General features: G+C 64.9%; 57 protein-coding genes, 1 tRNA gene and 1 other RNA gene (1 of these 59 cut by a window edge). 28 read left to right on the top strand and 31 right to left on the bottom strand.

All coding sequences use genetic code 11. The features are described from left to right. From NAO55_RS11960 to NAO55_RS11940, 5 genes are all read left to right on the top strand, one after another. Positions 1-393, top strand: partial view of an OprD family porin gene (locus NAO55_RS11960; RefSeq protein WP_102838960.1) — the 3' portion only. Its footprint begins 870 nt before the window's first position; 393 of the gene's 1,263 nt are visible here — the last part of the coding sequence; its start codon lies off the left edge, out of view; the stop codon is at positions 391-393. Positions 394-420: 27 nt separating this feature from the next. Continuing rightward, entirely contained in the window at positions 421-1,395 is a 975-nt protein-coding gene (locus NAO55_RS11955) for a Bug family tripartite tricarboxylate transporter substrate binding protein (RefSeq protein ID WP_102838961.1), read from the top strand. A 78-nt stretch (positions 1,396-1,473) separates the two neighbouring features. Further along, complete coding sequence (locus NAO55_RS11950; RefSeq protein ID WP_102838962.1) at positions 1,474-1,917, top strand: tripartite tricarboxylate transporter TctB family protein; 444 nt, start codon at positions 1,474-1,476, stop codon at positions 1,915-1,917. Position 1,918: 1 nt separating this feature from the next. After that, on the top strand, positions 1,919-3,433 hold the full coding sequence (locus tag NAO55_RS11945; protein WP_102838963.1) for a tripartite tricarboxylate transporter permease: 1,515 nt from the start codon (positions 1,919-1,921) through the stop codon (positions 3,431-3,433). A 1-nt stretch (position 3,434) separates the two neighbouring features. Further along, positions 3,435-4,457, top strand: coding sequence for an AbrB family transcriptional regulator (locus NAO55_RS11940; protein WP_102838964.1), 1,023 nt, complete (start codon positions 3,435-3,437; stop codon positions 4,455-4,457). 88 nt (positions 4,458-4,545) lie between these two features. Here the strand turns inward: NAO55_RS11940 and NAO55_RS11935 are convergent, their stop codons facing one another. The 4 genes from NAO55_RS11935 to NAO55_RS11920 form a co-directional block, all read right to left on the bottom strand. Next, positions 4,546-5,775: a nucleoside recognition domain-containing protein gene (locus NAO55_RS11935; protein WP_102839660.1), complete on the bottom strand. Its 1,230-nt coding sequence runs from the start codon at positions 5,773-5,775 to the stop codon at positions 4,546-4,548. 411 nt (positions 5,776-6,186) lie between these two features. Continuing rightward, positions 6,187-6,357 carry a DUF1328 domain-containing protein gene (locus NAO55_RS11930; protein WP_003282841.1) on the bottom strand — a complete coding sequence of 57 codons (171 nt, stop codon included), beginning with the start codon at positions 6,355-6,357 and terminating at the stop codon, positions 6,187-6,189. A gap of 109 nt (positions 6,358-6,466) precedes the next feature. Then, the gene (locus tag NAO55_RS11925) at positions 6,467-6,703 is read right to left on the bottom strand and encodes a hypothetical protein (RefSeq protein ID WP_063541122.1); all 237 of its coding nucleotides are present in this window, start codon (positions 6,701-6,703) and stop codon (positions 6,467-6,469) included. Positions 6,704-6,890: 187 nt separating this feature from the next. Continuing rightward, positions 6,891-7,322, bottom strand: a complete 432-nt coding sequence (locus NAO55_RS11920; protein ID WP_102838965.1) for a ferritin-like domain-containing protein — start codon at positions 7,320-7,322, stop codon at positions 6,891-6,893. A gap of 310 nt (positions 7,323-7,632) precedes the next feature. Between NAO55_RS11920 and algB the strand changes: the two genes are divergently transcribed. Genes algB through NAO55_RS11905 form a run of 3 tightly spaced genes read left to right on the top strand, consistent with a single transcriptional unit; the run spans position 7,633 to position 11,191 of the window. Next, positions 7,633-8,979, top strand: coding sequence for a sigma-54-dependent response regulator transcription factor AlgB (gene algB, locus NAO55_RS11915; protein ID WP_102838966.1), 1,347 nt, complete (start codon positions 7,633-7,635; stop codon positions 8,977-8,979). Beyond that, positions 8,976-10,763, top strand: coding sequence for a KinB sensor domain-containing domain (locus NAO55_RS11910; protein ID WP_102838967.1), 1,788 nt, complete (start codon positions 8,976-8,978; stop codon positions 10,761-10,763). The genes algB and NAO55_RS11910 overlap by 4 nt, the downstream gene beginning before the upstream one ends. A 23-nt stretch (positions 10,764-10,786) precedes the next feature. Continuing rightward, complete coding sequence (locus NAO55_RS11905) at positions 10,787-11,191, top strand: DUF1330 domain-containing protein (protein ID WP_102838968.1); 405 nt, start codon at positions 10,787-10,789, stop codon at positions 11,189-11,191. Between the two features lie 160 nt (positions 11,192-11,351). Here the strand turns inward: NAO55_RS11905 and NAO55_RS11900 are convergent, their stop codons facing one another. The 5 genes from NAO55_RS11900 to NAO55_RS11880 form a co-directional block, all read right to left on the bottom strand. Then, positions 11,352-12,140 (bottom strand): N-acetylmuramoyl-L-alanine amidase, encoded by a 789-nt coding sequence (locus NAO55_RS11900; protein ID WP_102838969.1) that lies wholly within the window; start codon positions 12,138-12,140, stop codon positions 11,352-11,354. 128 nt (positions 12,141-12,268) lie between these two features. Continuing rightward, the gene (locus NAO55_RS11895) at positions 12,269-14,116 is read right to left on the bottom strand and encodes a diguanylate cyclase (RefSeq protein ID WP_102838970.1); all 1,848 of its coding nucleotides are present in this window, start codon (positions 14,114-14,116) and stop codon (positions 12,269-12,271) included. Continuing rightward, positions 14,113-14,982: an endonuclease/exonuclease/phosphatase family protein gene (locus tag NAO55_RS11890; protein ID WP_102838971.1), complete on the bottom strand. Its 870-nt coding sequence runs from the start codon at positions 14,980-14,982 to the stop codon at positions 14,113-14,115. The genes NAO55_RS11895 and NAO55_RS11890 overlap by 4 nt, the downstream gene beginning before the upstream one ends. A gap of 6 nt (positions 14,983-14,988) precedes the next feature. Further along, positions 14,989-15,618, bottom strand: coding sequence for a thiol:disulfide interchange protein DsbA/DsbL (locus NAO55_RS11885; protein WP_063541114.1), 630 nt, complete (start codon positions 15,616-15,618; stop codon positions 14,989-14,991). A 182-nt stretch (positions 15,619-15,800) separates the two neighbouring features. Continuing rightward, positions 15,801-16,433, bottom strand: a complete 633-nt coding sequence (locus tag NAO55_RS11880; RefSeq protein WP_063541113.1) for a c-type cytochrome — start codon at positions 16,431-16,433, stop codon at positions 15,801-15,803. Between the two features lie 270 nt (positions 16,434-16,703). On the opposite strand from NAO55_RS11880, the gene yihA reads away from it, so the two are divergent. Further along, on the top strand, positions 16,704-17,357 hold the full coding sequence (gene yihA / locus NAO55_RS11875; RefSeq protein WP_102838972.1) for a ribosome biogenesis GTP-binding protein YihA/YsxC: 654 nt from the start codon (positions 16,704-16,706) through the stop codon (positions 17,355-17,357). 182 nt (positions 17,358-17,539) lie between these two features. On the opposite strand, the gene gcvP is transcribed toward yihA, so the two are convergent. The 10 genes from gcvP to NAO55_RS11825 form a co-directional block, all read right to left on the bottom strand. Further along, positions 17,540-20,416, bottom strand: a complete 2,877-nt coding sequence (gene gcvP / locus NAO55_RS11870; RefSeq protein WP_102838973.1) for an aminomethyl-transferring glycine dehydrogenase — start codon at positions 20,414-20,416, stop codon at positions 17,540-17,542. A gap of 59 nt (positions 20,417-20,475) precedes the next feature. After that, positions 20,476-20,865: a glycine cleavage system protein GcvH gene (gene gcvH / locus NAO55_RS11865; RefSeq protein WP_013984409.1), complete on the bottom strand. Its 390-nt coding sequence runs from the start codon at positions 20,863-20,865 to the stop codon at positions 20,476-20,478. A gap of 52 nt (positions 20,866-20,917) precedes the next feature. Continuing rightward, positions 20,918-22,000, bottom strand: coding sequence for a glycine cleavage system aminomethyltransferase GcvT (gcvT, locus tag NAO55_RS11860; RefSeq protein ID WP_102838974.1), 1,083 nt, complete (start codon positions 21,998-22,000; stop codon positions 20,918-20,920). 211 nt (positions 22,001-22,211) lie between these two features. Further along, positions 22,212-23,828, bottom strand: coding sequence for an ABC transporter permease (locus tag NAO55_RS11855; protein ID WP_102838975.1), 1,617 nt, complete (start codon positions 23,826-23,828; stop codon positions 22,212-22,214). Between the two features lie 118 nt (positions 23,829-23,946). After that, positions 23,947-24,948, bottom strand: a complete 1,002-nt coding sequence (locus tag NAO55_RS11850) for an extracellular solute-binding protein (RefSeq protein ID WP_102838976.1) — start codon at positions 24,946-24,948, stop codon at positions 23,947-23,949. A 109-nt stretch (positions 24,949-25,057) separates the two neighbouring features. Next, on the bottom strand, positions 25,058-26,278 hold the full coding sequence (locus tag NAO55_RS11845; protein ID WP_102838977.1) for a 2-octaprenyl-3-methyl-6-methoxy-1,4-benzoquinol hydroxylase: 1,221 nt from the start codon (positions 26,276-26,278) through the stop codon (positions 25,058-25,060). Continuing rightward, positions 26,278-26,766, bottom strand: coding sequence for a DUF4442 domain-containing protein (locus NAO55_RS11840; protein WP_102838978.1), 489 nt, complete (start codon positions 26,764-26,766; stop codon positions 26,278-26,280). The genes NAO55_RS11845 and NAO55_RS11840 overlap by 1 nt, the downstream gene beginning before the upstream one ends. Before the next feature lie 22 nt (positions 26,767-26,788). Then, the gene (gene ubiH / locus NAO55_RS11835; protein ID WP_102838979.1) at positions 26,789-27,967 is read right to left on the bottom strand and encodes a 2-octaprenyl-6-methoxyphenyl hydroxylase; all 1,179 of its coding nucleotides are present in this window, start codon (positions 27,965-27,967) and stop codon (positions 26,789-26,791) included. 1 nt (position 27,968) lies between these two features. Continuing rightward, complete coding sequence (gene pepP / locus NAO55_RS11830; RefSeq protein WP_102838980.1) at positions 27,969-29,303, bottom strand: Xaa-Pro aminopeptidase; 1,335 nt, start codon at positions 29,301-29,303, stop codon at positions 27,969-27,971. Between the two features lie 16 nt (positions 29,304-29,319). Further along, positions 29,320-29,874 (bottom strand): YecA/YgfB family protein, encoded by a 555-nt coding sequence (locus NAO55_RS11825; RefSeq protein WP_102838981.1) that lies wholly within the window; start codon positions 29,872-29,874, stop codon positions 29,320-29,322. 128 nt (positions 29,875-30,002) lie between these two features. On the opposite strand from NAO55_RS11825, the gene NAO55_RS11820 reads away from it, so the two are divergent. The 4 genes from NAO55_RS11820 (at position 30,003) to NAO55_RS11805 (ending at position 31,344) form a co-directional block, all read left to right on the top strand. Next, positions 30,003-30,212 (top strand): TIGR02449 family protein, encoded by a 210-nt coding sequence (locus tag NAO55_RS11820; RefSeq protein ID WP_063541102.1) that lies wholly within the window; start codon positions 30,003-30,005, stop codon positions 30,210-30,212. Beyond that, complete coding sequence (locus NAO55_RS11815; protein WP_003303305.1) at positions 30,209-30,523, top strand: cell division protein ZapA; 315 nt, start codon at positions 30,209-30,211, stop codon at positions 30,521-30,523. The genes NAO55_RS11820 and NAO55_RS11815 overlap by 4 nt, the downstream gene beginning before the upstream one ends. Before the next feature lie 33 nt (positions 30,524-30,556). Further along, a non-coding RNA gene (gene ssrS / locus NAO55_RS11810) (6S RNA) lies at positions 30,557-30,735 on the top strand. A 6-nt stretch (positions 30,736-30,741) separates the two neighbouring features. Further along, on the top strand, positions 30,742-31,344 hold the full coding sequence (locus NAO55_RS11805; protein WP_102838982.1) for a 5-formyltetrahydrofolate cyclo-ligase: 603 nt from the start codon (positions 30,742-30,744) through the stop codon (positions 31,342-31,344). A gap of 28 nt (positions 31,345-31,372) precedes the next feature. Here the strand turns inward: NAO55_RS11805 and NAO55_RS11800 are convergent, their stop codons facing one another. Beyond that, complete coding sequence (locus tag NAO55_RS11800; protein ID WP_014818647.1) at positions 31,373-31,525, bottom strand: hypothetical protein; 153 nt, start codon at positions 31,523-31,525, stop codon at positions 31,373-31,375. Positions 31,526-31,722: 197 nt separating this feature from the next. Here NAO55_RS11800 and NAO55_RS11795 point away from each other — a divergent pair, with 197 nt between their 5' ends. Further along, positions 31,723-32,172, top strand: a complete 450-nt coding sequence (locus tag NAO55_RS11795; RefSeq protein ID WP_102838983.1) for an EVE domain-containing protein — start codon at positions 31,723-31,725, stop codon at positions 32,170-32,172. Here NAO55_RS11795 and NAO55_RS11790 read toward each other — a convergent pair whose 3' ends face one another. Continuing rightward, positions 32,173-32,559, bottom strand: a complete 387-nt coding sequence (locus tag NAO55_RS11790) for a flagellar basal body-associated protein FliL (RefSeq protein ID WP_232244588.1) — start codon at positions 32,557-32,559, stop codon at positions 32,173-32,175. It lies immediately after the preceding gene. A gap of 228 nt (positions 32,560-32,787) precedes the next feature. Here NAO55_RS11790 and NAO55_RS11785 point away from each other — a divergent pair, with 228 nt between their 5' ends. After that, the gene (locus NAO55_RS11785; RefSeq protein WP_102838985.1) at positions 32,788-33,768 is read left to right on the top strand and encodes an NADPH:quinone oxidoreductase family protein; all 981 of its coding nucleotides are present in this window, start codon (positions 32,788-32,790) and stop codon (positions 33,766-33,768) included. Positions 33,769-33,822: 54 nt separating this feature from the next. Here the strand turns inward: NAO55_RS11785 and secB are convergent, their stop codons facing one another. From secB to NAO55_RS11770, 3 genes are all read right to left on the bottom strand, one after another. Further along, positions 33,823-34,317 (bottom strand): protein-export chaperone SecB, encoded by a 495-nt coding sequence (gene secB / locus NAO55_RS11780; RefSeq protein WP_003303313.1) that lies wholly within the window; start codon positions 34,315-34,317, stop codon positions 33,823-33,825. Between the two features lie 63 nt (positions 34,318-34,380). Further along, positions 34,381-34,635 (bottom strand): glutaredoxin 3, encoded by a 255-nt coding sequence (grxC, locus tag NAO55_RS11775; RefSeq protein WP_102838986.1) that lies wholly within the window; start codon positions 34,633-34,635, stop codon positions 34,381-34,383. 2 nt (positions 34,636-34,637) lie between these two features. Beyond that, positions 34,638-35,051: a rhodanese-like domain-containing protein gene (locus tag NAO55_RS11770; RefSeq protein WP_102838987.1), complete on the bottom strand. Its 414-nt coding sequence runs from the start codon at positions 35,049-35,051 to the stop codon at positions 34,638-34,640. Positions 35,052-35,191: 140 nt separating this feature from the next. Here NAO55_RS11770 and gpmI point away from each other — a divergent pair, with 140 nt between their 5' ends. The 4 genes from gpmI (at position 35,192) to NAO55_RS11750 (ending at position 40,294) form a co-directional block, all read left to right on the top strand. Beyond that, positions 35,192-36,739: a 2,3-bisphosphoglycerate-independent phosphoglycerate mutase gene (gpmI, locus tag NAO55_RS11765; protein WP_102838988.1), complete on the top strand. Its 1,548-nt coding sequence runs from the start codon at positions 35,192-35,194 to the stop codon at positions 36,737-36,739. Positions 36,740-36,854: 115 nt separating this feature from the next. Next, complete coding sequence (locus NAO55_RS11760; protein ID WP_102838989.1) at positions 36,855-38,114, top strand: murein hydrolase activator EnvC family protein; 1,260 nt, start codon at positions 36,855-36,857, stop codon at positions 38,112-38,114. A gap of 69 nt (positions 38,115-38,183) precedes the next feature. Further along, positions 38,184-39,506, top strand: coding sequence for a S41 family peptidase (locus NAO55_RS11755; RefSeq protein WP_102838990.1), 1,323 nt, complete (start codon positions 38,184-38,186; stop codon positions 39,504-39,506). Beyond that, complete coding sequence (locus NAO55_RS11750) at positions 39,503-40,294, top strand: divergent polysaccharide deacetylase family protein (RefSeq protein ID WP_102838991.1); 792 nt, start codon at positions 39,503-39,505, stop codon at positions 40,292-40,294. The genes NAO55_RS11755 and NAO55_RS11750 overlap by 4 nt, the downstream gene beginning before the upstream one ends. Before the next feature lie 3 nt (positions 40,295-40,297). Here the strand turns inward: NAO55_RS11750 and NAO55_RS11745 are convergent, their stop codons facing one another. From NAO55_RS11745 to hisB, 7 genes are all read right to left on the bottom strand, one after another. Then, entirely contained in the window at positions 40,298-41,044 is a 747-nt protein-coding gene (locus NAO55_RS11745) for a substrate-binding periplasmic protein (protein ID WP_102838992.1), read from the bottom strand. Between the two features lie 233 nt (positions 41,045-41,277). Next, on the bottom strand, positions 41,278-42,024 hold the full coding sequence (locus NAO55_RS11740; protein ID WP_102838993.1) for a substrate-binding periplasmic protein: 747 nt from the start codon (positions 42,022-42,024) through the stop codon (positions 41,278-41,280). An 85-nt stretch (positions 42,025-42,109) separates the two neighbouring features. Next, positions 42,110-42,880 (bottom strand): imidazole glycerol phosphate synthase subunit HisF, encoded by a 771-nt coding sequence (gene hisF, locus NAO55_RS11735; RefSeq protein WP_011915090.1) that lies wholly within the window; start codon positions 42,878-42,880, stop codon positions 42,110-42,112. 156 nt (positions 42,881-43,036) lie between these two features. Then, positions 43,037-43,780, bottom strand: a complete 744-nt coding sequence (gene hisA, locus NAO55_RS11730; RefSeq protein WP_102838994.1) for a 1-(5-phosphoribosyl)-5-[(5-phosphoribosylamino)methylideneamino]imidazole-4-carboxamide isomerase — start codon at positions 43,778-43,780, stop codon at positions 43,037-43,039. A gap of 36 nt (positions 43,781-43,816) precedes the next feature. Continuing rightward, positions 43,817-44,077 carry a DUF2164 domain-containing protein gene (locus tag NAO55_RS11725; RefSeq protein ID WP_003303327.1) on the bottom strand — a complete coding sequence of 87 codons (261 nt, stop codon included), beginning with the start codon at positions 44,075-44,077 and terminating at the stop codon, positions 43,817-43,819. Then, positions 44,078-44,716, bottom strand: coding sequence for an imidazole glycerol phosphate synthase subunit HisH (gene hisH, locus NAO55_RS11720; RefSeq protein WP_013984427.1), 639 nt, complete (start codon positions 44,714-44,716; stop codon positions 44,078-44,080). Next, positions 44,716-45,309, bottom strand: a complete 594-nt coding sequence (gene hisB / locus NAO55_RS11715) for an imidazoleglycerol-phosphate dehydratase HisB (RefSeq protein ID WP_011915093.1) — start codon at positions 45,307-45,309, stop codon at positions 44,716-44,718. Before hisB ends, hisH begins: the two co-directional genes overlap by 1 nt. Before the next feature lie 144 nt (positions 45,310-45,453). Between hisB and NAO55_RS11710 the strand changes: the two genes are divergently transcribed. From NAO55_RS11710 to NAO55_RS11670, 9 genes are all read left to right on the top strand, one after another. Further along, positions 45,454-46,752 carry a nitrate regulatory protein gene (locus NAO55_RS11710; RefSeq protein WP_180981605.1) on the top strand — a complete coding sequence of 433 codons (1,299 nt, stop codon included), beginning with the start codon at positions 45,454-45,456 and terminating at the stop codon, positions 46,750-46,752. A 357-nt stretch (positions 46,753-47,109) separates the two neighbouring features. Continuing rightward, complete coding sequence (locus NAO55_RS11705; RefSeq protein WP_063541084.1) at positions 47,110-48,441, top strand: CmpA/NrtA family ABC transporter substrate-binding protein; 1,332 nt, start codon at positions 47,110-47,112, stop codon at positions 48,439-48,441. Positions 48,442-48,467: 26 nt separating this feature from the next. Then, positions 48,468-49,337, top strand: a complete 870-nt coding sequence (gene ntrB / locus NAO55_RS11700) for a nitrate ABC transporter permease (RefSeq protein WP_102838996.1) — start codon at positions 48,468-48,470, stop codon at positions 49,335-49,337. 11 nt (positions 49,338-49,348) lie between these two features. After that, on the top strand, positions 49,349-50,131 hold the full coding sequence (locus NAO55_RS11695) for an ABC transporter ATP-binding protein (RefSeq protein ID WP_102838997.1): 783 nt from the start codon (positions 49,349-49,351) through the stop codon (positions 50,129-50,131). An 89-nt stretch (positions 50,132-50,220) separates the two neighbouring features. Further along, positions 50,221-50,619 carry an aspartate 1-decarboxylase autocleavage activator PanM gene (panM, locus tag NAO55_RS11690; RefSeq protein WP_102839661.1) on the top strand — a complete coding sequence of 133 codons (399 nt, stop codon included), beginning with the start codon at positions 50,221-50,223 and terminating at the stop codon, positions 50,617-50,619. A 182-nt stretch (positions 50,620-50,801) separates the two neighbouring features. Further along, positions 50,802-53,024 carry an AsmA family protein gene (locus tag NAO55_RS11685; protein ID WP_102838998.1) on the top strand — a complete coding sequence of 741 codons (2,223 nt, stop codon included), beginning with the start codon at positions 50,802-50,804 and terminating at the stop codon, positions 53,022-53,024. Continuing rightward, on the top strand, positions 53,021-54,088 hold the full coding sequence (gene mutY / locus NAO55_RS11680; RefSeq protein WP_102838999.1) for an A/G-specific adenine glycosylase: 1,068 nt from the start codon (positions 53,021-53,023) through the stop codon (positions 54,086-54,088). The genes NAO55_RS11685 and mutY overlap by 4 nt, the downstream gene beginning before the upstream one ends. After that, on the top strand, positions 54,085-54,357 hold the full coding sequence (locus NAO55_RS11675; protein ID WP_102839000.1) for an oxidative damage protection protein: 273 nt from the start codon (positions 54,085-54,087) through the stop codon (positions 54,355-54,357). The genes mutY and NAO55_RS11675 overlap by 4 nt, the downstream gene beginning before the upstream one ends. Before the next feature lie 93 nt (positions 54,358-54,450). After that, positions 54,451-54,526, top strand: a tRNA-Phe gene (locus NAO55_RS11670). Positions 54,527-54,547 lie beyond the last annotated feature (21 nt).

Genomic DNA, 54,547 nt, shown 5'->3' with positions numbered 1-54,547 from the left:
AAGGTCAGTGTCGGCTACCAGCAGATGCGCGGCGATACCGGCTACGCCTACATCGACGGCGGTGATCCGTTCCTGGTCAACTTCGTGCAGATCAACGACTTCGCCAACGCCGACGAGCGCTCCTGGCAGGCCCGTTACGACTACAACTTCGCCGCTGTCGGCATCCCCGGGCTGACCTTCCTGACCCGCTACATCTCCGGCGACAACGCCGAGTACTCAGGCGGCAACAACGGCAGCGAGTGGGAACGCGACTTCGAGTTCAAGTACGTGGTGCAGAGCGGCCCGCTGAAGAACGTCGCGCTGCGCTGGCGTAACGCGATGTACCGCTCCGATTTCGCCCGCGACGCCGACGAGAACCGTCTGATCGTCAGCTACAGCCTGCCGATCTGGTAAACAGAACAAGAACGCGAGGACTACCCGATGAAAACCAGACTCAGCCGTTTCGCCCTGCTGTCGTCCTGCCTGCTGCTCTCGAGCCAGCTGCTGGCCGAACCCAAGCGCCCCGAGTGCATCGCCCCGGCCAAGCCCGGCGGTGGTTTCGACCTGACCTGCAAGCTGGCCCAGAGCGGCCTGAAGGACAGCGGCCTGCTCGAAGCACCGATGCGCGTCACCTACATGCCCGGCGGCGTCGGCGCGGTGGCCTACAACGCGGTGGTCGCCCAGCGTGCGGCGGAAGCCGGCACCATCACCGCCTTCTCCAGCGGTTCATTGCTCAACCTCGCCCAGGGCAAGTTCGGTCGTTACGACGAGAACGCCGTGCGCTGGCTGGCTGCGGTCGGCACCGACTACGGCGCCATCTCGGTGCGTGCCGACGCGCCCTACAAGAACCTCGACGAGCTGATTGCCGCGGTGAAGAAGGACCCGGGCAGTGTGGTGTTCGGCGCCGGCGCCACCATCGGCGGCCAGGACTGGATGCAGACCGCGCTGATCGCCCGCGCTGCCGGTGTCGATCCGAAGAAGCTGCGCTACGTCGCCTTCGAGGGCGGCGGCGAAACGCTCACCGCCATGCTCGGCGGCCATGTGCAGGTCACTTCCAGCGGCCTCGGCGAAGTCACCCCGCAGCTCAACGCCGGCAAGATCCGCATCCTCGCCGTGCTCTCCGACGAGCGCCTGCCGGGCAAGCTGGCCGACATCCCCACCGCCAAGGAGCAGGGCTACGACATCAGCTGGCCGGTGATCCGCGGCTTCTACATGGGGCCGGAAGTGCCTGACGAGGACTTCAACTGGTGGAAGACCCAGTTCGACACCCTGCTCGCCGACGAAGACTTCGCCAAGCTGCGCGAACAGCGCGACCTGTTCCCGCTGTCGATGACCGGCGATGAGCTGGAAGCCTTCGTCAAGAAGCAGGTGCAGGACTACAAGGCGCTGGCCGGCGAGTTCGGCCTGGTCAAGTAACGCGAACCGGCCCGCGTTCGCGGGCCGCACGGTCGACCCGGCAGCTGCCGGGTCGCCGAATCCCTGAGGTATCCCGTCATGTACGTACGTGTCTTCGCCGCGGCGTGGCTGCTCGCCTGCGCCGGCCTCGCCCTGCTCGCCTGGGGCTTCGAGGCGCCCTTTGCCTACGACCCGGTCGGGCCGCGCGCCTACCCGCTGCTGTTGCTGTTGCTGATGGCCTGTGGTGCGGCGTGGCTGCTGTTCAAACCGCACGGTGAGCCGACGCCAGCGTTCGATCGGCCCAAGGCGCAGCGCGCCGTGCTGTGCGTGCTGGCCCTGCTGGCCTACGCGCTGCTGTTCGAAACCCTGGGTTTCGTCATCAGCACCGCCCTGGCCGGTTTCGCCCTCGGTCTGCTGTTCAACGGTCGCATGTGGCCCAGCGTGATCAGCGGTGCGCTGCTTGGCGTGCTGCTCTACGGGCTGTTCGATTACCTGCTGGACGTGCCGCTGCCGCTTGGCCTGCTGCGTCTGCTGGAGAGCTGAAATGGAAACACTGAATTTCTTGATGCAGGGCTTCGATGTCGCCACGCGACCGACCAACCTGCTGGTGGCGCTGTTCGGCGCCTTCGTCGGCACCGTGGTCGGCCTCTTGCCGGGCCTCGGCCCGATCAACGGCGTGGCGCTGCTGCTGCCGCTGGCCTTCGCCCTCGGCCTGCCGCCGGAGACCGCGCTGATCCTGCTCGCCGCGGTGTACCTGGGCTGCGAATACGGTGGCCGCATCTCGGCGATCCTGCTCAACGTGCCGGGTGATGCCGCCGCGGTGATGACCACCCTCGACGGCTACCCGCTGGCGCGCCAGGGCAAGGCTGGAATCGCGCTGTCGCTGTCCGCGGTCAGCTCCTTTATCGGCAGCACCATCGCCACCTGCGGGGTGGTGCTGTTCGCCCCGCTGCTGGCCAAGTGGGCAGTGGCATTCGGCCCGGCGGAATACTTCGTGCTGATGATCTTCGCCATCGCCTGCCTCGGCGGCATGGTCGGCGACAAGCCGGTGAAGACGCTGATGGCCGCGCTGATGGGGCTGGGCCTGGCCACCGTCGGTGTCGACTCGACCACCGGCGTCTACCGCTTCACCTTCGGCAGCGTCAGCCTGTCCGATGGCATCCAGTTCGTCATCGTGGTGATCGGCTTCTTCAGCGTCAGCGAGATCCTCCTGATGCTGGAGAAAACCCACAGTGGGCAGCAGGCGGTGAAGGCCAGCGGCCGGCTGCTGTTCAACTTCAAGGAGTTCTGCCTGACCTTTTTCACCATGATGCGCAGCGCCGTGGCTGGCTTCGTCATCGGCACCCTGCCGGGCGCCGGGGCGACCATCGCCAGTGCCATGACCTATATGAGCGAGAAGCGCATGGCCGGCGACAAGGGCCGCTTCGGCGATGGCGACCTGCGCGGTCTGGCGGCGCCGGAAGCGGCCAACAACGCTTCGGCCTGTGGCTCGCTGATTCCCATGCTGACCCTCGGCGTACCGGGTTCGGGCACCACGGCGGTGATGATCGGCGCGCTGACGCTGTACAACATCACCCCCGGCCCGCTGCTGTTCGAACAGCAGCCGGACGTGGTCTGGGGTCTGATCGCCTCGCTGTTCATCGGCAACGTGATCCTGCTGGTGATGAACATCCCGCTGGTCGGCCTGTTCTCGCGCATGCTCGCGGTGCCGAACTGGGTGCTGGTGCCGGCGATCACCGTGATCAGCATGGTCGGTGTGTATTCGGTGCACAGCACCACCTTCGACCTGGTGCTGATGGTCGGCCTCGGCGTGTTCGGTTATCTGCTGCGCAAGCTGGACTTCCCGCTGTCGGCGCTGATCCTCGGCTTCGTGCTCGGCGAGATGATGGAAGACAACCTGCGCCGCGCACTGTCGATCTCCAACGGTGAGCTGGGCATCCTCTGGGGCAGCCCGATCACCCTGGCGCTGTGGGCGCTGACCGTGGCGATGCTGGCCATGCCGGGGCTGCGCTGGTACCTCAAGCGCCGTCGCGGCAACGTGGTCGAGGCACAGGCCTGACATGCGCCAGCGGCTGCCGGCCTGGTGGGCGACACCACTGATCGGCGCGGTCGGCGGCTGGCTGGCGAGTCTGGCCAACTGGCCACTGCCGTGGATGGTCGGCTCACTGCTGGCGGTGATCGCGGTGCGCTGCAGCGGCTGGCTGGTGAGTGAGATGCCGCGCGGCCGGCAGGCCGGGCAGTGGATCGTCGCCAGCGCCATCGGCCTGCACTTCACCGGCGAGGTGATGCGCGAGGTGCTGGTGCACTTTGGCGTGATCCTCGCCGGCGCGCTCGGCACTCTGGCGTTGAGCCTGATCGGCATGGCCATCCTCTCGCGCGGCGGCTGCGATCGGGCCACCGCCTACTTCGCCAGCATGCCGGGCGGCGCCAGCGAGATGGTCAACCTGGCCAGCCGCCACGCCGCCCACCCCGGCCGCGTCGCCGCCGCGCACAGCCTGCGCATGCTGCTGGTGGTGCTGCTGATCCCCGCGTTCTTCACCTGGAGCCTGCCGCCGATCCAGGCACCGGCACCGCTACCGGTCGACGGCTTCTGGCTGGCCGTGCTGCTACCGGCCGGCGGTCTGCTGGCCCTGCTCTGGCGCCGGCTCGGCCAGCCCAATCCCTGGATGCTCGGCCCGCTGACCGTCTGCGCGCTGGCCAGCGCCGGGTTCGATCTGCACATCGGCTTGCCGGACGGGCTCGGCCAGGTCGGCCAGTGGCTGATCGGCTCGTCGCTGGCCTGTCACTTCGACCGGGCCTTCTTTCGCAGCGCACCGGCCTTTCTGCTGCGGGTACTGCTGTTCACCCTCTCGGCGATGCTGGTCGCCGCCGCGCTGGCAGCCGGGCTGGGTTGGCTGACGGCACTGGACGAAACCTCGCTGATGCTGGGGATGATGCCCGGCGGCATCACCGAGCTGTGCCTGACCGCCGAGGCGCTGCAGCTGTCGGTGGCGCTGGTGACGGCCGTGCAGGTGCTCAGGTTGTTTCTGGTGATGTTTCTCGCCGAGCCGGTGTTTCGGCTCTGGCAACGAGCCACGCTTTAGCCCGCCGTCAGGCGGGTTCTTTTTTTGCGGCGCTGGCTGGTACGGCCGTCTGCATGGCGACCGGCGCGACGCACAAGGCCGCCCCGGTTCAGCCGAAGAACCAGTAACACACCCCGATCGCCGCCACGATTCCGGCGAAATCCGCCACCAGCGCACAACCCACCGCATGCCGCGCCCGCTGGATGCCGACGGCACCGAAATACACCGCCAGCACATAGAAGGTCGTCTCGGTGCTGCCCTGCACCGTCGCCGCCACCAGCGCCGGGAAGCTGTCGACACCATGACTCTGCATGGTCTCGATCAGCATCGCCCGTGCCGCACTGCCGGAGAACGGCTTGACCAGTGCCGTCGGCAGGGCGTCGACGAAGCGCGTGTCCCAGCCCAGCGCCTCGACCAGCCAGCGTATGCCCTCCAGGCCGAGGTCCAGCGCCCCGGACGCGCGCAGCGCACCGATGGCACACAGCATTGCCACCAGGTAGGGCAAGAGGCTCTTCGCCACGTCGAAGCCCTCCTTCGCACCTTCGACGAAGGCTTCGTAGACCGGCACCTTGCGCAGTGCACCCACCAGCAGGAAGGCGATGATCAGCCCAAACAGCGTGAGATTGCCCAGCAGCGAGGACAGCGAGGCCAGGGCGGTGGCCGACAATCCGGCCAGCAGCGCCATGAAGCCGCCGAGCAGCAGCGCACCGGGAATGAAATAGGCCAGCACCACCGGGTCCCACAGGCGCAGCCGCTGCACCAGCGCCACTGCCAGCAAGCCGGCCAGCGACGAAGCGCTGGTGGCCAGCAGGATCGGCAGGAACACCAGCGTCGGGTCGTCCGCGCCCTGCTGCACGCGGTACATGAAGATGGACACCGGCAGCAGCGTCAGCGAAGAGGTGTTGAGCACCAGAAAGAGAATCTGCGCATTGCTCGCCACATTCGGCAGCGGATTGAGTTCCTGCAGCGCGCGCATGGCCTTGAGGCCAATCGGCGTGGCGGCATTGTCCAGGCCCAGCCCGTTGGCGGCGAAATTCAGAGTGATCAGACCCAGCGCCGGGTGGCCGGCCGGCACCTCCGGCATCAGCCGGCGAAACAGCGGGCCGAGCAGACGCGCCAGCAGCTCGATCAGCCCGGCCTTCTCCGCAATGCGCAGGAAGCCGAGCCAGAGCGTCAGGGTGCCGAACAGGACGATCATCACTTCCACGGCCAGCTTGGCCATGGCGAACAGGCTTTCCACCAGAGCGGCGAATACGGTCGGATCGCCGCCAAGCAGCCAGCGCCCCATGGCCGCCACGGTGGCAATCAGAAAAAAGCCCAGCCAGAGGCCGTTGAGCATGTCGTTCTCCCATCGAAGCTGGCGGCGATGATAGCGGTGCAGGCGCGCAGGGGTCATCCGCAGTCGGCAGGCAAAGGGAAGAAAGAGACGCTTGGAAAGGAGGTGCAGCCGCGCGGCTGCGAAGCGGAGCGTTGTGAGCTGCAGGCCAGGGCAGTAATGGTCCACCCTGGCTGCAGCCTGACAGAACCCGGTCCGATAACGGAGGTACTCCCTGTACCCCTAGGTCGCTCCGCCAAGGCAGAACAACCCGACCCCCTGGTTCCCCCCGCTGAGGGGTCGAGCGCGCAGAGTCGTTACACCCGACGCGCGCTCTGGATCACCTTCGAAAGCCGAACATGACCCGGCAAATTTGGCATCCCATGCCGCTGACACTCCTGAACCAGCCGCCCTTGCGGGCGGCCATCGATTGCATCAAACGCGCGGTCCACGCCCGCGGCCGAAGATCAGCGATGCCACGAAGAGCACCAGGAACACCACAAACAGGATCTTGGCGATACCGGTAGCGGTGCCGGCGATGCCACCGAAGCCCAGTACCGCAGCGATGATGGCGATGATCAGGAAGGTAATGGCCCAACTCAGCATGGTGTAACTCCTCTGTTTCAGGAACGATACTCAGCGGATCGGATCAGCCGATCGGCGTCGATGTGGTTACGCATCCCTGCCGGTTCGCTCGCACGTCCTTCTTCCTTGCTCAGAACACCCAGCGCTGTTCGGCAGGCGCCTGGCGGTAAACGATGGTCTGCCGTTCCTGGCTGGTCCGCGTGAGCTCAATAGGTTGAGCGTCATACATCCGGATTCGTTCCACGGAGGCCTGCTGCGTCTGACCGAGCGGTTGCGACATCGGCCGCTCGGCACCCATGATGAGCATGACGACTGCAGCAGAGAGGAAACCCTTGCAGGCTAAAGAAAGGCTAGCTTGGCGATTCATCCTCAACTCCTTCTAAGCAAAGCGTGGCGAACATGATGTTGCGTTGATCAAGTCATTGCAGGCTGCGTGCCATCCCGAGAAAACTCTTTTAATTCCTTTAAAATCAACAAGTTACACAAGCAAAGAAAGAAGAACGCAACTTAATTTGCACGAGCCGCCCAGGTATGCCGGGCGTTTTGCACGACCATCAGTGGCGAGTGGCTTTAAGCTGGCGAATGCGCTCGTGGCAGGCGCGCAACTTCGGCAGCTCGATGGCCAGCAAGGCCTTCACGTCCGGTTCCGCATCCGCGACGGCATCCTCGAAGGCACGCAGCAGGTGTGCTTCGCTCTGCTCGAGCTGGTCGATGTAGGCGCGATCATGGTCGCCGACTCGCGAGCGTGCGTCGGTGTACAGCTCGCGCATGCGCCCGGTGAGCGTCCCGCCCTGAGATGGCTGTTCATGATTGGCAGCGACCTTCACCGACAGCGCCTGGATCACCTGTGTCTTGGCCTGCGCCAGGTCGCGGAACAGATGCTGCAGTTCCACGTCCTTTGCTTCTTCGGCGGCATGCTGGTAGAAACGCTGGCCGTCGCGGGTGATCTCGATGAGTTCGTTGAGCTGATTCATGGAATGGTTCATGACGCCTCCTGGATGAGTGAAGACGGCGCCACGCCCACTCGGCGGGCCGCGGCGCGTTCTCTTACCCTGGTCGCAAGCCCCGTGCCAGCCGGTCTGCGAGTTCCGACCGAGCAAAATCAGCGACTTGCATGGCCGCCGCGCCGGGTCCGGAATGCAGCATGCAGGAACAGCTCATCGTCACCGTGCAACTTGCAAGACATTTCATAGACTAAGCACTCGCCAACAACGCAACGGCGCCCCTGCCAGGCGCCGCACGCCATAATTTATTTTCTTTTCAAGCGACTGATTCACCATCTGACTGGGAGCATCCATGGACCAAACGACGGACAACGGCGGGCGCATCCTTCTGGTGGATGACGAAGCGGCGATCCTGCGTACCTTCCGTTACTGTCTGGAGGATCGCGGTTATACCGTAATGACCGCCGCCAGCGCCGCGCAGGCAGAAGCCATCCTGCAGCGCCAGGTATTCGATCTCTGTTTTCTGGACCTGCGCCTGGGCGAGGACAACGGCCTCGATGTGCTGCAGCAGATGCGTATGCTCGCGCCCTGGATGCGGGTCGTGATCGTTACCGCTCATTCGGCCGTGGACACCGCGGTCGACGCCATGCAGGCCGGCGCCGCGGACTACCTGCTCAAGCCGTGCAGCCCCGAGCAGCTGCGCCTGTCCGCAGCCAAGCAGTTGGAAGTCCGGCAGATGGCGGCGCGCCTGGAGGCCCTGGAAGGCGAGATGAAACAGCGCAGCGATGCGCTCGGCTCGCACAGCCCGGCGATGATGGCGGTGCTGGAAACCGCACGCCAGGTCGCCGACACCGACGCCAATATCCTCATCCTCGGCGAGTCCGGCACCGGCAAGGGCGAGCTGGCGCGTGCCATCCACACCTGGAGCCGGCGCTCGAAGAAGGCCTTCGTCACCATCAACTGCCCCTCGCTGTCGGCGGACCTGATGGAAAGCGAGCTGTTCGGCCACAACCGCGGCGCGTTCACCGGGGCCACCGAAAGCACCCTGGGCCGGGTCAACCAGGCCGATGGCGGCACGCTGTTCCTCGACGAGATCGGCGACTTCCCGCTGGCGCTGCAGCCCAAGCTGCTGCGCTTCATTCAGGACAAGGAGTACGAGCGCGTCGGCGACCCGGTGACCCGCCGCGCCGATGTGCGCATCCTCGCCGCCACCAATCTGAACCTCGAGGAGATGGTGCGCGAGGGCAAGTTCCGCGAGGACCTGCTCTACCGCCTCAACGTCATCACCCTCAACCTGCCCCCCATGCGTGAGCGTCCGGAAGACGTGCTGGCCCTGGCCGAACGCTTCCTTGCTTCCTTCGTCAAGAACTACGGGCGCCCGGCCCGCGGCTTCAGCGATGCCGCGATTGCCGCGCTGAAGACCTACCGCTGGCCGGGCAACGTGCGGGAACTGCGCAACGTGGTGGAACGCGCCAGCATCATCTGTCCGCAGCAGATGATCGAGGTCAGCCACCTGGGCCTCGGCGAGCAGGTTGCCAGCAACGCCCCGCGCATCGGTGAGCCACTGAGCCTGGAAGCCCTGGAAAAGGCCCATATCGCCGGCGTGCTGAGCACCAGTGATACCCTCGAGCAGGCCGCGCGCATCCTCGGCATCGACGCGTCGACGCTGTACAGAAAACGCAAGCAGTACGGCCTATGAAACTGCAGATGAAGCTGCGGACCCGACTCTTCCTCGGGTTCTCGGCCCTGATGACGGTGGCCCTGCTCGGGCTGTTGCTGGCGCTGGTCAGCGTGATGCAGATGGCGAAAAGTCAGGAACATCTCATCCGCAACAATTTCGGCATCATCGAAATCAACCAGCAGCTGCGCCAGGTTCTGGGCAACCATCTGGTCGTCCTGCTCACCGACGAGAACAACAGCCAGGCGCTGGAGCCGTTACGCCAGACCTTCCAGCAAACGCTAGAGCGCGGTATCGCCGAAGCTCGCGACGATGCCGACCGGCAGGCGTTCCAGGCAATCGCCAGCGCCTACGCCAGTTTTCTGCAACAGGTCGATCTGCCCGGCCGGCAGGATCTGACCCTGCTCGAAGACAACCCGCTGAGCCAGTCCTTCAACCAGTTGCGCGGCCTGATGACCGACATGCAGCGCATCGCGTACGACCGGATTCGCGACACCGAGCTGCGTAGCCGCGACCGTGCTGCGCTGCTCGCCGGCCTGCTCGGCTTGACCGCCATTGCGGTGCTGCTGATCGGTTTCATCACCGCGCACAGTTTCGCCCGTCGCTTCGGTGAGCCGATCGAACGCCTTTCCGCGGCGGCCGACCAGATCGGACGCGGCGATTTCAATATCGCCCTGCCCACCCCGCCGATCGCCGAACTGTCCTCGCTGAGTCGCCGCTTCGGCCTGATGGCGCAGGCACTGCACCAGTTCAAGCAGACCAACGTGGAGGCACTGGTCAACGGGCAGCAGCGTCTGCAGGCGCTGCTCGACAGCATCGACGATGGTCTGCTGATCATCGACCGCGAGGGACGTCTGGAGCACGCCAACCCGGTAGCGCAACGGCAACTGGCCTGGGAGAACGAGCACCTCGGTTTGTCCTTGGGCGAGGCGCTCGGCTGCCCGGCGCTGGACATTGCGGCGCGCCAGGTACTGGACGACAAACCGCTGTCCGACCCACCCGAGGACCTGGTAATCGAGGCCGACGGCGAGCGACGCCTGCTGGCCTGGCGCATCAGCCCGGTAAGCCACCACGACGGCAGCATCAGCGGCGCGGTCATGGTGCTGCACGACGTCACCGACCAGCGCACCTTCGAGCGGGTGCGCAACGAGTTCGTGCTGCGCGCCTCACATGAGCTGCGCACGCCGGTAACCGGCATGCAGATGGCCTTCAGCCTGCTGCGTGAACGCCTGCGCTACCCGGCTGGCAGTCGCGAATCGGACCTGTTCGACACCGTGCACGAGGAAATGCAACGGCTGGTCCGGCTGATCAACGACCTGCTCAACTTCTCCCGCTACCAGAGCGGCCAGCAGAAGCTGGAGCTGGAGCCGTGTGAAATCCCGGAGCTGCTGGAAACCGCACGCCAGCGCTTCGAGGTCGCCGCAGCCGAGCAGGAGGTGCAGCTCCAGCTGGAGCTACAGCAGCCGCTGCCGACCCTGATGCTAGACCGTCAGCAGATCGAGCGGGTGATGGACAACCTGCTGAGTAACGCATTGCGGCATACGCCGAAAGGCGGCGAGGTACGGCTGCTGGCCCGCCATCATGGCGAGCGGATGATTCTCAGCGTCGAGGACAACGGCGAAGGCATCCCCTACAGCCAGCAGGCGCGCATCTTCGAACCCTTCGTGCAGATCGGTCGTCGTCGCGGCGGCGCCGGACTGGGGCTTGCCTTATGCAAGGAAATCGCCCAGCTGCATGGTGGGCGCATCGGCGTGCATTCGCGGATCGGGCACGGCACCATCTTCTACGTCGCGCTGCCGATCTGACGGCGCCACCACGAGGACCTGCCATGCCAAGCGTGAATCCCAGCCCCGAACAGCTCGCCGCCTACGTGGCGGCGATGCCAGCGGGCGTGCCGATCCTGATGCTCAACCTGCTGCGCTACAACGCTCAGGCGACATACCCAGCGGGCAGCCAGCACAGCCCCTGCAGCGGCCGCGAAGCCTATGCCCGCTACAGCCGTGTGGCGCTGGCCAAGGTGCAGGCCTGCGGCGGTGCGGTGGAGGTCCGCGCCAGGGCGCATGCCGCACTGATCGCGCCAGCGGAGGAACAGTGGGATGACCTGCTGCTGGTCAGCTACCCGTCCAAGGAAGCCTTTCTGGCGATGATCAGCGATCACGAGTACCAGGCTGCCACCGAGCATCGCAGCGCGGCGCTGGCCGACTCGCGGCTGATCGGTACGACCCGCTACTAGTGGCCTGTTGGGTAAGTTCAGTTGGCCAATTTCGGCGCTCATGGCCCCGATACTGCGTCGCTGCTTCTTGCCATGGCCCGCATGACTCGTCGCAGCGCCTTGTCTCGTAGCCCTGTGCATCCGGACTTGCTTCAACCAACGCACCGCACCGACCGCTATGTCAGCGGCCCGCCTGGGCAGTGAGTACCTTCAGCATCGCTGCGGTTTCGGCATCCGGCTCGCCGTCGAAACGGGCCGGTCGATACTTCATCTGGAATGCGGCGATCACGTTACGCGTCTCGTCATCCAGCTGCCCATGCCGCGGCACGCGGTAGCCCTGAACCGCCAATGCCTCCTGAAACCAGGCGACCGACGGCACGCCGCTGAGCGCATAGTTCGCCCGCTCCGCCGCCACCGCGTCCGCCTCAGGCCAGGGCAGCAGCCCCTCGTCGGCGAGGCGTTTCCACGGAAACAGCGGCCCCGGATCGACTTTGCGCTGCGGCGCAATATCGCTGTGGCCGATGATGGAGCCCGGTTTGAGATCATGGCGCGCCATGATGTCCTTGAGCAGCGCCACCAGTGCGTCGATCTGTTCGTCCGAGTACGGGTACCAGAGTCGCCGTCCGTCCGCGCTTTCGACATAGCCACGATTGACCAGCTCGATGCCGATCGAGCTGGAATTGAGCCAGGTGCGCCCGTTCCACTCGCTTTCGCCGGCATGCCAGGCGCGCCGGTTTTCATCCACCAGACGATAGATAGTCGCCGGTGCCTCGCCGATCAGGTAGTGGCTGCTGACGTCACGACCACTGAGCAGCGTGAGCGAACGCGGCAGGTCGGCAGAGGTGTAGTGCAGCACGATGAACTGCGCGCGGCTGTCGTGACCGATCGAGCTGTAGCGGGTATCGATGCGCGGGCCGCTGGCGCAGCCGGCAAGCAGCAGGAGCAACAGGGTGGCGGTGAAGGCTTTCATCGGGATGACCTCTGTGTCGACGGCGAAATGACGCAGATCGGCATGACCGGCAGGCGCGCCGGCATGGCAGCGCTTGGCAGCGCGGTCGGATTATACCCGGGCGATCGCAGGCTCGCGGCGTCAGCCGGTCAGGCCGGTTCGACCCGATTGCGGCCGGCCTCCTTGGCGCGGTACAGCGCGCTGTCGGCGCGCTCGAAGGCACGCTCTGTGGTGTCGCCATCGCTAAAGACGGTCAGGCCTGCCGACAGCGTGATCACGATGCGCTCACCCTTGAAGTGAAACGGACAGCTGCCAATGGATTCGCGCAGCGTTTCCAGCAACTGCCGCCCCGCTTCCTGGGGCGTGTTGGGCAGCAGCACGACGAACTCCTCGCCGCCGAAGCGGGCGATGAAGTCGGTCTTGCGCAGCCGCTTCTGCAGCTCCGAGCCAATGATCTTGAGCACCCGGTCGCCGGCCAGATGACCGTATCCATCATTGACCCGCTTGAAGTGATCGACATCCAGCACGGCCAGTAACAGGTCGCCGCCATAGCGCTGCCAGCGGGCGAATTCCAGATCCAGGCGCTCGGTCCAGGCGGCACGGTTGGGCAGCCCGGTCAGTGGATCCTGCAGAGCCTTCTGCCGTTGCTCCTCGAGATGGCCGCGCAACCCCCGCGCGGCCTGTTCGAGGCTGCCGACCCGGCTGACTAACTGCTGCAGCCGCTCGCCAAGCTTCTGCTCCTGCTCGCTACGCTTCTGCCGGTAGGTATCCACCGTGGTCAGCAGACCATCCAGGCGCGCCTCGACCACCTTTTTCAGGCTCGACAGATCGGTGGCCTGGCGCATGCTGTCCTGCAGTCCGCCGACCTGCTCGCGTAATTCGGCATCGAGCGTCTGTGCGGCGTCGCGGCCCTCGGTATGGCCCTGGTGCGCGGCGAGCAGGTTTTCCTGCATTGCGGTGAGCCGCTCGTTGAGCGTCTGCAGGTAGGTCTCGAAATCCCGCTGCCCCTGATCGCTGAAGGCAATCATCAGCATCGCCAGGTCGTCCAGCACCGGCACCAGCTCGTACAAGTTCAAGCCATGCTGAATGCGGGCGCGCAACAGCTGCAGCCGCGGCTGGTGCTGCTCGGGCAGATGGAGGCTGTCGAGCAGGCTGGCGAGCGTCGCCTCGACGCGTTCGGCAACCACGCTGTAGGCGGGCTCCGGTGAGTCAGGCAGGGCGTAGGCGGCCGCCTGCGGCTCGGCCACTGGCGCCTGCTCGGCATCCGCCACCGGTGCGGCTACTTTGGGCTCAGCCGCTGTTGCGGCGGGCTCTAGCGCTTGCTGCTCGTCGCTCGCCGGCTCAGGCAAGGCTGGCGTCACGGCCGCCTCGGCCGTAGCGGACGCACCGGCCATCGCGCTGCCGGCAACCGCCTCGGTCTCGACCTCCTCCGCCGCTGGAATCGCCGCCTCGAGCGGGACCGCCACCGATTGACTGTCCCGATTGCCGAACAGGCGCTTCAAAAACCCGCTTTGCTGCGGCGTGCCCAGTCCTTGCAGGTCCAGAACCTGGCCCTGCAGCACACTGAGTTCACTGAGCAGTACCGGCAGTTCGCGTAGCCGGGTCGCGCGCTGATCCAACTCCTTGGCAAAACGCTTGAGCGGCTTGCGCAATTCGGCCGGCAAGGTCATCCCCAGCAATTGAGCAACCAGCCGATGCAGCGCTTCGGTCAGCTGCACGGCGCGCTCCTGACGATGCCGCTCGGAGTCCAGCACGGCTTTTTCCAAGCGCGGAACCAGCTGCCCGAGGCCATCGTCCAGATCGCCGTCGCGCAGAATCTCGCGCATCTGCTGCAGGCAGCGCTCGACGGCTGGATCGGCCCCCTCCACCGCCAGGCTGCTGCGCACCAGACTGCGGCGCAGCAAGTCCACCCGCTGCTCCCAGCGGGCCTCCAGCCGGTCCTGGCGCTCGACCAGCTGCAGATACTTTTCTTTCCAGCGTTCGGCTTCGTCGCTCATTTGCTTTCTTGTACCTGAACCGGCATGGAATCGTCCTTGAACGCGTCGGGCAACCTGATTTCCACGGCGACCGGCAGATGATCGGAGATCGGCAACGGCAGCACGTCGACGCGCTCAAGCGCCAGGCTCGGACTCAACAGGATGTGATCGAGGCAGCGTTGCGGCCGCCAGCTAGGAAAGGTCGCCTCGACCTGCGGTGCGAGCAGGCCGAGGTCGCGCAGTGGGGAGTTCTCCAGCAGGTCGTTGGCGTGGGTATTCATGTCACCCATCAGTACCTGATGGCGGTAGCCGCCGATCAGCTCGCGGATGTAGGCCAGCTGGCGCGCCCGTGCCCCGCCACCGAGCGCCAGGTGCATCATGACCACCACCAGCGCGTCCGCCCCTTCGCCGAAGCGCAGCAGGATGGCGCCCCGTCCGGATGGTCCCGGCAGTGGATGGTCTTCCAGCCTCTGCGGCTCGAGCCGGCTCAAGACACCGTTGCTGTGCTGGGCGAAGCGCCCGAGGTTCCGGTTGAGCTGCTGGTACCAGTAGGGAAACGCGCCCAGCTGGGCGAGATGCTCGACCTGATTGACATAACCGGAGCGCAAACTGCCGCCATCGGCTTCCTGCAAGGCCACCAGATCGTAGTTGCCGAGCAGTTCGCCGATGCGCTGCAGGTTTCCGGCGCGTCCGGGATGCGGCAGCAGATGCTGCCAGCTGCGCGTCAGGTAGTGGTGGTAGCGCTCGGTGCTGATGCCGACCTGGATGTTGAAACTGAGCAGCCGCAGCCGCCCGTCCGCCGGCAGGCCGCTGCTGGCCAGACAGTGGGGATTGACCCGAGCCTTGCCGGGGCCGGCGTGGCGCGGAGCGCTCCAGCGGCGCAGCACGTTCGGCTAACGCGCTGCGCGTTCTTTTTCGATGAGGAAGTCGGCCACCTGCAGCGTGCGTTCCGGGCCGCCGGCAGAACCGAGATCGAAACGATACTTGCCGTTCACGATCATCACCGGTACGCCGGTGATCTGGTAAGCCATACCAAGCTTTTTGGCCTGCTCCACGCGGCTGCGCACGCCAAAAGAGTTGTAAGCCTTGAGGAAGGCCTGCTTGTCGATGCCGTGGCCGGCGAGGAATTCGGCCATCTCTTCGGGGGTCGCGAGCTTCTTGCGGTCCTGATGATAGGCGGCGAACACCGCATCATGAATCTCGGGCTCGACGCCCATGGATTCCAACGTGATGAACAGCTGTCCGTGGGCGTTCCAGATACCGCCGAACATCGCCGGGATGCGTTTGAAATCGACGTCATCCGGCAGCTGCTCGGCCCATGGTTTGACGGTCGGCTCGAACTGATAGCAGTGCGGGCAGCCATACCAGAACAGCTCGACCACCTCGATCTTGCTCGGCTCTGCAACCGGCACCGGGCTGCTCAGCTCGACATACTCCTTGCCGGCCTGGAACTCCGCTGCCTGGGCTGCCAGACCGAACAGGCTGGCGGCGGCGAGAACGGCAGTGAGTAGGAAATTACGCATGGAATACTCCTGTTAACGATGGACCAATGGCGCAACAGGCTGCAGCAAAACGCCGGGACTCGCCAGCGTTTTTCATCCGACTGTGCAAGCACGTGATACAGACAATGAAGCAGGCCCCGAAAACGCAGAAGGGCGTCGGGGCTGGTGGCCCGGACGCCCTTCTGCTCAGGCTGCAACGGCTATCAGTGCAGGCCCTGGATGTAGCTGGACAGCGCTTCGATGTCCTTGTTGCTCAGTTTGGCGGCGATGCCACGCATGATCATGGTGTCGCCGTCGTTGGTACGGTTGCCTTCGCGGAAGTCGGTCAACTGCTTGGCAGTGTAGGCAGCGTGCTGGCCACCCAGCTTGGGGAAACCGGCAAGGTCGTTACCGACGCCATTCGGCGCATGGCAACCGGTACAGGCCGGCATGCCCTGATCCAGCTTGCCCCCACGGAACAGCTTCTCGCCCTGCTTGGCCAGAGCCGGATCGGCATAACCGACGCTGCCCTTCTGGCTGGCGAAGTAGGCGGCGATGTCTTCAAGATCCTGATCGCTCAACGGGTCGAGCATGCCGGTCATTTCGGGCACCTTGCGACCGACGCCTTCCTCGGCGCCCGGGGTGCTGCCAGCCTTGATGTCATGCAGCTGCTTGAGCAGGTAGCGCTCGCCCTGGCCGGCGAGTTTCGGGAAGTTCGGCGCCGGGCTGTTGCCGTCGACACCGTGGCAGGCGCCACACACTGCAACTTTGCCCTGACCAGCCTCGGCGTTTCCAGCCGCGTGGGCCATACCGGTGATGCCAAGGGTCAACAGCAGACTCACGAGTATTTTGTTCATCAGCTAATCCAACTACGGCTAAGGGTTTGAAAGGGAATTCATCGGGTCGCGCACGGCATCAAAACCGGGACGACGCTCGTTATAGTGGCACGCAGGACTTTCGTCTCCGGCGGCGGCCCGCAGACGCACGTTGTGCCTGATACCGGCCGAACGCCATCCGGAGCCTGACATCAGGCCAAAGCGCACATAAAAACTGCGGCATTATATACTTCCGTTCCTGAAACGGAAACGAACCATTGCCGCACCCCGCGCGCACTCACCGGAACGACCATGCTACCGAAAAACCCGATTCTCGGCCTTTGCCAACAGGCCTCCTTCATGATCAGCGCCGCCAAGGTCGATCAGTGCCCGGCCGACGAGGGTCTGGAAGTGGCCTTCGCCGGTCGATCCAATGCGGGCAAGTCCAGTGCGCTGAACACCCTCACCCACGCCAACCTGGCCCGGACCTCGAAGACGCCCGGGCGCACTCAACTGCTCAACTTCTTCCGCCTCGATGACGAGCGCCGCCTGGTCGACCTGCCCGGTTATGGCTACGCCAAGGTACCAATCCCGCTCAAGCAGCACTGGCAGCGCCACCTCGAAGCCTACCTGGGTAGCCGCGAAAGCCTGGCCGGGGTGTTCCTGATGATGGACATCCGCCATCCCCTGACCGAGTTCGACCGCATGATGCTGGACTGGGCGAGCGCCAGCCAGATGCCCTTGCACATCCTGCTGACCAAGTCCGACAAGCTGGCCTTCGGCGCGGCGAAGAACGCGTTGCTGGCCATCCAGCGCGACATTCACAAGGGCTGGGGCGCCGACGTCAGCGTCCAGTTGTTCTCGGCACCGAAGCGGCAGGGGGTCGAGGAAGCGCAGCTGGTGCTGGCGAACTGGCTGGGAATGCTGGACGAGGCAGCCGAAGACGAGCACGAGCCAGAGGCATAGATTGGGTCAGGCGTTGCCGATTCCTGCAACCCTCGGCCGGAGCTCCGGTGGATGTAAGAAGCGACATCCACCCTACGAAGTCGGCACCAATCGCTAAAATCGCCCGAATTTCACCCTACCAATCACCTCGCAGAAGCCGGAAAGGCGCCGAGAATCGACGCCCACCCGGCCCTCAGCGCAACTCAGTCGCGGTAGGCATCCACCGGCACGCAGGCACAGAACAGGTTGCGATCGCCGTAGACGTTGTCCACGCGGTTCACCGCCGGCCAGTACTTGTGCGCGCGCGCATGGGCGCTCGGCGTCACCGCCTCGGCGATGCTGTACGGCCGATCCCACTCGCCGATCACGTCAGCCAGGGTATGCGGCGCGCGTACCAGCGGGTTGTTGTCCGCCGGCCACTCACCGTCCTGCACTTTGGCGATCTCCGCGCGGATGCTCAGCATCGCCTCGACGAAGCGATCCAGTTCGGCCTTCGACTCGCTCTCGGTGGGCTCGATCATCAGCGTGCCGGGCACCGGAAAGGACATGGTCGGCGCGTGGAAGCCGTAGTCCATCAGGCGCTTGGCGACGTCCTCCTCGCTGATGCCGCTGGCGGCCTTGAGCGGGCGCAGATCGAGAATGCACTCGTGGGCGACACGGCCGTTGCGGCCGCTGTAGAGCACCGGGAAGGCGCCGCCGAGGCGGTTGGCCAGATAGTTCGCACCGAGGATTGCCACTTCGGTCGCGTCGCGCAGCTGCGGGCCCATCATCGCGATGTACATCCAGCTGATCGGCAGGATGCTCGCGCTACCCCAGGGCGCCGCGCTCACCGCACCGTTGCCCGGTTGCGGTCCTTCCAGCTCGACCACCGGGTGATTGGCCACGAATGGTGCCAGGTGGGCCTTGACGCCGATCGGGCCCATGCCCGGGCCGCCGCCACCATGGGGGATGCAGAAGGTCTTGTGCAGGTTCATGTGCGAGACGTCGGCACCGATGTCCGCCGGCCGCGCCAGACCGACCTGGGCGTTGAGGTTGGCGCCATCCATGTAGACCTGGCCGCCGTGGGCGTGGATCGCGGCGCAGATCTCGCGCACGTTCTCCTCGTAGACGCCGTGGGTCGACGGATAGGTGATCATCAGGCAGGACAGCCGGTCGCCGGCTTCGGCGGCCTTGCGCTTGAGGTCCTCGAGATCGACGTTGCCGCCCTTGTCGCACTCGACGATGACCACACGCATGCTGACCATCTGCGCCGACGCCGGGTTGGTGCCATGTGCCGAGGACGGGATCAGGCAGATGTCGCGCTGCCCTTCGCCGCGGCTCTCGTGGTACTTGCGGATCGCAACGAGGCCGGCATATTCGCCCTGGGCACCGGAGTTGGGCTGCATGCTGATCGCATCGAAACCGGTGATCGCGCAGAGCCAGGCTTCCAGCTCGTCGATCATCAGCCTGTAGCCCTGAGCCTGACCGCGCGGGACGAACGGATGCAGGTTGGCGAACTCGGCCCAGGTGATCGGGATCATTTCGCTGGTGGCGTTGAGTTTCATGGTGCAGGAACCGAGCGGGATCATCGCCTGGTTCAGCGCCAGATCCTTGTTTTCCAGCTGCTTGAGGTAGCGCAGCATCTCGGTCTCGCTGTGGTGCGAGTTGAACACCGGATGCTCGAGGTAGCCGCTCTCGCGCTGCAGCCCTGCGGGAATGCCCGCGGCCAGCTCACCGGCATCCAGCGCGGCGACATCGAGACCGTGATCGGCACCGAGGAAGATCGCCAGCAGCTGCTCGACGGTGCGCTCGTCGCAGGTCTCGTCGAGGCTCACGCCCAGCCGGCCGCGGCCAAGGATGCGCAGGTTGATCTGCGCCGCCTCGGCGCTTTCGATGATGGCGGTCTGCGCACCACCGACCTCGAGGGTCAGGGTGTCGAAGAAATGCTGGTTGAGGCGAACGATGCCTTTCTGCTCGAGGCCGGCGGCAAGGATTGCAGTCAGTCGATGCACGCGTTGGGCGATGCGCTTGAGGCCCTGCGGGCCGTGATAGACGGCATAGAAGCCAGCGATGTTGGCCAGCAGCACCTGTGCGGTGCAGATGTTGGAGTTGGCCTTCTCGCGACGAATATGCTGCTCGCGGGTCTGCAGCGCCATGCGCAGCGCGGTGTTGCCGCGGGCGTCCTTGGACACGCCGATGATGCGGCCCGGCATGCCGCGCTTGAACTCGTCGCGGCTGGCGAAATAGGCCGCATGGGGGCCGCCGTAGCCCATCGGCACACCGAAGCGCTGAGTCGAGCCGAGCACCACGTCGGCACCCAGTTCGCCCGGCGGGGTCAGCAACAGCAGGCTGAGCAGGTCGGCCGCCACGCAGGCCAGCGCCTGCTGCGCGTGCAGCTGCTCGATGGCCGGACGCAGGTCACGAATCTCGCCGTGGGTATCCGGGTACTGCAGCAGCGCGCCGAACACCTCGTGTCCGGCCAGCTCATCCAGCGTGCCGACCACCAGTTCGAAGCCGAACGCTTCGGCGCGGGTCTGCACCACCGAAAGCGTCTGCGGATGGCAATTCTCGTCGATGAAGAAGCGGTTGCTCTTGCTCTTGGCCATGCGCCGGGCCAGGGTCATGGCCTCGGCTGCTGCGGTCGCCTCATCGAGCAGCGAGGCGTTGGCCAGATCGAGGCCGGTGAGGTCGATGATCATCTGCTGGTAGTTCAGCAGCGCTTCCAGCCGCCCCTGGGCGATCTCCGGCTGATAGGGCGTGTAAGCGGTGTACCAGCCCGGATTCTCCAGCACGTTGCGCAGGATCACCGGCGGGGTGATGGTGCCGTGGTAGCCCATGCCGATCAGGCTGGTCCAGAGCTGGTTCTGCTCGGCATAGCCCTTGAGCTTGGCCAGCGCCGCCTGTTCATCCAGCGCGGGCGGCAGATTCAGCTCGTCCTGCAGGCGGATTGCCGGCGGCACGGTCTGCTCGATCAGCTGCTCGTGGTTGGCCAGCCCCAGCGCGTCGAGCATGGCCTGCTGTTCGCCCTGATCCGGGCCGAGGTGACGGCGCAGAAAGGCATCGGTTTGCTGGAGTTGGGAAAGGCTCGGCATATACGGCATGGTCGCTACTCTCGAAAAAAACAAAAGCCCCGACAGAGCGGGGCTTTTGCGGATGATGCTTAGGCGTCGGCGTCGCAGGCGGCCTGGTAGCCGGCTGCGTCGAGCAGCTTGTCCAGCTCCGCCTTGTCGCTCGGCTGCAGACGGAAGAACCAGCTGCCGTAGGGGTCGCTGTTGACCTGCTCGGGCGAATCGGCCAGCGCCTCGTTGATGGCGATCACCTCACCGGAAACGGGGGCATAGATGTCGGAGGCGGCCTTCACCGACTCGACCACGCCGGCTTCCTGACCGGCATTGAGCTGGCGCCCGACCTCGGGCAGCTCGACGTAGACCACATCCCCCAGCGCTTCCTGGGCATGATCGGAGATGCCGACGGTGACGCTGCCGTCCGCTTCGAGACGAGCCCACTCGTGGCTGGCGGCGTAACGCAGATCGCTGGGGATATTGCTCATTGTTGGGTCCTCAAGGCTGATGACAGCAGTCGCGCAAAACAGTCGGTCGAATTTACACCAGTACCTTGCCGTGCCGCACGAATGTCGGCTGTACGACCCGCACCGGATACCACTTGCCACGAATCTCCACTTCCGCACGCTCGGCGGTGCCGGCCGGCACGCGAGCCAGGGCGATGGATTTGCCAAGCGTAGGAGAAAAACTGCCGCTGGTGATCTCGCCGTCGCCGACACCGGTCACCCGCACCACCTGATGGGCACGCAGCACGCCGCGCTCTTCCAGCACCAGGCCGACCAGCTTGGGCAGATCGCCTTGGGCGCGCTGCTGCTCCAGCGCGGCACGGCCGACGAAGTCGCGCTCGGCCGGCTCCCAGGCCACGGTCCAGCCCATGTTGGCGGCCAGCGGCGAAACCTCCTCGGTCATGTCCTGCCCGTACAGGTTCAGCCCGGCCTCCAGACGCAGGGTGTCACGTGCGCCGAGGCCGATGGGCGGGATGCCAGCGCCGACCAGCTCGCTGAGAAAATCCGGTGCCTGCTCGGCCGGCAGGATGATCTCCAGACCATCTTCGCCGGTGTAGCCGGTACGACCGATGAACCAGTCGCCTTCGGCCAGGCCCTGGAATGGCTTGAGTTCGTGAATCAAGGTGGCGCGCGCCTGGCTGACCAGCTCGGCCGTGCGTGCGCGGGCGTGCGGGCCCTGGATGGCCAGCATGGCCAGCTGCGGGCGTTCGTTGACCTCGACGGCGAAGCCCGCCATCTGGGTCTGCATCCACGCCAGGTCCTTGTCGCGGGTGCTGGCGTTGACCACCAGGCGGTAGCCCCAGTCCGTCAGGTAGCCGATCAGGTCATCGATCACCCCGCCACGCTCATTGAGCATGGCGCTATAAAGGGCGCGACCGGCACTCTTCAGGCGTGCCACGTCGTTGGCCAGCAAGCGCTGCAGATAGGCGGTGGCCTGCTCGCCGGCGACATCCACCACGGTCATGTGCGAGACATCGAAGACCCCGCAATCGCGTCGCACCTGATGGTGTTCTTCCACCTGTGAGCCGTAATGCAGTGGCATGTCCCAGCCACCGAAATCGACCATCTTGGCGCCGAGCGCAAGGTGCTGATCGTAGAGGGGAGTGCGCTGACCCATGGGTTTCTCCTTCCGGGCAGGTCGCCGAATCGGCATTGGAAAAGTCAGTAAAACCGGGCCCCGCGAGGCTCGGCGACTTTCGAATGGCGCGCATTGTAGCCCCAAGGTGACGGTAGGTCACTGCGCTTCAGGCGCCAGGAGACTGGAGGTCGACCCGCGGCCCGCAGCAGCGCGGCCGCGCCGTTCAGCACCGTGCGCCTAGGTCGCACGATCAGCCTGGACGTCTCGCCGAGCGCCGAATCAGCAGCACCACCGGCAGCAAGCCCACCAACACCAGGGTCAGCGCCGGCAGCGAAGCACGTGCCCATTCACCCTCGCTGGTCATCTCGAAAATGCGTACCGCCAGGGTGTCCCAGCCGAACGGACGCATCAGCAGGGTTGCCGGCATCTCCTTGAGCACGTCGACGAACACCAGCAGCGCTGCGCTCAGGGTACCCGGCAGCAGTAGTGGCAGATAGACGCGCATGAACAGCGCCGGGCCGCCGACGCCTAGGCTACGCGACGCCTGCGGCAACGAAGGGCGAATCCGTGCCAGGGCATTCTCCAGCGGGCCGAAGGCGACTGCCATGAAGCGGATCAGATAGGCCAGCAGCAAGGCGCCGAGGCTGCCGAGCAGGATCGGTTTGCCCGCCCCGCCCAGCCAGCTAGACAGCGGAATCACCATGTGCCGGTCGAGATAACTGAACGCCAGCATGATCGACACCGCCAGCACCGAGCCGGGCAGCGCATAACCCAGGTTGGCCAGGCTCACCGCACTGCGGACCGAGCGCACCGGAGCCTGCCTCCGGGCGAAGGCCAGCAGTAACGCCGCGGTAACGGTGATCAGCGCAGCGATGCCGCCCAGGTACAGCGTATGCAGGATCAGCCCGGCATAGCGCTCGTCGAGGTCGAAGCGGCCGCGCTGCCAGAGCCATACGAGCAGTTGCAGCACGGGTATGACGAACGCGCAGAGAAACACCAGGCCGCACCAGGCGCTGGCGGCAAAGGCCTTCATTCCGGTCAGCCGATAAAGTGCCGCCGAGCGCGCACGCTCGTTGGCCGGGCGCGCCGCACCGCGGGCACGACGCTCGCCGTAGAGCACCAGCATCACCGCCAGCAACAGCAGGCTGGCCAGCTGCGTGGCGCTGGTCAGGCTGAAGAAACCGTACCAGGTCTTGTAGATGGCGGTGGTGAAGGTATCGAAGTTGAACACCGATACCGCACCGAAATCGGCCAGCGTCTCCATCATCGCCAGCGCCAGCCCGGCGCCGATGGCCGGCCGCGCCATCGGCAGCGCCACGCGCCAGAAAGCCTGCCAGGGCGACTGGCCGAGCACCCGTGCCGCTTCCATCAGCCCCTTGCCCTGGGCGAGAAAGGCCGAACGCGCCAGCAGGTAGACATAGGGGTAGAACACCAACACCAGTACCGTGATGACGCCACCGGTCGAGCGCACTCGCGGAAAGCGGATACCACTGCCGAACCACTCGCGTGCCAGGGTTTGCACCGGACCGGCGAAATCCAGCAGGCCGATGAAGACGAACGCCAGTACGTAGGCCGGAATCGCGAACGGCAGCATAAGCGCCCAGTCCAGCCAGCGGCGGCCGGGGAACTCGCAGAGCGCCGTGAGCCAGGCGAGGCTGACGCCGAGCACGACCACACCAACGCTGACGCCAAGCACCAGGGTCAGGGTGTTGCCCAGCAACCGCGGCATCTGTGTGTCCCACAGGTGCGCCCAGATCTCGGTATCGATGCTGCTCCAGCTGAACAGCAGAATGCTCAACGGCAGCAACACCAGTGCGGCGATGGCGAAAGTGATGGGATACCAGCGGCGCTCGACGGGATGGGACACTCAAGCCTCGACAGCAAAAAAGACGACGCCCCGGACCAGGCCGGGGCGCCGAGTATAACCGCAGCGGCTGACATAGCGGCCGGAGCCGCACGTCAGCGCTGCAAGCGCGAAAGGCTGATCAGTTCCAGCCGGCGCGATCCATCAGCTTGATGGCTTCGGCCTGGCGCTTGCCAGCCACTTCCACCGGGATGGTGTCGGCCTTGAACTCGCCCCATGCGGCCACTTCGGCAGACGGCTTGACGTTCGGGTTGGCCGGATACTCCATATTGATGTCGGCGAAGATGCTCTGTGCCTCGGCGCCAGTCATCCACTCCACCAGCTTGCGCGCGGCGTCCGGATTCGGTGCGTGCTTGGTCAGGCCGATGCCCGACAGATTGACGTGCACGCCGCGATCTTCCTGGTTCGGCCAGAACAGTTTGGCCTTGAGCTGCGGATTCTGCGCATGCAGACGGCCGAAGTAGTAGGTATTGACGATGCCGACGTCACACTGCCCGGCATCAACCGCCTGGACCAGCGCGGTATCGTCGGCGAAGACATCGGTGGCGAGGTTGCTGACCCAGCCCTTGATGATCTCTTCGGTCTTCTCGGCACCATGGGTCTCGATCATGGTGGCGGTCAGCGACTGGTTGTAGACCTTCTTGCTGGTACGCAGGCACAGACGGCCGTCCCACTTCTTGTCGGCCAGCGCTTCATAGGTGGTCAGCTCGCCATCCTTGACCCGTTCCGGGGAGTAGACGATGGTCCGCGCGCGCAGCGACAGGCCAGTCCAGGCGTCGCTGGAGGAGCGGTACTGAGCGGGGATGTTGTCCTTCACCACTTTGGAGTCGAGCGGCTGCAGCAGGCCCATTTCTTCGGCTTGCCAGAGGTTGCCACCATCGACGGTCAGCAGCAGGTCAGCAGGAGTGTTCTCGCCTTCGGCCTTGATGCGGGCCATCAGCGGAGCTTCCTTGTCGGTGATGAACTTGATAGCGACACCGGTCTTCTCGGTGTATGCGTCGAACACCGGCTTGATCAGCTCGTCGATGCGCGAGGAGTAAACCACCACTTCGTCGGCAGCCTGGACAGCGCCCGACAGCGCCGTAAGCGCCAGGGCGGCGAGTAAACCTTTGCTTGCCTGCATGAAACAGCCTCTTGGTGAGTTGGAACAGAGGCCAAATAATAGTGAATGTTATTTACCTTCTCAATGCGACAAATCGTGCAGGTAATCTTTTGTAAATATCAATCTGATATCAGGGCTTGGCCAGTTCGGGCAGATCACCGCTCAGTCCGAGCGCCTGACGCACAAACAGCGCCTTCGCCTCCGGCAGCGCCTCGACGGCCTTGAGACCGGTATTGCGCAACCAGCGCAGCGGCAGCGGATCAGCCTGGAACAGCCGCTCGAAGCCCTCCATGGCTGCCATCATCGCCAAATTGTGTGGCATGCGCCGACGCTCGAAGCGGCTCAGCACCCGCACATCCGCTACCCGCTCACCGCGGGCAATCGCCGCCTTGAGCACTTCAGCCAGCACCGCGGCATCCAGCAGACCAAGATTCACGCCCTGCCCCGCCAACGGATGAATGGTGTGTGCGGCATCGCCGATCAACGCCAGGCCGGGCTGCACGTACCGCTTGGCATGGCGTTGGCGCAGCGGGATGCACAGCCGCGGATCGACTTCCAGCACCTCACCCAGGCGTTGCTCGAAGGCACGCTCAAGTGCGGTACAAAAGGCCAGGTCATCCAGTGCCATGAGGCGCTTGGCCTCTGCCTCGGTAACCGACCAGACAATCGAGCACCAGTGCCGATCGCCATCGCGCTCGAGCGGCAGAAAGGCCAACGGGCCGTCATCGGTGAAGCGTTGCCAGGCCGTACGCTGGTGCGCCTCGCTGCAACGCACGCTGGTAACGATGGCTTGATGCAGATAGTCCCACTCGCGGGTTTCACAGCCAGCCAGGCGGCGAATCGCCGAGTTGGCGCCGTCCGCGGCGATCAGTAGGGGCGTGTGCAACTCACGACCATCGCCCAGCGTCAGCCGCCAGCCTTCGGCGGTTTGCGTCAGCTGCTCTACACGCGCGTCGCCGATCAATTGCAACCTGCCACCACGCTGCATCGTTTCCAACAGGGCGTCCTGCACCACGCGGTTCTCGACGATGTGCCCGAGCACCTCGGCGTGCACGGTCTCGGCAGAGAAATGAATCTGGCCGGTACCCGAGCCATCCCACACATGCATGTCGGTGTAGGGACTCGCGCGCCGCGCGGCGATACCCGGCCACGCACCGACCCGCTGCAGGATGCGCTGACTGGCTGCTGACAACGCGCTGACCCGGGGCTCGAAGCCGCCCAGCGGATCGAAGTCGGCGACCTCGAGCGGACTGGCGTCGAGCACGACGATATTCAGTCCGGAGCCTTCGAGCGCCAGTGCCAGCGTGCTGCCGACCATTCCGGCGCCAACGATGATCAGATCCGCTTGCATCACTTCTCTCCTGACTGCCGCGCCCGCGGCTTGAGTCGTATGTAGAGGGTCTTCTGCACCCGTGCCACCAGCGTGCCCTCGCCGTCCCGCACTTCGACATGCATCCTGGGCAAGTACTTGCTGCCGTCGGCGGTGTTCGCGCGGATCTCATCCAGCAACTTGTCGCTGATGGCGAACTCGGCGAAGACCGCACCCCGCCCGGGGCTGACGAATTCTATGTTGGCCGCCTTGTCCCAGACGATGTAGTCGCGCCCGAGATTCTCCATCAGCATCAGCACGAAGAACGGGTCGACCATTGAATACAGCGAGCCGCCGAACTGCGTACCGACATAATTGCGGTTGTACCAGCGCAGCACCATCTTGACCTGAACCAGGCGCATATCCGCACTGATGTGCCGCACCCGAACACCGGCTCCGATGTAGGGCGGATAGAAATTCATGGCCCAGCGCAGAAACCGCGCCTTGCACGCCAGCCTGGAAGCGCTCATGCCGAATCCTTCGTTGTCGCGCTCAACCCGCGCGCGTACCCAGGCCCATCGCCTGGCGCGCGAACCAGCGCTTGGCAGCGGGAGTCAAGTCCAACCCGAGCAGGCCGAGCGTGCGTCCGGCCGCGACCAGGCGTCCGGAGTCGCCGAACAGTCGGGTCACCTGATCGGAAAAGCCAACGGTGAGCCGCTGATCGAGGCGCTGCCGGCGGGCGTACTCCTGCAGCACCGGCAGATCGCCCAACGGCGCCTCGCTGCGCAGCAACGCGGCACTCAGCGCATCGACATCCCGCAGCGACAGGTTGTAACCCTGCCCGGCGATCGGGTGCAGGCTGTGCGCAGCATTGCCCAGCACCACCAGCCCCGAGCGCACCTGCTCCTCGGCCTCGATCAGCGTCAGCGGATACAGATGCCGGGCACCGACCTGCTGCAAGGCGCCCAGGCGATAGCCGAAGGCCTCCTGCAGTTCCTCCAGGAAGGCCGCTTCGTGGGCCTGCGCCAAGCGCGCGGCGTCGGCCGGAGAACGCGTCCACACCAGCGCGCAGCGGTTGTCCTGCAGTGGCAGCAGCGCCATCGGGCCGTCTTCGGTGAAGCGTTCGAAGGCCAGCCCGCCGTGCGGCTTGCCCGGGGTGATGTTGCCGATCAGAGCGGTCTGGCCATAGGGGCGCCGAGAGACCTGGATGCCGAGCTGCTCGCGCAAGCCGGAGCGACCACCATCGGCCAGCACGGTCAGCTCGCACGCCAGCGTCTGACCATCGGTGAAGCTCAGGCGATAGCCGGTGGCGCTGGGTTCCAGCCGCTCGACCTCTGCCGGGCAATGGCGGACCACCACCCGATCATCCAGCGCCTGCCACAGGCAGTGGCCGATCCAGGCATTTTCCACCACGTAGCCCAGCGCCTCGACGCCCTCGTCGCGCGCATGCAAACGCGCTGCGCCGAGACGGCCGCGCTCGGACACGTGAATATGCAGGATCGGTTCGGCACGCTCGGCGATCCGCTCCCACAGGCCCAGGCGCTGATAGATCATCCGGGTGCCGTAGGACAGTGCGGTGGAGCGCGCGTCATAGCTTGGCTGGTACTCGTGGCCCGGCTCGAACGGCTCGATCAGATGGATCCGCCAGCCGCGCTCACGGGCGCCGTCCTGCAAGGCCAACGCGAGGCTGGCACCGACCAGCCCACCGCCGATGATCGCCAGGCTCTGCATGTCAGGCGACCTGCTCGCGAGCGGCGGCCATCAGCGCCTCGATCTCGGCAACACTTTTTGGCACGCCATCGGTAAGGATCTCGCAGCCGGTCTTCGTCACCACTACGTCATCCTCGATACGCACGCCGATGCCGCGCCACTTCTTGGCGACGTTCTGGTTGTCCACGGCGATATAGATGCCCGGCTCGACGGTCATTGCCATGCCCGGCTCGAGCACGCGCCACTCGCCACCGATCTTGTAGTCGCCGACGTCATGCACGTCCATGCCCAGCCAGTGGCCGGCGCGATGCATATAGAAAGGTTTGTAGGCCTCGCTCGCGATCAGCTCGTCGACCTCGCCCTGCAGCAGGCCCAGCTCGACCAGCCCGGCGGTGATCACCCGCACCGTGGCCTCGTGCGCCTCGTTCCAGTGCTTGCCGGGTGCGATGTGCTTGAAGGCTTCTTCATTGGCCTTGAGCACCAGTTCGTAAATGGCCTTCTGCTCGGGCGAGAAGCGGCCGTTGACCGGGAAGGTGCGGGTAATGTCGCTGGCGTAGCAGTCGATTTCGCAACCGGCGTCGATCAACACCAGGTCGCCATCCTTGAGCGGCGCATCGTTCTCGCGGTAATGCAGGATGCAGGCATTGCGACCCGCGGCGACGATGCTGCCGTAGGCCGGCATCTTTGCGCCACCCTTGCGGAACTCGTAGTCCAGTTCGGCTTCCAGGTGGTACTCGAACAGGCCGCCGCGGCTGGCCTGCATGGCGCGGATGTGCGCACGGGCGGAAATCTCTGCCGCATGCTTCATCACCTTCACCTCGTTGCTCGACTTGTACAGACGCATGTCGTGCAGCAGGTGATCGAGCGCGACGAACTCACTGGGCGGTTGCGCGCCCTGGCGGGCCTTGCCGCGGATGGTCTTGATCCACTCCATCAGCCGGTGATCGAAGGCCTCGTTGGTGCCGATGGCGTAGTACACCCGGTCGCGGCCCTCGATCAGGCCGGGAAGAATGTCGTCGATATCACCGATGGGAAAGGCATCGTCGGCGCCATATTCGGCAATGGCCCCGTCCTGCCCGGCACGCAGACCGTCCCAGAGCTCGCGCTCGGGATCGCGCTCGCGACAGAACAGCACGTATTCACCATGCTCGCGACCAGGGATCAGGGCGATCACCGCCTCCGGCTCGGGGAAGCCGGACAGGTACTGGAAGTCGCTGTCCTGGCGGTAGACATGCTCGACATCACGGTTGCGGATGTACATCGGCGCCGCCGGCAGAATGGCGATGCTGTTGGGTTCCATCAGCTCCATCAGCGCCTTGCGCCGACGGGCGTATTCCGGTTTCGGGATGCGAGTCATGGACAGAGCGGTTTCCTCAATGCAGAGACGGTTTCGCTGCGGCGGGCAGCGGTTTGGCGCACTCGGTGAACAGCAGCAACGGCGCCACGCGCAGGTACTCCATCACTTCCATGTAATCGGTTTCGCCATCCTCGGATTCTTCCAGCGAATCCTGGATCTGTGCGATGGCAGAGAGGTCCTGCAGCACTTCCATGGCTTCGCTGCTCAGCGCACGATCACCAGCGGTCAGGCCGAAACCGGCCAGGAAACCCTGGCACCACTGGCCGAGCGCCACGGCGCGTTCGGACAGTGGTGCTTCGTCGCTGGGCAGCAACAGGACAATGGCGATGTCGTCGCCGGCGAGCTCGCCCTTGACCATCTCCTGCAGGCCGATCAGGGCCTGGCGCACATTGTCCTGAGGCGCCTCGCCGAGCAGGTCGGAGGCATCGGTCAGCCAGGGCTCGACATCGAAGCCGGCACCAGCGCAGCTGCGCCCCAGCAACAGGCCGTGCAGCTCGGCTGGCGATACGGTTTGCGGACTGCTCGCCAGAAGTGTGGCGAAAGCGGCGTAGGGGGAGTTCTGAATGGACATGGCGGCTAGGCGCACAGTGGCGCAATGACTAGAATGAAGGCTTCGTATCCTAGCACCGGCGGCCGCGGCAAGACCATCGAAGCCCCTGGGCATCGCCTCGTCTTCACCAGTGCCTCAACAGGAATCCCATGGAAGACGCCGATCTGAAAGCGCTGACCATCAAGCTGGAGCAGCTGATTCAGCGCATCGAACAGCTCAAGGCGCAGAACCATCTGCTACTGGCCAACGAGCGGGCCTGGCGTGAAGAGCGCGCTCATCTGATCGAAAAGAACGAAATGGCACGCTTGAAGGTCGAATCAATGATTTCGCGCCTGAAAGCCCTGGAGCAGGACACATGACCCAGCCGAACACCGTCACCGTGCACATCATGGACAAGGAATATTGCATTGCCTGTCCGCCGGAAGAACGCAGCAACCTGGAAGGCGCGGCCCGCTATCTGGATCGCAAGATGCGCGAGATCCGCAGCAGCGGCAAAGTCATCGGCGCCGACCGCGTCGCGGTGATGGCGGCACTGAACATTACCCACGAGCTGCTGCACAAACATGACCGCCTGGATGCCGAAGCCAACAGCGCGCGCGAGCACGTACGCATGCTCCTAGAGCGCGTCGACAGCGCGCTGGCCACCGACCCGAACCCGTCCGGCAACTGATCAACGGTAGCCGGTTTGCGTTATACTCCGCCCAACTCCCTGGCATGTTCGCCAGTCGGCGATGACCCTCTCCCGATAAGCAATACCATGGAGGCTACACGTGGTGCCGGTGTGCATGTCCGCCTGACGGAAAGCCTTAAGGTACTCTGTAGTCGCCACCTTGAACTCTCGGGTTCAAGGGCCTACGCGGGCAGCGGCATGCTGGGGAGCCACTTCCTATGATTGCAGCCGAAGGCCTTTCGCGCCCGGCGCTGCGCCGCAAGTTGCGCCACGCCCGGCGCCAACTGACACCCGCCCAGCAGCGCCTCGCCGCTCGCCGGCTCTACCGGCAGCTAGCCCACCACCCGCAGTTTCGGCGCGCTCGGCATATCGCGCTGTACCTGCCCAACGATGGCGAAATCGATCCACGCCTACTGCTGCAAGCGGCTCAGCGTCGCGGCAAGGCGACCTATCTCCCGGTCCTCAACCCCTGGCCGCGCACGCGCATGGTGTTCCAGCGCATCAAGCCCGGCGAGCGGCTGCGGCGCAACCGCTTCGGCATTTTCGAACCGGTGATTCGAACCGCTCGACAGCGTCGCGTCTGGGCACTCGACCTGCTGCTGATGCCGCTGGTGGGCTTCGACGGGAACGGCGGGCGACTGGGAATGGGCGGCGGTTTCTATGATCGCAGTCTTGCGTATCGCGCGATGCGCAAAAAAAGTCACAAACCGACGTTATTGGGACTGGCTCACGAATGCCAGCGAGTCGATCGACTGCCGCTGGAGAGCTGGGATGTAGCGCTTCAGGCTACGGTGACAGACCAGGGCTGGTACGCCGGGTGACGGAGCGCCGCGTCCGTGCGGCACGAGGTCATCGCTGTTGAGCCTGCTGCACCTGGATGACCGGGGCCATGCCGGCCGCGCCATCGTGCTGATCCCACAGACTCTGCGTATAGCCCGTGGTGACTACGCCAAGACCAAAGATAAAGACCAAAATCCACAGAATATCGGGCTTACGTTTCATGTGTGTTCGCCTCCCCCTACCAGGCGAAATGCTTGCGTCGAGTCAGTGTGATTTATCGTTCTAGGACTCGATAGGCCACCTTACAGCCGCGGCATTTTCCGTTAAGCCTCGGCACCGCGCAAATCCCTATTGCAGCCGATTGTCGGAGATTTTGCCATCATGGTCTGATCGAACCGTCTGACAGGAGAGCAAGGTTCATGCCGTACTGGCTAATGAAGTCCGAACCGGACGAGTTTTCAATTCGGGACCTGGAAAAACTGGGCCGCGGACGCTGGGACGGCGTGCGCAACTATCAGGCACGCAATTTCCTGCGGCAGATGCAGGAAGGCGATCAGTTCTTCTTCTATCACTCCAGCTGCGCCGAGCCGGGTATCGCCGGAATCGGCCGGATATCCCGTAGTGCCTACCCCGACCCCACCGCGCTCGACCCTGAAAGCCCCTACCACGATACCAAGGCGCGTGATGACGCAAATCCGTGGAGCGCGGTCGATGTCGAGTTCGTCGAGGCCTTCGCGACACCGCTGAAACTGGCGCGCCTGAAGGCCGAGCCAGCACTGGAGGAACTGGCACTGGTGAAGAAAGGCAGCCGACTGTCGGTGATGCCGGTGAGCGACAGCGAGTGGATGGCGATTCTGGCGATGCGCTGACTACTGGATGATCAGGTTGTTGAACAGCAGATCATCGACAAGCGGTTTGCCTTCTTCCTGTTCGAGCACCTCACGCACCTGCTTCAACGCTTCCTGACGCAGCTGCTCCTTCGCTTCAGGACCACTCAGAGTCTCATCGGTCTGCTGCGAGAAGAGCATTACCAGCTGGTGGCGGATCAGCGGTTCATGATGTTTGACCCGATCTTCGACCTCCTTGCTGGAGATGCGCAACGCGACATCGGCCTTGTAGTACTTGAGTCGCTCGCCGGAGCCATAGTTACCCACCATCGCAGGCGTCAGCGCGTAATAGAGGGTCTGGGGAGCAGCGGACTCTTCGCCGGACTCATTGGCTTGAACAGCCCCGGCGAATGCCAGGCAGAAAAACATCGATAGTAGGTATCTCACGCTGCGACTCCAGGAAGAAACTGCGCCAGCATAACCAGTCGCAGCACAACGCCCAAGTCGTTGCACTATCGCCTGGCACTTATACGTCGCCATTACAGCGAACGATGCTGATTGCCTCGCCACGCAGCGCTCCTAGACTGGATGGTCCTGAGCAGTCGAGCCATCCATCGTCGGGCGGCAAGCGTCCGACCAGTCGAACAAGGAAAAGCGATGAAAGCCGTCCTGTGCAAAAGCTTCGGCCCGCCCGAAAGCCTGGTTGTCGAAGATGCCCCCACCCCTCAGATCAAGCCGAGCGAGATCCTGCTCGACGTGCATGCCGCCGGGGTGAATTTCCCTGACACGCTGATGATCGAGGGCAAGTACCAGTTCAAGCCGCCGTTCCCGTTCTCGCCAGGCGGCGAGGCGGCCGGCGTGATTGCCGCTGTCGGCGAGAAGGTCAGCCACCTCAAGGTCGGCGACCGGGTCATGGCGTTGACCGGCTGGGGCAGCTTCGCCGAGCAGGTTGCGGTCGCCAGCAGCAACGCACTGCCGATTCCGCCAAGCATGGACTTCGAGACCGCTGCCGCCTTCAGCATGACCTACGGCACCTCGATGCACGCGCTCAAGCAGCGCGCCAATCTGCAACCGGGTGAAACCCTGCTGGTGCTCGGCGCCTCCGGTGGCGTCGGGCTGGCTGCCGTCGAGATCGGCAAGGCCATGGGCGCCCGGGTGATCGCCGCAGCCTCGAGCGCCGAGAAGCTGGAGGTGGCGAAGAATGCCGGCGCCGACGAGCTGATCAACTACAGCGAAGTGAGCCTGAAGGAGCGCCTGAAGGAACTGACCGGCGGTCAGGGCGTGGATGTGATCTACGACCCGGTGGGCGGCAAGCTGTTCGAGGAAGCCTTCCGCAGCATCGCTTGGAACGGTCGCATGCTGGTGATCGGCTTTGCCGCCGGCGGCGATATCCCAGCACTACCGGCCAACCTGCCGTTGCTCAAGGGTGCGGCACTGATCGGCGTGTTCTGGGGCGCCTTCGCCCAACGCCAGCCGCAGGACAACGCCGCTAATTTCCGCCAGCTGTTCGCCTGGCACGCCGAAGGCAAGCTCAAGCCGCTGGTGTCGCAACGTTTTCCACTGGAGCAGACTGGCCAAGCGATCGCCACGCTGGGTCAGCGCAAAGCGGTCGGCAAGCTGGTGGTGCAGGTGCGCTGAGGCGCAGAGGGGAATGCAGGAAGCGTCAGACGCTTCCTGCATGATCCACATGGATCAGTGGGCAGTGCTGGGGGCCTCACCGGCACCCTGCATGCGCGCCATTTCCTGGGCGTAGAGCGCGTCGAAGTTCACCGGAGCCAGCATCAGCGCCGGGAACGAACCGCGGGTCACCAGGCTGTCCAGCGCCTCACGGGCATACGGGAAGAGGATGTTCGGGCAGAACGCACCGAGCGTGTGGCTCATGGCTGCCGCTTCCAGGCCCTTGATCAGGAAGATTCCGGCCTGCTGCACTTCGGCGATGAAGGCCACTTCTTCGCCGGTCTTCACCGTCACCGAAAGGGTCAGCACGACTTCATGGAAGTCACCCTCGAGCGCCTTCTGCTTGGTGTTCAGATCCAGCGCGACACTCGGATTCCATTCCTGACGGAAAATCTCCGGGCTCTTCGGCGCCTCGAAGGACAGGTCGCGGACGTAGATGCGCTGCAGGGAGAACTGCGCGCCCTGTTCGTTCTGCGACGCTGCGCCGCCGTTGTTAGCTTGTTCGGTCATTTCTGCAACCTTCTATCCAGTTGTGCGTGTCGTTTGAATTGTTCGCGCACCCGCGTGTCGGCCTCAGGCCTGCAGCAACGGGTCGAGACGTCCGCCGCGCTCCAGCGCATGCAGCTCGTCGCAGCCGCCGACGTGTTTATCGCCGATCCATATCTGCGGTACCGAGGTACGCCCGGCCTTGCTGGCCATCTCGGCGCGCAGAGAGGGATTGCCATCCACGGGAATTTCCTCGTAGGTGACACCCTTGCGATCGAGCAGCGCCTTGGCGCGGATGCAGAACGGGCACCAGGCGGTGGTATAGATGACGACCTTGGGCATGATTACTTGACCACTGGCAGATTGTCGCCGCGCCAGCTGGAAATCCCTCCCGACAGCTTGGCGGCAGTGAAGCCTGCCTTCTGCAGCTCACGGCAGGCCGTTCCGGCGTGCTGACCCATGGCATCGACCACGATGATGGTCTTGGCCTTGTGCTTTTCCAGCTCGCCTGTGCGGCTGACCAGCTTGTCGTAGGGAATGTTCAATGCATCGACGATATGGCCGGCATCGAACTCCTTCTTGACGCGCACGTCCAACACGACGCCCTCGCCACTGTTGACCAGCGCCGTCAGTTCACGATTGCTCAGGCTCTTGCCACCCTTGCGTGTCTCGGTGATGAACAGAAGGATCAACAGCGCCACGAAAAGGCTGCTGAGTACATAGTGGTTAGAGACAAATTCAATCAGGTTAGCGAGCATCAACGGGTACCCGGGCGATAAAATGCGGGCCAGTATACACAGCCCCTCCTACCGGCTGAACCCTGACGACTCGTGACCTCGCCACGGCCAGCCAGTAGACTGGCCGCCCTTTTCCGCCCCCGTGCAAGGAGCCCGAAAGCATGCCTGTCGCCCCTACCGCCGCGCCCAAACCCCTGGTACTGATCATTCTTGATGGCTTCGGGCACAGCGACAGCCCCGAGTTCAACGCCATCCATGCCGCGCGCAAGCCGGTCTATGACCGTCTGCTGGCCAGCCAACCGCATGGACTGATCTCCGGCAGCGGCATGGATGTGGGCCTGCCGGACGGGCAGATGGGCAATTCCGAGGTCGGCCACATGAACCTGGGCGCAGGCCGGGTGGTGTATCAGGACTTCACCCGGGTGACCAAGGCGATCCGCGACGGTGAGTTCTTCGCCAACCCGACCATCTGCGCCGCCGTCGACAAGGCCGCAGGGGCCGGCAAGGCGGTGCACATCCTCGGCCTGCTTTCCGACGGTGGCGTGCACAGCCATCAGGACCATCTGGTAGCCATGGCGGAACTGGCAGCACAACGCGGCGCCGAGAAGATCTACCTGCATGCCTTCCTCGACGGCCGCGACACCCCGCCGAAGAGCGCGCAAAGCTCCATCGAGCTGCTCCAGGCCACCTTCACCCGCCTGGGCAAGGGCCGTATCGCCAGCCTGATCGGCCGTTACTTCGCCATGGATCGCGACAACCGCTGGGACCGCGTGCAGCAGGCCTACGAGCTGATCGTCGAGGGCAAGGCCGAGTACCGCTCCGACTACGCGGTGGACGGCCTGATCGCCGCCTACGAGCGCGGCGAGAGCGACGAGTTCGTCAAGGCCACCAGCATTGGCGAGCCGGTGCGCGTCGAGGATGGTGACGCCGTGGTGTTCATGAATTTCCGCGCCGACCGCGCCCGCGAGCTGACCCGCTGCTTCGTCGAGCCCGGTTTCAGCGAGTTCCCGCGGGCCCGCGTGCCGCAGCTGGCCGGCTTCGTCATGCTCACCCAGTACGCCGCGAGCATCCCCGCACCCGCCGCCTTCGCTCCGGAAGCGCTGACCAACGTGCTCGGCGAATACCTGGCCAACAATGGCAAGACCCAGCTGCGCATCGCCGAAACCGAGAAGTACGCCCACGTCACCTTCTTCTTCTCCGGCGGCCGCGAAGAGCCCTTCCCGGGCGAGGAACGAATTCTGATCCCATCGCCTCAGGTCGCCACTTACGATCTGAAGCCCGAGATGAGCGCGCCCGAAGTCACCGACCGCATCGTCGATGCCATCGAGAACCAGCGCTACGACGTCATCATCGTCAACTACGCCAACGGCGACATGGTCGGCCACACCGGCGTGTTCGAAGCGGCGGTCAAGGCGGTGGAATGCCTGGACAGCTGCGTCGGGCGCATCGTCGAGGCGCTGGACAAGGTCGGCGGCGAAGCGCTGCTGACCGCCGACCACGGCAATGTCGAACAGATGGAAGACGCCATGACCGGCCAGGCGCACACCGCGCACACCTGTGAGCCGGTGCCCTTCATCTATATCGGCAAGCGCAACGTCTCGATCCGCGAAGGCGGCGTGCTGGCCGACGTCGCGCCGACCATGCTGACTCTGCTGGGCATGCCGGTACCGCAGGAAATGACCGGCCGCTCGATCGTCGAACTCAACTGACGGGCGTTAGCGGGATGCGGGGGCGCCAGCCTTCGCTTCCCGCGACGGGCCTCAAGCTTCCCGTCCGCTTTTTAGGCATACTACGCCGGTCATGACCCTCGGTTGACAGCCTTCCATGCCTCGTACATTCCTCGCCCTCGCCTTTCTCTGCCTGCTCGGCCCGGCCGTGGCGGACGAGCGCGCCGCCGCAAGGCAGCAGATCGAAGCCGCCCGCCAGGACATTGCCGAACTGCAGAAGCTGCTCAAGCAGATCGAGCAGGAGAAGTCCGGCGTCCAGAAACAGCTGCAGACCACCGAAAGCGAGATGGGCCAGCTGGAGAAGCAGGTCGATAGCCTGCAGCAGGAGATCGACCGCAGCGAGGCCGAGCTGGAGCGCCTGAACGAGGAGAAGACCACCCTCGAAGGCGCTCGCCTGGAGCAGCAGCGACTGATCGGCCTGCAGGCCCGCGCCGCCTACCAGAACGGCCGCCAGGAATATCTCAAGCTGTTGCTCAACCAGCAGAACCCGGAAAAATTCAGCCGCACCCTCACTTATTACGACTATCTGAACAAGGCCCGTCTCGAGCAGCTCGACAGCTTCAACGAGACGCTGCGCCAGCTGGCCAACGTCGAGGCCGACATCGAAGCCCAGCAGAACCTGCTCGCCGAGAAGAAGGACGGCCTGCTGGAGCGGCGCAATCAGCTCGCCGAGGTGCGCAAGGAGCGTCAGCAGACCCTGGCCAAGCTCAACAGCGACCTGTCCAGCCGCGAACAGAAGCTGCAGGCCCGCCGTCAGGAGCAGGCCCAGTTCGAACGGGTACTCAAGACTATCGAGGAAACGCTGGCCCGCCAGGCTCGCGAAGCCGAGGAAGCCCGGCAACGCGAACTGCTTGCCGAGCGCCAGCGTCAGGAGCAACAACAATCCCGGTCCGGCACCAGCACTGCGCCGAGCGGTCCATTGGTTTCCAGTGCCGGCGGCAACTTCGGCGGCCCGTTCGCCAAGGCCAAGGGCAAGCTGCCATGGCCGGTGGATGGACGTCTCGTCGCCCGCTACGGCACTCCGCGCGGCGGCGACGCTCGAACCAAATGGGACGGCGTACTGATCGGCGCCAGCGCAGGCACACAGGTCCGTGCCGTGCATGGCGGTCGGGTGGTCTTCGCTGACTGGTTGCGCGGCGCCGGCCTGCTGGTGATTCTCGACCATGGCAACGGCTACCTGAGCTTGTACGGGCACAACCAGAGCCTTCTGCGCGACGCCGGCGAGATCGTCAAGGCCGGCGACCCGATCGCCACCGTTGGCACCAGCGGCGGCCAGGAAACCGCCGCACTGTATTTCGCCATTCGTCAGCAGGGCCGCCCCAGCGATCCTGCCCAATGGTGCCGCACGCAAGGCTAGTCGAGGGTGATTCGGCCCTACCGAGCCGCCCCATTTGCCTAGCGTGCCCTCTCATTACTGGAGTTCGACATGTTGCACCTGCGCCGTTTCGCCCGCCCTTCCACGCTCGCCCTGGCCATCCTGCTGGGCATGCAAGGCGGTGCCTGGGCCCAGCAGCCTCCGGCGGAAGCGGCTGCAGTACCAGGTTCCAAGGCGCCGCTGCCGCTGGACGAGCTGCGCACCTTCGCCGAAGTGCTGGACCGCATCAAGGCCGCCTATGTCGAGCCGGTAGATGACAAGACGTTGCTGGAAAATGCCATCAAGGGCATGCTCAGCAACCTCGATCCGCACTCGGCCTATCTCGAGCCCGACGCCTTCGCCGAACTGCAGGAAAGTACCAGCGGCGAATTCGGCGGCCTGGGCATCGAGGTCGGCATGGAAGACGGCTTCATCAAAGTGGTCTCGCCGATCGACGATACCCCGGCCTCCAAGGCCGGCATCGAAGCAGGTGATTTGATCGTCAAGATCGATGGCCAGCCGACCAAGGGGCTGTCGATGATGGACGCCATCGCCAAGATGCGCGGCAAGCCCGGCAGCACCATCAGCCTGACGCTGGTACGTGAGGGCGGTCAGCCGTTCGACGTCAAGTTGACCCGCGCGGTGATCAAGGTGCGCAGCGTCAAGAGCCTGATACTGGAGCCCGGCTACGGTTACCTGCGCATCACCCAGTTCCAGGTCAACTCCGGCGAGGAAGTCGGCAAGGCCCTGGCCCGGCTGAAGAAGGACAACGGCGGCAAGAAGCTCAACGGCCTGGTGCTCGATCTGCGCAACAACCCGGGTGGCGTGCTGCAGGCAGCGGTGGAGATTTCCGACCACTTCCTCACCGAGGGCCTGATCGTCTACACCAAGGGCCGCATCGCCAATTCCGAGCTGCGCTTCAACGCCGATGCAGGCGATGCCAGCGAAGGGGTACCGCTGGTGGTGCTGATCAATGGCGGCAGTGCTTCGGCCTCGGAAATCGTTGCCGGCGCCCTGCAGGATCACAAGCGTGGCGTGGTGATGGGCACCGACAGCTTTGGCAAGGGTTCGGTGCAGACCGTGCTGCCGCTGAACAACGACCGCGCGCTGAAACTGACCACAGCGCTGTACTACACCCCCAACGGCCGCTCGATCCAGGCGCAGGGCATCGAGCCCGACATCAAGGTCGAACGCGCCAAGCTGACCCGTGAACAGGCTGCCGAAGGCCTTCGCGAGGCCGATCTCGCCGGGCATCTGGGCAATGGCAATGGCGGGCCGGACCGCCCCACCAGCACGCAGATCGCCAGTGATTCGCCGCGCCCGCAGGATGACGACTACCAACTCGGCCAGGCGCTGAATCTGCTCAAGGGATTGAATCTCACCCGCGGGCAATGAGCATGCCCGCCTGGGCAGCGGGCCTGGCACTGGTACTGGCAGTATTCAGCCAGGCCGTGCTCGGCCGAGACATCGTACACGAACATGAGCCCCGACCCAGGCTGACCCTGGTCATCGACGACCTCGGCCAGAACCCCGCGCGCGATCGCCGTGTGCTGGAGCTGCCGGGGCCGGTCGCACTGGCGATCCTGCCGGACACCCGCCACGCTGCGGCATTGGCCGAACAGGCCCATAGCGCCGGCAAGACGGTCATGCTGCATATGCCGATGGCGCCTGCCCAGGGCCGTTTCGCCTGGCACCCTCGTCTGCCCCACGACGAGCTGGCGCGCCGCCTCGACGCAGCCCTTGAAGCGGTGCCGCATGCCAGCGGGCTGAACAACCACATGGGCAGCGCCATGACCGATCAGACACAGGCCATGACCTGGCTGATGGGCGAACTGCAGCGCCGCCATCTGTTCTTCCTCGACAGCCGCACCAGCCCGCGCACCGTGGCCGCAGCGAGCGCCCAACGCACGGCACTGGCCAGCCTGTCGCGGGACATCTTTCTCGATGACGATCCCTCACCGTCCGCGATAGCCGAACGTTTTCACGCGGCTGTGGCACTGGCCCGCAAGCAGGGCTCGGTCGTCATCATCGGTCATCCCCACGAGAGCACGCTGGCCGTGCTCGAACGCGAACTGCCACGCCTGGCCGCACAGGGCATCGACTGGGTAGACGTCGGCCAGATGATTGCCACGCGCAGCAACCGAGCGATGGCCGCCCACGGCCGTGGCGGCGTCTATCGCTGAGCGTCAGAGATAGCGCTGCAGCATCCTGTCCACCGTGCCATCGGCGCGCATCGCGTCCAGAGCCCGCTGCAGACGCTCGACCACCTCGTCCGGCGTCGCCCGGTTGAGCGCCAGGAACAATCGCGCCTCATTGAAACGCAGCACCGGCTTCAGACCGGTGACACCTTCCTGCTTGGCCAGATAGGGGCCGACCGGATCGGCGGTGGCCCAGACGTCGATCTGCCCCTTGAGCAGCTTGCCGATGTTCTCCTGGTCGCGCAGCGAATTGATAGGTGCCAGGCCCTTGCCCTCCAAGTGCTGGCTGACCGCGTCGTTCTTGTAGGCACCAATGCGCAGGTCGCGTGCCTGCTCCAGCCCGGTCAGGCGCAGAGGACTGCCGGCGGGCGCCAGCAGCACCCAACTGATGCTCGCCAGCGGCCCGACCCATTTGAACTGCGGCTCGCGCTCGGCAGTGAAGGTGGTGGAGAACAACCCCTGATCCGGCTGTTGCAGCACCTGCTTGTAGATGCGATCCCAGGGAAAGCGCAGGGTCAGCTCGTAGCGGATGTCCGCGCGATGGAACATCTCGCGCACGATGTCGGCGTTGATGCCGTGAATGCGCACGTCGGACGCGTAGTTCTTGCCGTCCTCGGCCATGTTGAACGGTGGAAAATTCTCGGTCAGCAGCACGACTCGGTAATCGTCAGGCAGCGCGGCGTGCGCGTGAGCACAAAGCAGCAGCAAGACGACGGCAATAGTTCGCTTGAACATCGATCGCTCCCTTTTTTCTCGATTCTCTGGCCCACCCCTCCGCGAGCCAGAGCCGGGGTCGATCCAAAGCAAGATGCGAACCAGCGAAGCGGCACGGCGCCAGGGCTAAGCGCCTGCTGGAACGGGGAAGCGTGCATGCGCCAGGACGGCGCGAGGAAGTGGATCAGCGCACCCTGCTGGCGCACCGCCGCCATCAAGAAAGTCGGCGCAGGAGATGCGCCGACCAAGGAGACTTAGAGGTAACGCGCGTTGATCTCGTCGATCACACCTTCGCTGCGCATCTGGTCGAGCGCCTTCTGCAGCTTCTGCACCGTCTCGTCGGCGACCTGCTTGTTCAACGCCAGGTAGAGTTCGGCACTGTCGAAGCGCAGCACGCGCTTGAGCCCGGTCACGCCTTCCTGGCGCGCCAGGTAGCGGCCGGCGGGATCGCCTGTGGCCCACAGGTCGATCTTGCCGTCGATCAGCTTCTTCACGTTTTCCTGGTCGCGCAGGGCGAGCTGCGGTTGCAGCCCCTGACCGTCCAGGTGTTCGGCGATGGCGTCACCCTTGTAGGCGCCGATGTTGTACTGGCGCGCCTGATCCAGGCTGGTCAGATTGATCGGGCTGTCGCCACGGGCCAGCAGCACCCAGTCGTCCGGACCGATGGGTCCGACCCACTTGAACAGCTCCTCACGCTCGGGCAGCCGCGCGGTGACGAAAACGCCATAGTTAGGCTGCTCCAGCGCCATGCCGTAGATGCGCTCCCAGGGAAAACGCAGCGTCAGGGTGTAGTCGACACCGGCGCGCTTGAACATCTCGCGCACGATGTCCGCAGCGATGCCGCTGATGTTTTCATCGCGGGCGAAGTTCTTGCCGTCGGCCGCCATGTTGTAGGGCGGAAAGTTCTCCGTCAGCAGGTCGATCTTCGCTGGTTCCTGGGCATGGGCCAGCGAGGCGCCGAGCAGCAGCGCACTGGCAATGGAGGCGGTGGTCTTGAGCATGAGAAATCTCCTGATTGTTCGCCCGCGACTGCGGCGGGCGTGTCCTTGTCTCGGGCATTAAGCCTTATTCAGCTGCACGTCGGGATCAACGCATCACGATGCCGCGGGCGGCCAGGTAGGCCTTGGCTTCCGGAACGGTGTATTCGCCGAAATGAAAGATGCTTGCGGCCAGCACCGCATCGGCCTTGCCTTCGAGGATGCCATCGGCCAGGTGCTGCAGGTTACCGACGCCCCCCGACGCGATCACCGGGATGCACAGCGCTTCGCTGATGGCGCGGGTGACGCCCAGGTCGTAGCCGCTCTTCACACCGTCCTGATCCATGCTGGTGAGCAGGATCTCGCCGGCGCCGAGGGCTTCCATCTTCTTCGCCCATTCAACCGCATCCAGCCCGGTGGGCTTGCGGCCGCCATGAGTGAAGATTTCCCAGCGACCCGGCTCGCCTGGCGCGGAGACCTTCTTGGCGTCGATGGCGACGACGATGCACTGTGAGCCAAAACGGTCCGCGGCCTCGCCGACGAAGTCCGGGTTGAACACCGCGGCGGTGTTGATCGAGACCTTGTCGGCGCCCGCGTTGAGCAGGTTGCGGATGTCCTGCACGGTCCGCACGCCGCCGCCTACGGTCAGCGGGATGAATACCTGGCTGGCCATGCGCTCGACGGTGTGCAGCGTGGTATCGCGGTTGTCGACGCTGGCGGTGATGTCGAGGAAGGTAATCTCGTCGGCGCCCTGCTCGTCGTAGCGGCGGGCGATCTCCACCGGGTCACCGGCGTCGCGGATGTTCTCGAACTGGACGCCCTTGACCACGCGGCCGTTGTCCACGTCGAGGCAGGGAATGATGCGTTTGGCCAGGGCCATGGTCGATCTCTCTCGTAGGGTGGACAACCGCGCAGCGTTGTCCACCGGGTCACCGAATGCACGGTGGACAAGCGAAGCGTTGTCCACCCTACGGCTTACTCGTCCTTCTGTGTGTGGGGTGGATCGCGCTTCACCGATCCACCGCAGTTCAGCGAATCACTCGTCCTTGTACTTCAGGTCGCAGAGCGCCTGCGCCTCGGCCACATCCAGCGTGCCTTCATAGATGGCGCGCCCGGTGATGGCACCGATGATGCCTGGAGTGTTCGTATCGAGCAGCTTCTGAATATCGCCGATATTGTGGATGCCACCGGACGCGATCACCGGGATACGGCTGGCGTTGGCCAGCGCCACGGTGGCCTCGACGTTGCAGCCCTGCATCATGCCGTCCTTGGCGATGTCGGTGTAGACGATCGCCGAGACGCCATCGGCCTCGAAACGGCGGGCCAGATCGACGGCCTGCACGCTGGAGACTTCCGCCCAGCCATCGGTGGCGACGAAGCCGTCCTTGGCGTCCAGACCGACGATCACCTTGCCCGGGAAGGCGCGGCAGGCCTCGGCAACGAACTCCGGCTCTTTCACCGCCTTGGTGCCGATGATCACGTAGCTGACACCGGCGCGCACGTAGTGCTCGATGGTTTCCAGGGTACGGATGCCGCCGCCGATCTGGATCGGCAGGTCCGGGTAACGCTTGGCAATGGCGGTGACCACTTCGCCGTTGACCGGCTGGCCTTCGAAGGCCCCGTTGAGGTCGACCAGATGCAGGCGACGGCAGCCGGCCTCGACCCACTTGGCAGCCATGGCCACCGGGTCATCGGAGAACACCGTGGCGTCGTCCATCAGGCCCTGGCGCAGACGTACGCAGGCGCCGTCCTTGAGATCGATAGCGGGGATAATCAGCATGGCTTGAACCTGTTCAAATCAAGTGTCGGTTAAGGGTCAGCTCTTCTCGAGTGCCCACAAGTCGCTTTCGATGCTCTCGAACCGCTCCTTCAGGTGGCTCTGCACGTCGAAGATCGCCTTGTTGTAATACAGCGGCGCGATTTCCCGGGCGAACAGATCGAGCACTTCCTGCGCCTCGAACGAGCCCAGCTCGAGTTCGAACCGCTCTTGCAGAAAGCGCTTGATGACCTGTTGCGCCGCCTGCTCCTGAGCGGCATCCAGCGTCAGGACCGGCGGCTTGAGCTTGGCCCGGCTCATTTACCAGCGGCCATCCCAGGCGGCGAAGTTCTGCAGCAGCTGCAGGCCGTGGGTATGGCTCTTTTCCGGGTGGAACTGCACGGCAAAGCGCGAGCCTTCTGCCAGCGCGGCGGCGAAGTCCTTGCCGTAGTGGCCACGGCCGACCACCTGGCGCGGGTTGCCGGCCTCGATGTAATAGCTGTGCACGAAGTAGAAGCGGCCATTGTCCGGGATCGCATGCCAGAGCGGGTGATCCACCGCCTGCTTGACCTCGTTCCAGCCCATGTGCGGCACCTTCAGGTGCTCGCCGTCCTCAACCAGATCCTTGCCGAAGAAGCGCACCTGGCCGGGAAACAGGCCGATGCAGTCGACGCCGTCGTTCTCCTCGCTGCGCTCCATGAGGGCCTGCATACCGACGCAGATACCGAGAAACGGGCGGTCCTGGCTGACTTCGCGGACCAGTTCGTCGAAGCCCAGCCGGCGAATTTCGGCCATGCAGTCGCGAATCGCGCCGACGCCGGGAAACACCACGCGGTCGGCTTCGCGGATGACCTGCGCATCGCTGGTGATCAGCACGCGGCCAGCGCCGACATGCTCCAGCGCCTTGGCCACCGAATGCAGGTTGCCCATGCCGTAGTCGATGACGGCAACGGTCTGCATTACAGGCACCCCTTGGTCGACGGCATCTGCCCGGCCATGCGCGGATCGAGCTCGATGGCCATGCGCAGCGCACGGCCGAAGGCCTTGAACACCGTCTCGATCTGGTGGTGGGTGTTGGTTCCGCGCAGGTTGTCGATGTGCAGGGTCACCAGGGCGTGGTTGACGAAGCCCTGGAAGAATTCCTGGAACAGGTCGACGTCGAACTTGCCGACCACCGCACGGGTGTAAGGTACGTGCATGGTCAGACCGGGACGTCCGGAGAAGTCGATCACCACGCGCGACAGCGCCTCGTCCAGCGGCACGTAGGCGTGCCCGTAGCGGGTCATGCCTTTCTTGTCGCCGATGGCCTTGGCGAAGGCCTGGCCGAGGGTGATGCCTACGTCCTCGACGGTATGGTGGTCGTCGATGTGCAGGTCGCCGTTGCACTCGATATCCAGGTCGATCAGCCCGTGACGGGCGATCTGGTCGAGCATGTGCTCCAGGAAGGGCACGCCGATGGCGAAGCGCGCCTTGCCGGTGCCATCGAGATTGATGGTGACCTTGACCTGGGTTTCCAGGGTGTTGCGCTCTACGTAAGCCGTACGTTCGGACATCAACAGCTCCGCTGATCGTGGGCGAAAAGGGGCACATTATAGGCGCAAACGCCGCAGCACGGATACGCGCTGGGCTTACTGGACTGCATCTTGCAGGAACCTGCGCGTCAACCCGCGGAGGTACCGCCCATGCACGGACGGAAAATGCCTGCGACCCTGCGCTTCATGCTGGCGTCCCGGCGCAGCGAACTGCTCGGCCTGGAGGATCTGGCGCGCACCTGCGAACTGGTCACCCGCATCAGCCAGCTGGTGCACGCGCTGCAGAAGGAGCGCGGCTACTCGAACATCTACCTCAGCGGCAACGCCGCCCATCAGCGCCAGCAGCTGGACGTGCTCAGCCTGGAAGCCGAGGCGCTGGAACGCGACGTGCGCCTGGATCTGGATCGCATCGATCTGGACGCCGTCAGCAGTGCCGACAAGACCCGCCTGTTCACCCGCATCGCCTATGCCCTGCACAGCCTCGACGAGTTGCCCGCATTACGCCGGCGCATCCGCGAGCACGCCATCGGCATGCAGGACGCGACGGCGACACTGGTGCGGCTGATCGGCGGGCTGCTGGCGGTGGTGTTCGAAGCGGCCGACACCGCCGCCGACCCGGACATCACGCGCTGCCTGGTGGCACTGTTCAATTTCATGCAGGGCAAGGAACTGGCCGGCCAGGAGCGCGCGCTAGGTGTGGTCGGCTTCGCCAGCGGCTATTTCCGCGCGGACATGCTGGAGCGCCTGGAGCACCTGCTCGAAGGCCAGGAGCGCTGCTTCGCCACCTTCAGCCGCTTCGCCAGCCCGGCGGCGCAGACGCTATGGCAAGCGCTGTGCGCCAGCGAGACGAATATCAACGCCTGCCGCCTGCGCGACATCGCCCGCCGCACCAGCCCCGGTGCGGCGGTCGAACCGCAGCTATGCGAGCTCTGGTTCGAGCTGCACACGCAGCGCATCGACGCGATGAAGCGGGTCGAGACGCGCCTGGAGCAGGATCTGTTGCAACAGTGCCGGTACAGCATCGAGCGCATCCGCAAGGGCCTGCAGAGCCACCGAAAGCTGCTCGACGGCATCGCCGACATGCACGCCGCCGCCGAGCAGGCCAAGCTGTTCAGCGTGCAGGCCAGCGACCTCGGCGCGCCGCCGCCGGACGGCATGACCGCGATGGTGGCGCGCTCGACGCTGGAGCTGCTGCTGACCCAGAGCGTGCGCCTGCAGGGCCTCAATGAAGAATTGCGCGAGGCACGCCAGGCGCTGGACGAGCGCAAGCAGGTAGAGCGGGCCAAGCAGCAGTTGATGCGCCAGCAGGGCTTCTCCGAAGGCGAGGCCTACAGCTGGCTGCGTCAGGCGGCAATGAATCAGGGCCTGCGCCTGGAGGAGGTCGCCCAGCGCCTGCTGTCACTGGCACAGCCGGCGGCCGAGCGCGCTCCGGCGCGCACCCTGGGCCAGCGTTCCAGGCACTGAAAACAGGCACGCCGCACCATCGGACCAGCATGCCTGCCCCGCGAATGTGCATGCGCAGCCAGCCCCGCAGAATCGCCACGCACAACTCATCTCGAGCGCACCAATCACCGAGCTGGTCGCGGCCTGTCTGTGGCGCCGTCGCAAGTGCTTGATTTGGCGGAAGCCACCAGGCGATCCGATGCCGCGCCCGGACCCGCCCGGTGCCGCCCGAGCAGTTCTGGCACAGCTTTCGCAAAGTCCAGGCAAGGCCGGATCCTTCGGCTTTCACAACTCCTCATCAGGACAACGGTGTCCACGCTCTCCGGCTTCAGCCGGGCGGTGTGGCGCCGTTTTTTTTCGCCCAAAGGAAAACGGACCATGACCGACAAGCCGAACAACGACCAGCCCAGCAGCGTAACGCTGGCCTCGCGCCGCAGCTTTCTCAAGCATTCGATCATCGCCGCCAGCGGCGTCGCCCTGTTCGGCGGCATGTCCCTAGGCATGCGTTCGGCCGCCTGGGCCGCGGGCGGTGACGTGGAAACCACCAAGGCCAAGCTCGGCTTCATCGCCCTGACCGACGCCGCGCCGTTGTTCGTCGCCGCCGAGAAGGGCTTCTTCGCCAAGTACGGGATGACCGAGGTCGAGGTGCTCAAGCAGTCGTCATGGGGCACCACCCGCGACAACCTGGTGCTCGGCTCGGCGAAGAACGGCATCGACGGCGCGCACATCCTCACACCGATGCCCTACCTGATCAGCGCCGGCATCGTCACGCCGAACAACCAGCCGGTGCCCATGTCGATCCTGGCGCGACTGAACCTGTCCGGCCAGTGCATCTCGGTCGGCGAGGAGTATCGCGACCTGAAGATCGGCCTCGACAGCACGCCATTCAAGGCCGCGCTGGAGGCGAAGAAGGCCAGCGGCAAGAAGGTCAGTGCGGCGATGACCTTCCCCGGCGGCACCCATGACCTGTGGATGCGCTACTGGCTGGCGGCCGGCGGCATCGACCCGAACGCCGACATCAACACCATCGTCGTGCCGCCGGCACAGATGGTCGCCAACATGAAGGTCGGCAGCATGGACACCTTCTGCGTCTGCGAGCCGTGGAACGCGCAGCTGATCAACCAGAAGATCGGCTACACCGCCAACACCACCGGCGAGCTGTGGCACAACCATCCGGAGAAGGCCTTCGCCCTGCGCAGCGACTATGTCTCCGCCAACCCCAACGCGGCCAAGGCACTGACCATGGCGATCATGGAAGCCCAGCAGTTCTGCGAGAAGGCCGAGAACAAGGAAGAAGTGGCGAAGATCTGCTCGCAGCGCAAGTGGATCGGCGCACCCTACAAGGACATCGTCGACCGCATGAAGGGCAACTTCGCCTACGGCACCGGCAAGGTCATCGAGAACCATCCCGAGCAGATGCGCTACTGGGACGACCACGCCTCCTATCCGTTCCAGAGCCACGACCTCTGGTTCCTCACCGAGAACAAGCGCTGGGGTTACCTGCCGGCCGACTTCGACAGCCAGGCGCTGATCGCCAAGGTCAACCGCGAAGACATCTGGCGCGCCGCCGCCGGCGAGCTGAACCTGCCCGCCGAACTGATCCCGACCTCCACCTCCCGCGGCGTGGAGAAGTTCTTCGACGGCAAGCTGTTCGACCCAGAGAACCCGCAAGCCTACCTGGACAGCCTGACCATCAAGGCCATGGCCTGATAACCGCAACCCGCGAGGAAAAGCCCATGAATGCCAACGTCAAACTGCAGCCCGCCAGCACCGAGCCGGTGTCCATTGTCCGCCCATCCAGAGCCGCTGCACTGATGCAGCGTAGCGGCCGCTACGCGGTGCAGCAGCTGGTGCCACCCCTGGTCATCCTGCTGCTGCTCGGCTTGATCTGGGAGATGCTCTGCTCCGGTGCCGATGCCGCGCTGCCGCCGCCTTCGCAGGTGATCGCCGAGACCTGGGAGCTGATCGTCGATCCGTTCTACGACAACGGCGGCAATGACGTGGGCCTGGCCTGGCAACTGCTGGCCAGCCTCGAACGGGTGGCGGTCGGCTATCTGCTGGCGGTGGTCGCCGGGGTCGGCCTCGGCGTGCTGATCGGCCAGTCGGACTGGGCCATGCGCGGCCTCGATCCGATCTTCCAGGTGCTGCGCACCGTGCCGCCGCTGGCCTGGCTGCCGCTGTCTCTGGCGGGCTTCCAGGACAGTCATCCTTCGGCGCTGTTCGTCATCTTCATCACCGCGATCTGGCCGATCATCATCAATACCGCGGTAGGCATCCGCAACATCCCGCAGGACTACCGCAACGTCGCCCAGGTGCTGCAGCTCAACGGCTTCGAGTACTTCAAGACCATCATGCTGCCGGCCGCCGCGCCGTACATCTTCACCGGCCTGCGCATCGGCGTCGGCCTGTCGTGGCTGGCGATCATCGCCGCGGAGATGCTCATCGGCGGCGTCGGCATCGGCTTCTTCATCTGGGATGCGTGGAACGCCTCGCGCATCAGCGACATCATCCTCGCGCTCGTCTACATCGGCGTGGTCGGCTTCGTGCTCGATCGCCTGGTGGCCTTTGTCGGCCAGCGCATCACCCGCGGCATTCCAGCCAACTGAGGAACAACGCCATGAGCTATCTCTCCATCGAACACCTGGACAAGAGTTTCGTGCGCGGCAACCTCGCCTCGCAGGTGCTCAAGGACATCAACCTGAACATCGCCAAGGGCGAGTTCATTTCCATCATCGGCCACTCCGGCTGCGGCAAGTCGACAGTGCTGAACATCGTCGCCGGGCTGCTCGACCCCAGCCTCGGCGGCGTGATCCTCGACGGCAAGGAAGTCCGCGGTCCCGGCCCGGACCGCAGCATGGTGTTCCAGAACCACTCGCTGCTGCCCTGGCTGACCGTCTACGAGAACGTCGAGGTGGCAGTGAACAAGCTGTTCAAGCGCAGCATGGGCAAGCGCGAACGGCGCGACTGGATCGAGCACAACCTGGCGCTGGTGAACATGGGCCATGCGCTGAACAAGTATCCGCAGGAAATCTCCGGCGGCATGAAACAGCGCGTCGGCATCGCCCGCGCGCTGGCGATGAAGCCCAAGGTGCTGCTGCTCGACGAACCGTTCGGCGCGCTGGATGCGCTGACCCGCGCGCATCTGCAGGACGAGGTGATGAAGATCCAGAAGGACCTGGGCAACACCATGATGATGATCACCCACGACGTCGACGAAGCCGTGCTGCTCTCCGACCGCATCGTGATGATGACCAACGGCCCCTCGGCGACCATCGGCGAGATTCTCGAAGTGAAACTGCCGCGCCCGCGCGACCGCATCGCCCTGGCCGACGACCCCGAGTACAACCACTACCGCCGCGCGGTGCTGAGCTTCCTGCACGAGCGCCATCGCCTGCATTGACCGGGTGCGCCCACCGCCGGCGTCTCGTGCGCCGGCGGCGGTTCGGCGTATCCTTGCCGGCACTTCTGCTCAGCCGTCGCAAGGTCGCCATGCCCGTCTACGTCGAATCCGTCACCCAGCCCAGCCCGCAGGATTTAACCGATCTGGCGAAAATCTACGCCGATGCACCCGAATGGCTGCTGACGCCCTATGCCAGTGCCGACGCGCTGATCGCGGCCGCGCTGGCCGATGGCAGTCTGATCGCCGGGCGCTTCAATGACCGTCTGCTCGGCGCCGCCCTGCTACAGCGCGGCGACCAGGCCTGGCGTCTGTCGCATCTATGCGTACGCAAAGTCACCCGCAAACGCGGCGTCGGCCGCCGCCTGCTGGAAGAGACCCAGCGCCAGGCCAGCGAAGCCGGCAAGCCGTTGCGCCTGGCCGCGCCCGAGGGGCATCTGGAGGCCAGCGCCCTGGCCGCGCGAACGCATCTGCCGCTGGACTCGCTCTAAGTCGCCCACGGGAACGCCGCTGCGCCCTCTGATCCGTTAGCAGGGCGCGCCTGCCGCCCGCCGCGACCAGCTGTGGAACCCGCACCCCCGTCGGCACTCCAACGCCGACCGCGTTCCCGACAAGTGCAGGCACGGGGCTATACTCGGCACTTTTCAGATCGTTCATCTACAAGGACTCGTCCATGAAATCGCTCGGCAAAATCCTGGGTTTGGTCTTTCTCGGGCTGTTGCTGATCGTCGTGGCGGCGGGCTTCGCCCTGACCCACCTATTCGATCCCAACGACTACAAGGACGAGATTCGCGACCTGGCGCGCAGCAAGGCCGGCCTCGAACTGGACATCAAAGGCGATATCGGCTGGAGCCTGTTTCCCTGGCTCGGCCTGGAACTGCACGACACCACCCTGGCCAGCGCGCAGACCCCCGAACAGCCGTTCGCTGACCTGCGCATGCTCGGCCTGTCGGTGCGGGTAATGCCGCTGCTGAGCCGCGAAGTGCAGATGAGCGATATCACCGTCAACGGCCTCAACCTGACCCTGAGCCGTGACGAACAGGGCCGCGGCAACTGGGAGGGCGTCGGCCAGCCGGCCGCTCGCAGCGAACCGGCTGGCGAAACCCCGAAAGCGGCCGAGCCGCAAGCCGAACAGCGCGAAGACGCACCGCCTGCGCGCAAGCCGCTCACCCTGGATATCGACAGCCTGACCGTCAGCGATGCCCGCGTGACCTACCACGACGCCAAGACCGGCCAGCAGTACAGCGCCGAAAGCATCGAGCTCACGACCGGCGCAATCCGTGAAGGCAGCCCGGTCCCGGTGAAGCTCAACGCCTTTTTCGGCAGCAACAAGCCTGTGATGCGCGCACGCACCGAACTGCAGGGCTCGCTGCGCTTCGACAACCAGCTCAGGCGCTACCAGTTCGAAGACATGCGCCTGTCCGGCGAGGCCTCCGGCGAACCGCTGCAGGGCCAGACCCTGACCTTCAGCGCCCAGGGCCAGCTGCTGGTCGATCTCGCCGCGCAAATCGCTGAGTTGAACGGTCTCAAGTTCACCGCCAACCAGCTGCGCGGACTGGGCGAACTGAAGGCGCGCGACCTGGACAAGGAACCGAAGATCAGCGGCGCCCTGACCGTCGCGCAGTTCAACCTGCGCGAGTTCCTCCAGGGCACCGGCCAGCAGCTGCCGGCCATGGCTGACGCTGCCGCACTGAGCAAGGCCGAACTGGTCAGTCGTCTGAGCGGTACGCCGAACAGCCTGGCGCTGGAAGAGCTGACCCTGAAACTCGACGACAGCACCTTCACCGGCCGCCTCGCCGTCAGCGACTTCGCCCGCCAGGCGCTACGCGTCGACCTCAAGGGCGACCGCTTCGATCTGGACCGCTACCTACCGCCGCCGAGCAAGGAACAGGCGGCCGAGGCAGCGCGCAAGAGCGAGGTCAAGAGCACCCAGGCCAGCGCGATCGGCAGCGGCACCACACCATTGCCCAACGCGCCGACCCAACAGGCCTGGAGCGAGGCCTCAGTGTTGCCGGTGGATCAGCTGCGCAAGCTCGACACCGAGATCAACCTGGCCATTGGCAGCCTGACCGCAATGAAGATCCCGCTGGACGGCTTCAACCTCAAGGCACGTACCCGCAACGGCCTGCTGACCCTGCAGGAAGTGCGCGGCGGACTGTATGGCGGCCGCCTGGACGGCTCGGCCAGCCTCGACGTGCGCCCGGCATTGCCATTACTGACCGTGCAGAACCGCTTCAATGGCGTGCCGGTCGAGCGCTTGCTGGAAAGCCAAGGTGAGGACGTGGTGGTCAAGGGGCTGCTCAACCTGGACGCCGACCTGCGTACCCAGGGCAACAGCGAGAAGGCCTGGATCGACAACCTCAACGGCAAGGTCGGCTTCATCATCGACAACGGCATGCTGGTCGATGCCAACCTCGAGCAGCAGCTCTGCCGCGCCATCGCCACGCTCAACCGCAAGCCGCTGACCAGCGAGCCACGCAGCAAGGACACGCCGTTCCGTGAACTCAAGGGCAACCTGACGCTGCGCAATGGCGTAGCCAGCAATCCCGACCTCAAGGCCAGCATCCCCGGGCTCACCGTCAATGGCAACGGCGATGTCGACCTGCGCGTGCTGGGCATGGACTATCGCGTCGGCATCGTCATCGAGGGCGACAAGGGCGCAATGCCGGACCCGGCCTGCCAGGTCAACGAGCGCTACGTCGGTATCGAATGGCCGCTGCGCTGCCGCGGCCCTCTGGAGCTGGGCGCCAAGGCCTGCCGCTTCGACAAGGACGCGCTGGGCAAGGTGGCTGCGCGACTGGCCGGCGAGAAGCTCAACGAAAAGATCGAAGAGAAGCTCGGCGACAAGGTCAGCCCGGAACTCAAGGACGCCCTCAAAGGCCTGTTCAACCGATGAGTCCGGAGCAGTTCGGCGCGGCGGTCCTCGACTGGTTCGACCGCCACGGCCGCAAGGATCTGCCCTGGCAGCAGAACATCACGCCGTACCGGGTGTGGGTGTCGGAGATCATGCTGCAGCAGACCCAGGTCAGCACCGTGCTCGGCTACTTCGACCGTTTCATGGACGCACTGCCCACAGTCGAGGCGCTCGCCGCGGCCGAGGAAGATGAAGTGCTGCACCTGTGGACCGGCCTCGGCTACTACAGTCGCGCGCGCAACCTGCACAAGACCGCCAAGTACGTCGTGACCGAATACGGCGGCATGTTTCCGGCGGATGTCGACAAACTCGCCGAGCTTCCCGGGATAGGCCGATCCACCGCCGGCGCCATCGCCAGTATCAGCATGGGCCTGCGCGCGCCGATTCTCGACGGCAACGTCAAGCGCGTGCTGGCCCGCTACGTTGCGCAGGATGGCTATCCCGGAGAGCCGAAGGTGGCCCGCCAGCTGTGGGAGGTGGCCGAGCGCTTCACCCCGCAGCAGCGCGTCAACCATTACACCCAGGCGATGATGGATCTCGGCGCCACGCTGTGCACCCGCAGCCGCCCGAGCTGCCTGCTCTGCCCGCTCAGGGCCGGATGCCGCGCCCATCTGCTCGGGCGCGAAACCGACTTCCCGGTGCCCAAGCCACGCAAGGCGCTGCCGCAGAAACGCACGCTGATGCCGCTGCTGGCCAATCGCGACGGCGCCATCCTGCTCTACCGCCGCCCGTCGACGGGCCTGTGGGGCGGGCTCTGGAGTCTGCCGGAGCTGGACGACCTCGCCGCTCTTGACCCTTTGGCCGAGCGGCATGCGTTGCAGCTCGAGGAGCGCCGCGAGCTGCCAGGCCTGACCCACACCTTCAGCCATTTTCAGCTGGCCATCGAGCCCTGGCTGATCAGGGTCAAGTCCGCGCCCGACGCCGTGGCCGAGGCGGACTGGCTCTGGTATAACCTCGCCACCCCGCCGCGCCTCGGCCTTGCCGCGCCGGTAAAGACACTGCTCAAGCGCGCCGCCGCTGAATTGAATGCAGGAGAGACCTCATGACCCGCACCGTGAACTGCCGCAAGTACAACGAAGAACTCCCCGGCCTCGACCGTCCGCCGTTTCCAGGCCAGAAAGGCGAGGACATCTACAACAACATCTCCAAGCAGGCCTGGGACGACTGGCAGAAGCACCAGACCATGCTGATCAACGAGCGCCGGCTGAACATGATGAACGCCGAGGACCGCAAGTTCCTTCAGGGCGAGATGGACAAGTTCTTCTCCGGCGAGGACTACGCCAAGGCCGAAGGCTACGTGCCGCCCAGTGAATGATCGGTCGGCTGCGCTAAGCGCCCGTCCGGATTTAATATTTTTCCGGACCGTGCTTGACAGGCAAATGCCAAATCCGTCTAATAGCGCCCCGTTGCCCAGGTAGCTCAGTCGGTAGAGCAGGGGATTGAAAATCCCCGTGTCGGCGGTTCGATTCCGTCCCTGGGCACCACTAATACTGAGAAACCCCAAG

Origin of the sequence: Stutzerimonas frequens (assembly GCF_024448335.1) — a bacterium.
GTDB lineage: Bacteria > Pseudomonadota > Gammaproteobacteria > Pseudomonadales > Pseudomonadaceae > Stutzerimonas > Stutzerimonas frequens.
This window is presented reverse-complemented; position numbering and strand designations above follow the sequence as displayed.

Excerpts from the sequence above, each read along its gene's own strand:
- NAO55_RS11955 (WP_102838961.1), top strand. The coding sequence starts at position 421 with ATGAAAACCAGACTCAGCCGTTTCGCCCTGCTGTCGTCCTGCCTGCTG.
- NAO55_RS11950 (WP_102838962.1), top strand. The coding sequence starts at position 1,474 with ATGTACGTACGTGTCTTCGCCGCGGCGTGGCTGCTCGCCTGCGCCGGC.
- NAO55_RS11945 (WP_102838963.1), top strand. The coding sequence starts at position 1,919 with ATGGAAACACTGAATTTCTTGATGCAGGGCTTCGATGTCGCCACGCGA.
- NAO55_RS11940 (WP_102838964.1), top strand. The coding sequence starts at position 3,435 with ATGCGCCAGCGGCTGCCGGCCTGGTGGGCGACACCACTGATCGGCGCG.
- NAO55_RS11935 (WP_102839660.1), bottom strand. The coding sequence starts at position 5,775 with ATGCTCAACGGCCTCTGGCTGGGCTTTTTTCTGATTGCCACCGTGGCG.
- NAO55_RS11930 (WP_003282841.1), bottom strand. The coding sequence starts at position 6,357 with ATGCTGAGTTGGGCCATTACCTTCCTGATCATCGCCATCATCGCTGCG.
- NAO55_RS11925 (WP_063541122.1), bottom strand. The coding sequence starts at position 6,703 with ATGAATCGCCAAGCTAGCCTTTCTTTAGCCTGCAAGGGTTTCCTCTCT.
- NAO55_RS11920 (WP_102838965.1), bottom strand. The coding sequence starts at position 7,322 with ATGAACCATTCCATGAATCAGCTCAACGAACTCATCGAGATCACCCGC.
- algB (WP_102838966.1), top strand. The coding sequence starts at position 7,633 with ATGGACCAAACGACGGACAACGGCGGGCGCATCCTTCTGGTGGATGAC.
- NAO55_RS11910 (WP_102838967.1), top strand. The coding sequence starts at position 8,976 with ATGAAACTGCAGATGAAGCTGCGGACCCGACTCTTCCTCGGGTTCTCG.
- NAO55_RS11905 (WP_102838968.1), top strand. The coding sequence starts at position 10,787 with ATGCCAAGCGTGAATCCCAGCCCCGAACAGCTCGCCGCCTACGTGGCG.
- NAO55_RS11900 (WP_102838969.1), bottom strand. The coding sequence starts at position 12,140 with ATGAAAGCCTTCACCGCCACCCTGTTGCTCCTGCTGCTTGCCGGCTGC.
- NAO55_RS11895 (WP_102838970.1), bottom strand. The coding sequence starts at position 14,116 with ATGAGCGACGAAGCCGAACGCTGGAAAGAAAAGTATCTGCAGCTGGTC.
- NAO55_RS11885 (WP_063541114.1), bottom strand. The coding sequence starts at position 15,618 with ATGCGTAATTTCCTACTCACTGCCGTTCTCGCCGCCGCCAGCCTGTTC.
- NAO55_RS11880 (WP_063541113.1), bottom strand. The coding sequence starts at position 16,433 with ATGAACAAAATACTCGTGAGTCTGCTGTTGACCCTTGGCATCACCGGT.
- yihA (WP_102838972.1), top strand. The coding sequence starts at position 16,704 with ATGCTACCGAAAAACCCGATTCTCGGCCTTTGCCAACAGGCCTCCTTC.
- gcvP (WP_102838973.1), bottom strand. The coding sequence starts at position 20,416 with ATGCCGTATATGCCGAGCCTTTCCCAACTCCAGCAAACCGATGCCTTT.
- gcvH (WP_013984409.1), bottom strand. The coding sequence starts at position 20,865 with ATGAGCAATATCCCCAGCGATCTGCGTTACGCCGCCAGCCACGAGTGG.
- gcvT (WP_102838974.1), bottom strand. The coding sequence starts at position 22,000 with ATGGGTCAGCGCACTCCCCTCTACGATCAGCACCTTGCGCTCGGCGCC.
- NAO55_RS11850 (WP_102838976.1), bottom strand. The coding sequence starts at position 24,948 with ATGCAGGCAAGCAAAGGTTTACTCGCCGCCCTGGCGCTTACGGCGCTG.
- NAO55_RS11845 (WP_102838977.1), bottom strand. The coding sequence starts at position 26,278 with ATGCAAGCGGATCTGATCATCGTTGGCGCCGGAATGGTCGGCAGCACG.
- NAO55_RS11840 (WP_102838978.1), bottom strand. The coding sequence starts at position 26,766 with ATGAGCGCTTCCAGGCTGGCGTGCAAGGCGCGGTTTCTGCGCTGGGCC.
- ubiH (WP_102838979.1), bottom strand. The coding sequence starts at position 27,967 with ATGCAGAGCCTGGCGATCATCGGCGGTGGGCTGGTCGGTGCCAGCCTC.
- pepP (WP_102838980.1), bottom strand. The coding sequence starts at position 29,303 with ATGACTCGCATCCCGAAACCGGAATACGCCCGTCGGCGCAAGGCGCTG.
- NAO55_RS11825 (WP_102838981.1), bottom strand. The coding sequence starts at position 29,874 with ATGTCCATTCAGAACTCCCCCTACGCCGCTTTCGCCACACTTCTGGCG.
- NAO55_RS11820 (WP_063541102.1), top strand. The coding sequence starts at position 30,003 with ATGGAAGACGCCGATCTGAAAGCGCTGACCATCAAGCTGGAGCAGCTG.
- NAO55_RS11815 (WP_003303305.1), top strand. The coding sequence starts at position 30,209 with ATGACCCAGCCGAACACCGTCACCGTGCACATCATGGACAAGGAATAT.
- NAO55_RS11805 (WP_102838982.1), top strand. The coding sequence starts at position 30,742 with ATGATTGCAGCCGAAGGCCTTTCGCGCCCGGCGCTGCGCCGCAAGTTG.
- NAO55_RS11800 (WP_014818647.1), bottom strand. The coding sequence starts at position 31,525 with ATGAAACGTAAGCCCGATATTCTGTGGATTTTGGTCTTTATCTTTGGT.
- NAO55_RS11795 (WP_102838983.1), top strand. The coding sequence starts at position 31,723 with ATGCCGTACTGGCTAATGAAGTCCGAACCGGACGAGTTTTCAATTCGG.
- NAO55_RS11790 (WP_232244588.1), bottom strand. The coding sequence starts at position 32,559 with ATGTTTTTCTGCCTGGCATTCGCCGGGGCTGTTCAAGCCAATGAGTCC.
- NAO55_RS11785 (WP_102838985.1), top strand. The coding sequence starts at position 32,788 with ATGAAAGCCGTCCTGTGCAAAAGCTTCGGCCCGCCCGAAAGCCTGGTT.
- secB (WP_003303313.1), bottom strand. The coding sequence starts at position 34,317 with ATGACCGAACAAGCTAACAACGGCGGCGCAGCGTCGCAGAACGAACAG.
- grxC (WP_102838986.1), bottom strand. The coding sequence starts at position 34,635 with ATGCCCAAGGTCGTCATCTATACCACCGCCTGGTGCCCGTTCTGCATC.
- NAO55_RS11770 (WP_102838987.1), bottom strand. The coding sequence starts at position 35,051 with ATGCTCGCTAACCTGATTGAATTTGTCTCTAACCACTATGTACTCAGC.
- gpmI (WP_102838988.1), top strand. The coding sequence starts at position 35,192 with ATGCCTGTCGCCCCTACCGCCGCGCCCAAACCCCTGGTACTGATCATT.
- NAO55_RS11760 (WP_102838989.1), top strand. The coding sequence starts at position 36,855 with ATGCCTCGTACATTCCTCGCCCTCGCCTTTCTCTGCCTGCTCGGCCCG.
- NAO55_RS11755 (WP_102838990.1), top strand. The coding sequence starts at position 38,184 with ATGTTGCACCTGCGCCGTTTCGCCCGCCCTTCCACGCTCGCCCTGGCC.
- NAO55_RS11750 (WP_102838991.1), top strand. The coding sequence starts at position 39,503 with ATGAGCATGCCCGCCTGGGCAGCGGGCCTGGCACTGGTACTGGCAGTA.
- NAO55_RS11745 (WP_102838992.1), bottom strand. The coding sequence starts at position 41,044 with ATGTTCAAGCGAACTATTGCCGTCGTCTTGCTGCTGCTTTGTGCTCAC.
- NAO55_RS11740 (WP_102838993.1), bottom strand. The coding sequence starts at position 42,024 with ATGCTCAAGACCACCGCCTCCATTGCCAGTGCGCTGCTGCTCGGCGCC.
- hisF (WP_011915090.1), bottom strand. The coding sequence starts at position 42,880 with ATGGCCCTGGCCAAACGCATCATTCCCTGCCTCGACGTGGACAACGGC.
- hisA (WP_102838994.1), bottom strand. The coding sequence starts at position 43,780 with ATGCTGATTATCCCCGCTATCGATCTCAAGGACGGCGCCTGCGTACGT.
- NAO55_RS11725 (WP_003303327.1), bottom strand. The coding sequence starts at position 44,077 with ATGAGCCGGGCCAAGCTCAAGCCGCCGGTCCTGACGCTGGATGCCGCT.
- hisH (WP_013984427.1), bottom strand. The coding sequence starts at position 44,716 with ATGCAGACCGTTGCCGTCATCGACTACGGCATGGGCAACCTGCATTCG.
- hisB (WP_011915093.1), bottom strand. The coding sequence starts at position 45,309 with ATGTCCGAACGTACGGCTTACGTAGAGCGCAACACCCTGGAAACCCAG.
- NAO55_RS11710 (WP_180981605.1), top strand. The coding sequence starts at position 45,454 with ATGCCTGCGACCCTGCGCTTCATGCTGGCGTCCCGGCGCAGCGAACTG.
- NAO55_RS11705 (WP_063541084.1), top strand. The coding sequence starts at position 47,110 with ATGACCGACAAGCCGAACAACGACCAGCCCAGCAGCGTAACGCTGGCC.
- ntrB (WP_102838996.1), top strand. The coding sequence starts at position 48,468 with ATGAATGCCAACGTCAAACTGCAGCCCGCCAGCACCGAGCCGGTGTCC.
- NAO55_RS11695 (WP_102838997.1), top strand. The coding sequence starts at position 49,349 with ATGAGCTATCTCTCCATCGAACACCTGGACAAGAGTTTCGTGCGCGGC.
- panM (WP_102839661.1), top strand. The coding sequence starts at position 50,221 with ATGCCCGTCTACGTCGAATCCGTCACCCAGCCCAGCCCGCAGGATTTA.
- NAO55_RS11685 (WP_102838998.1), top strand. The coding sequence starts at position 50,802 with ATGAAATCGCTCGGCAAAATCCTGGGTTTGGTCTTTCTCGGGCTGTTG.
- mutY (WP_102838999.1), top strand. The coding sequence starts at position 53,021 with ATGAGTCCGGAGCAGTTCGGCGCGGCGGTCCTCGACTGGTTCGACCGC.
- NAO55_RS11675 (WP_102839000.1), top strand. The coding sequence starts at position 54,085 with ATGACCCGCACCGTGAACTGCCGCAAGTACAACGAAGAACTCCCCGGC.